Source organism: Pseudomonas sp. FW300-N1A1 (genome assembly GCF_058789115.1).
In genome coordinates this window covers 1-43,886 of record NZ_JBYTBK010000040.1, presented here as the reverse complement: position 1 = coordinate 43,886, position 43,886 = coordinate 1, and the positions used below count along the sequence as shown (strand labels likewise).

36 protein-coding genes, 1 other RNA gene and 3 pseudogenes are annotated in these 43,886 nt (G+C 59.9%); 15 read left to right on the top strand and 25 right to left on the bottom strand.

Going from position 1 to position 43,886, the window contains the following annotated elements; translation table 11 throughout:
• Positions 1-263: 263 nt before the first annotated feature.
• From AC3WQN_RS21565 to AC3WQN_RS21545, 5 genes are all read left to right on the top strand, one after another.
• Positions 264-539 carry a PA2433 domain-containing protein gene (locus tag AC3WQN_RS21565; protein ID WP_103401029.1) on the top strand — a complete coding sequence of 92 codons (276 nt, stop codon included), beginning with the start codon at positions 264-266 and terminating at the stop codon, positions 537-539.
• A gap of 97 nt (positions 540-636) precedes the next feature.
• Positions 637-1,030, top strand: a transfer-messenger RNA (tmRNA) gene (gene ssrA / locus AC3WQN_RS21560).
• Between the two features lie 187 nt (positions 1,031-1,217).
• A complete protein-coding gene (locus tag AC3WQN_RS21555; protein WP_103401028.1) occupies positions 1,218-2,474 on the top strand; it encodes an integrase domain-containing protein in 1,257 nt (418 codons plus the stop codon).
• A gap of 946 nt (positions 2,475-3,420) precedes the next feature.
• Positions 3,421-4,401 (top strand): integrase domain-containing protein, encoded by a 981-nt coding sequence (locus AC3WQN_RS21550; RefSeq protein WP_103401051.1) that lies wholly within the window; start codon positions 3,421-3,423, stop codon positions 4,399-4,401.
• Complete coding sequence (locus AC3WQN_RS21545) at positions 4,398-4,673, top strand: hypothetical protein (protein ID WP_103401027.1); 276 nt, start codon at positions 4,398-4,400, stop codon at positions 4,671-4,673. Before AC3WQN_RS21550 ends, AC3WQN_RS21545 begins: the two co-directional genes overlap by 4 nt.
• Positions 4,674-4,714: 41 nt before the next feature.
• On the opposite strand, the pseudogene AC3WQN_RS21540 reads toward AC3WQN_RS21545, so the two are convergent.
• The 4 genes and pseudogenes from AC3WQN_RS21540 to AC3WQN_RS21525 form a co-directional block, all read right to left on the bottom strand.
• A pseudogene (locus AC3WQN_RS21540) lies at positions 4,715-5,172 on the bottom strand (transposase); the annotation flags it as partial.
• 438 nt (positions 5,173-5,610) lie between these two features.
• Positions 5,611-6,645 carry a serine/threonine-protein kinase gene (locus AC3WQN_RS21535; protein WP_103401026.1) on the bottom strand — a complete coding sequence of 345 codons (1,035 nt, stop codon included), beginning with the start codon at positions 6,643-6,645 and terminating at the stop codon, positions 5,611-5,613.
• Entirely contained in the window at positions 6,642-7,169 is a 528-nt protein-coding gene (locus tag AC3WQN_RS21530) for a hypothetical protein (RefSeq protein WP_256587317.1), read from the bottom strand. The genes AC3WQN_RS21535 and AC3WQN_RS21530 overlap by 4 nt, the downstream gene beginning before the upstream one ends.
• Positions 7,170-7,402: 233 nt before the next feature.
• Positions 7,403-8,317 (bottom strand): Abi family protein, encoded by a 915-nt coding sequence (locus AC3WQN_RS21525; RefSeq protein ID WP_103401025.1) that lies wholly within the window; start codon positions 8,315-8,317, stop codon positions 7,403-7,405.
• Between the two features lie 782 nt (positions 8,318-9,099).
• On the opposite strand from AC3WQN_RS21525, the gene AC3WQN_RS21520 reads away from it, so the two are divergent.
• Both AC3WQN_RS21520 and AC3WQN_RS21515 read left to right on the top strand, forming a co-directional pair.
• Complete coding sequence (locus AC3WQN_RS21520; protein ID WP_103401962.1) at positions 9,100-9,576, top strand: hypothetical protein; 477 nt, start codon at positions 9,100-9,102, stop codon at positions 9,574-9,576.
• Positions 9,573-10,406, top strand: coding sequence for a SecC motif-containing protein (locus AC3WQN_RS21515; protein ID WP_103401963.1), 834 nt, complete (start codon positions 9,573-9,575; stop codon positions 10,404-10,406). Before AC3WQN_RS21520 ends, AC3WQN_RS21515 begins: the two co-directional genes overlap by 4 nt.
• Positions 10,407-10,511: 105 nt before the next feature.
• Here AC3WQN_RS21515 and AC3WQN_RS21510 read toward each other — a convergent pair whose 3' ends face one another.
• The 3 genes from AC3WQN_RS21510 to AC3WQN_RS21500 all read right to left on the bottom strand — a co-directional run bounded on the left by AC3WQN_RS21510 (position 10,512) and on the right by AC3WQN_RS21500 (position 12,629).
• A complete protein-coding gene (locus AC3WQN_RS21510) occupies positions 10,512-10,985 on the bottom strand; it encodes a hypothetical protein (RefSeq protein WP_103401964.1) in 474 nt (157 codons plus the stop codon).
• 44 nt (positions 10,986-11,029) lie between these two features.
• A complete protein-coding gene (locus tag AC3WQN_RS21505) occupies positions 11,030-12,310 on the bottom strand; it encodes a DUF5623 domain-containing protein (protein WP_103401965.1) in 1,281 nt (426 codons plus the stop codon).
• 196 nt (positions 12,311-12,506) lie between these two features.
• On the bottom strand, positions 12,507-12,629 hold the full coding sequence (locus AC3WQN_RS21500; protein ID WP_146038397.1) for a transposase: 123 nt from the start codon (positions 12,627-12,629) through the stop codon (positions 12,507-12,509).
• Positions 12,630-12,696: 67 nt separating this feature from the next.
• Here AC3WQN_RS21500 and AC3WQN_RS21495 point away from each other — a divergent pair.
• Positions 12,697-13,260 (top strand): annotated as a pseudogene (locus tag AC3WQN_RS21495) (DNA/RNA helicase domain-containing protein).
• A 426-nt stretch (positions 13,261-13,686) separates the two neighbouring features.
• Here the strand turns inward: AC3WQN_RS21495 and AC3WQN_RS21490 are convergent.
• Positions 13,687-14,493, bottom strand: a complete 807-nt coding sequence (locus AC3WQN_RS21490; protein ID WP_103401966.1) for a helix-turn-helix transcriptional regulator — start codon at positions 14,491-14,493, stop codon at positions 13,687-13,689.
• 96 nt (positions 14,494-14,589) lie between these two features.
• On the opposite strand from AC3WQN_RS21490, the gene AC3WQN_RS21485 reads away from it, so the two are divergent.
• A complete protein-coding gene (locus tag AC3WQN_RS21485; RefSeq protein WP_103401967.1) occupies positions 14,590-15,546 on the top strand; it encodes a threonine dehydratase in 957 nt (318 codons plus the stop codon).
• A 234-nt stretch (positions 15,547-15,780) separates the two neighbouring features.
• Positions 15,781-15,996, top strand: a complete 216-nt coding sequence (locus AC3WQN_RS21480) for a hypothetical protein (protein ID WP_103401968.1) — start codon at positions 15,781-15,783, stop codon at positions 15,994-15,996.
• A 167-nt stretch (positions 15,997-16,163) separates the two neighbouring features.
• On the opposite strand, the gene AC3WQN_RS21475 is transcribed toward AC3WQN_RS21480, so the two are convergent.
• Complete coding sequence (locus AC3WQN_RS21475) at positions 16,164-16,601, bottom strand: YciI family protein (protein ID WP_095145092.1); 438 nt, start codon at positions 16,599-16,601, stop codon at positions 16,164-16,166.
• Positions 16,602-16,981: 380 nt separating this feature from the next.
• On the opposite strand from AC3WQN_RS21475, the gene AC3WQN_RS21470 reads away from it, so the two are divergent.
• Positions 16,982-18,436, top strand: coding sequence for an ArnT family glycosyltransferase (locus tag AC3WQN_RS21470; RefSeq protein ID WP_103401969.1), 1,455 nt, complete (start codon positions 16,982-16,984; stop codon positions 18,434-18,436).
• 24 nt (positions 18,437-18,460) lie between these two features.
• On the opposite strand, the gene AC3WQN_RS21465 is transcribed toward AC3WQN_RS21470, so the two are convergent.
• Both AC3WQN_RS21465 and pmrG read right to left on the bottom strand, forming a co-directional pair.
• The gene (locus AC3WQN_RS21465) at positions 18,461-19,294 is read right to left on the bottom strand and encodes a phosphatase PAP2 family protein (RefSeq protein ID WP_178081952.1); all 834 of its coding nucleotides are present in this window, start codon (positions 19,292-19,294) and stop codon (positions 18,461-18,463) included.
• A gap of 27 nt (positions 19,295-19,321) precedes the next feature.
• Positions 19,322-19,996 (bottom strand): lipopolysaccharide core heptose(II)-phosphate phosphatase PmrG, encoded by a 675-nt coding sequence (gene pmrG / locus AC3WQN_RS21460; protein WP_103401970.1) that lies wholly within the window; start codon positions 19,994-19,996, stop codon positions 19,322-19,324.
• Positions 19,997-20,314: 318 nt separating this feature from the next.
• Here pmrG and AC3WQN_RS21455 point away from each other — a divergent pair.
• Together AC3WQN_RS21455 and AC3WQN_RS21450 are read left to right on the top strand one after the other, a co-directional pair.
• Positions 20,315-21,376 (top strand): annotated as a pseudogene (locus AC3WQN_RS21455) (methyl-accepting chemotaxis protein); the annotation flags it as partial.
• Complete coding sequence (locus tag AC3WQN_RS21450; RefSeq protein WP_492606954.1) at positions 21,371-22,234, top strand: methyl-accepting chemotaxis protein; 864 nt, start codon at positions 21,371-21,373, stop codon at positions 22,232-22,234. The pseudogene AC3WQN_RS21455 and the gene AC3WQN_RS21450, both read left to right, overlap by 6 nt.
• A gap of 393 nt (positions 22,235-22,627) precedes the next feature.
• Here the strand turns inward: AC3WQN_RS21450 and AC3WQN_RS21445 are convergent, their stop codons facing one another.
• The 6 genes from AC3WQN_RS21445 to AC3WQN_RS21420 all read right to left on the bottom strand — a co-directional run bounded on the left by AC3WQN_RS21445 (position 22,628) and on the right by AC3WQN_RS21420 (position 32,591).
• A complete protein-coding gene (locus AC3WQN_RS21445; protein WP_103401972.1) occupies positions 22,628-24,001 on the bottom strand; it encodes a DUF1329 domain-containing protein in 1,374 nt (457 codons plus the stop codon).
• Between the two features lie 59 nt (positions 24,002-24,060).
• Positions 24,061-26,031: a DUF1302 domain-containing protein gene (locus AC3WQN_RS21440; RefSeq protein ID WP_103401973.1), complete on the bottom strand. Its 1,971-nt coding sequence runs from the start codon at positions 26,029-26,031 to the stop codon at positions 24,061-24,063.
• Positions 26,032-26,095: 64 nt separating this feature from the next.
• Positions 26,096-27,409 carry a phospholipase C/P1 nuclease family protein gene (locus tag AC3WQN_RS21435; protein WP_103401974.1) on the bottom strand — a complete coding sequence of 438 codons (1,314 nt, stop codon included), beginning with the start codon at positions 27,407-27,409 and terminating at the stop codon, positions 26,096-26,098.
• Between the two features lie 398 nt (positions 27,410-27,807).
• Positions 27,808-29,373, bottom strand: coding sequence for an FGGY-family carbohydrate kinase (locus tag AC3WQN_RS21430; protein WP_103401975.1), 1,566 nt, complete (start codon positions 29,371-29,373; stop codon positions 27,808-27,810).
• Between the two features lie 21 nt (positions 29,374-29,394).
• Positions 29,395-30,990, bottom strand: coding sequence for a glycerol-3-phosphate dehydrogenase/oxidase (locus tag AC3WQN_RS21425; RefSeq protein ID WP_103401976.1), 1,596 nt, complete (start codon positions 30,988-30,990; stop codon positions 29,395-29,397).
• A 5-nt stretch (positions 30,991-30,995) separates the two neighbouring features.
• Positions 30,996-32,591 (bottom strand): FAD-binding oxidoreductase, encoded by a 1,596-nt coding sequence (locus AC3WQN_RS21420; protein ID WP_103401977.1) that lies wholly within the window; start codon positions 32,589-32,591, stop codon positions 30,996-30,998.
• Between the two features lie 212 nt (positions 32,592-32,803).
• Here AC3WQN_RS21420 and gliR point away from each other — a divergent pair, with 212 nt between their 5' ends.
• Positions 32,804-33,832, top strand: a complete 1,029-nt coding sequence (gene gliR / locus AC3WQN_RS21415) for an AraC family transcriptional regulator GliR (protein ID WP_103401978.1) — start codon at positions 32,804-32,806, stop codon at positions 33,830-33,832.
• Between the two features lie 3 nt (positions 33,833-33,835).
• Here the strand turns inward: gliR and AC3WQN_RS21410 are convergent, their stop codons facing one another.
• From AC3WQN_RS21410 to mdaB, 7 genes are all read right to left on the bottom strand, one after another.
• Positions 33,836-34,204, bottom strand: coding sequence for a glyoxalase superfamily protein (locus AC3WQN_RS21410; RefSeq protein ID WP_103401979.1), 369 nt, complete (start codon positions 34,202-34,204; stop codon positions 33,836-33,838).
• Between the two features lie 642 nt (positions 34,205-34,846).
• Positions 34,847-36,304 (bottom strand): N-acyl-D-amino-acid deacylase family protein, encoded by a 1,458-nt coding sequence (locus AC3WQN_RS21405; RefSeq protein WP_492589097.1) that lies wholly within the window; start codon positions 36,302-36,304, stop codon positions 34,847-34,849.
• A gap of 1 nt (position 36,305) precedes the next feature.
• On the bottom strand, positions 36,306-37,166 hold the full coding sequence (locus AC3WQN_RS21400) for a MurR/RpiR family transcriptional regulator (RefSeq protein ID WP_103402402.1): 861 nt from the start codon (positions 37,164-37,166) through the stop codon (positions 36,306-36,308).
• 16 nt (positions 37,167-37,182) lie between these two features.
• Complete coding sequence (locus AC3WQN_RS21395; protein WP_492589095.1) at positions 37,183-38,532, bottom strand: GntP family permease; 1,350 nt, start codon at positions 38,530-38,532, stop codon at positions 37,183-37,185.
• Between the two features lie 289 nt (positions 38,533-38,821).
• Positions 38,822-40,489, bottom strand: coding sequence for a gamma-glutamyltransferase (ggt, locus tag AC3WQN_RS21390; RefSeq protein WP_103402389.1), 1,668 nt, complete (start codon positions 40,487-40,489; stop codon positions 38,822-38,824).
• 195 nt (positions 40,490-40,684) lie between these two features.
• Positions 40,685-41,596, bottom strand: a complete 912-nt coding sequence (locus AC3WQN_RS21385; RefSeq protein WP_103402390.1) for a LysR family transcriptional regulator — start codon at positions 41,594-41,596, stop codon at positions 40,685-40,687.
• Positions 41,597-41,794: 198 nt separating this feature from the next.
• Complete coding sequence (mdaB, locus tag AC3WQN_RS21380; protein ID WP_095145108.1) at positions 41,795-42,385, bottom strand: NADPH:quinone oxidoreductase MdaB; 591 nt, start codon at positions 42,383-42,385, stop codon at positions 41,795-41,797.
• 201 nt (positions 42,386-42,586) lie between these two features.
• On the opposite strand from mdaB, the gene AC3WQN_RS21375 reads away from it, so the two are divergent.
• The gene (locus tag AC3WQN_RS21375) at positions 42,587-42,901 is read left to right on the top strand and encodes a putative quinol monooxygenase (RefSeq protein WP_103402391.1); all 315 of its coding nucleotides are present in this window, start codon (positions 42,587-42,589) and stop codon (positions 42,899-42,901) included.
• Here AC3WQN_RS21375 and AC3WQN_RS21370 read toward each other — a convergent pair.
• Positions 42,891-43,655, bottom strand: a complete 765-nt coding sequence (locus AC3WQN_RS21370; protein ID WP_103402392.1) for a sulfite exporter TauE/SafE family protein — start codon at positions 43,653-43,655, stop codon at positions 42,891-42,893. The genes AC3WQN_RS21375 and AC3WQN_RS21370 overlap by 11 nt on opposite strands.
• Positions 43,656-43,886 lie beyond the last annotated feature (231 nt).

Below are 43,886 nucleotides of genomic sequence, written 5' to 3'. Positions count from 1 at the left end.
CGCCCCAGCGGGAGCAAGCTCCCTCGCCACGGGTTCTATGTTCGGCTGGTCTTTGGCTTAACTGATCGGCATTAGCCGCTCGGCCCTTTCTTCATTGTCCCTGGCGACATTTCCCACAGTCCCCATTCGCGTTGCAAAAAATTACCGATTTCCTGCGTGCGGCTATAGTCATTTAACTAAGTCCACTGAACGGGCTTATAACCCCCTCGGCAAACCGCCACCTCGAGCGGTCACACCGAGCCCTCATGCGCAAGGAGATACCCATGAAGCACACTGCAATTGCTGGAATGTTCATCACCGCGGCACTGTTGGCGTCGCCGGTGTTTGCGGCGGATAAAGATCTTTGTGAAAGCAATATCAAACTCATTCAGCAAGCACTGGATTCTGATCCCGCGGTGTCAGAGAACGCCGTGGACAACGTAAAAGCGTCTTTGGACAAAGCAAAAGCAGCCCAGGCCGCCGGTGACCACAAGGAATGCATCGGAATCACTCAAGGTGTGCTGACAAAAATCCAGACCCGCAGCCCCGACAAGGGCTGACGTAAGGCCAGGCCAACCTTCGGGTTGGCCTTATCGCCTGCGTTGGCGTACACTACACAGGCTTGCTGCTCACATTGATTCACAGAGCAGTGAGTTCGGGGCCGCTTTGGATTCGACGCCGGTTGCGAAACTTTAGGTGCATGCCGAGTTGGTAACAGAACTCGTAAATCCACTGTTGCAACTTCCTATAGTTGCCAATGACGAAACCTACGGGGAATACGCTCTCGCTGCGTAAGCAGCCTTAGCCCTTCCCTCCTGGTACCTTCGGGTCCAGCAATCATCAGGGGATGTCTGTAAACCCAAAGTGATTGTCATATAGAACAGAATCGCCGTGCAGTACGTTGTGGACGAATCGGCTAAAACTTACACAACTCGCCCAAAGCACCCTGCCCGTCGGGTCGCTGAGGGTTAACTTAATAGACACGGCTACGCATGTAGTACCGACAGCGGAGTACTGGCGGACGGGGGTTCAATTCCCCCCGGCTCCACCACTTCATCATCTAAAGACGTCCACGGACGTCTTTTTTTGTGCCTGCTACCCAGCAAATACGCGGTCTCCAGCGCTTTTGCGGGCTTCTGAGATTTTTTGAATTCCACCCATTCGGGTATTCCAAACGGTATTCCAGGCCATCCGGTGCTAATCTTTGGAATACCAAATCAGTGCCTGAGGAAAATCTCATGCCTGCTCCAGCCCTCCGCCTCTCCGATCGGCAGCTCAAGGGAGTCAAACCCGCGTCCAAGGATTACGTCCTCACAGACGGCGACGGTTTGCAGCTCCGCGTACGCAGCAACGGCTCATTGCTATGGAATTTCAACTACCGCGAACCGGTGACCAAGAACCGAATCAACATGGGCTTGGGTACCTACCCAGAGCTCTCGCTGGCGAACGCCCGAAAGATGGCGGTAGAAGCACGCGAGCTGCTCGCCCAAGGCATCGATCCGAAGGTGCAGCGCAATACGCTGAATGAAGCCAAGCGCGCAGAAACGGAACACACCTTCGAGAACGTGGCCACCGCCTGGTTCGAGCTCAAGAAAGACTCGGTCACGCCGGCTTACGCCGAGGACATCTGGCGGTCACTCACTCTGCATGTACTACCCGATTTGAAGACGATGCCACTCGCGAAAATCACCGCGCCGATGGTGATCGAATTGCTTCGTCCAATCGAGGCTAAAGGCAGCCTGGAAACGGTCAAGCGTCTTAGCCAGCGGCTCAACGAGATCATGACGTACGGCGTGAACTCCGGCCTGATCTTCGCTAACCCACTGAGTGGCATCCGGGCGGTTTTCAAGAAACCCAAGAAAGAAAACATGGCCGCACTTCCGCCCGAAGAGCTCCCTCAGCTCATGCTGGAGATCGCAAACGCCAGTATCAAACGCACGACCCGCTGCCTGATCGAGTGGCAGTTGCACACCATGACTCGCCCCGCCGAGGCGGCGACGACTCGCTGGGCAGACATCGACTTTGAAAGGCGTGTCTGGACCATCCCTCCGGAGCGGATGAAGAAGCGCCGCCCACACATCATCCCGTTAAGCGATCAAGCAATGGCATTGCTGGAAATACTCAAACCCCATAGCGGTCATCGAGAATACGTCTTCCCGGCAGACCGAAATCCACGTACTCATGCCAATAGCCAGACCGCCAACATGGCGTTGAAACGCATGGGCTTCCAGGACCGCTTGGTTAGCCACGGTATGCGCTCGATGGCCAGTACCATCTTGAATGAACACGGGTGGGACCCAGAACTCATCGAGGTTGCGCTGGCGCACGTCGACAAGGATGAGGTGCGGAGCGCCTACAACCGGGCCGACTACATCGAACGCCGGCGGCCGATGATGGCCTGGTGGAGTGAGTACATCCAGAAAGCCGCCACCGGTAGCCTGCTCGCCTCAGCATACAGCCAAGTCAGAGACAAGAATGTGGTACCGATCCGCTAGCGCTGTACAGGCGCAATAACGGCAACAACAACTACTGAGCGCTCAAAATTCAGGGCAAGCAGTCTCGTTTATCCGCTTGTAAGCGCGGGTCCTTCCAAACAGGGCTGCAAAGCCGCCCTCTTTGGAAGGACCTCACTTTGAAAAGCTAAAAGCCACGACGTTGTCCGAGGTTTACCACGGAATTCCATAGGTGGATAACCCCACTCCAAGTCCAGAGTAACGCTGAATTTCGACCCTTGACCGGGTTTATCCACAAGCGTAGAACTGGCCGTGCAAGCGCTGTCGCTGACAGCACCCCAGGTGGCCCGAACCTTCAAGGTCACGCCGCTCCCGCGGTGGTTCTCCCTAAAGGCGATTCGCATCCGGCAGCTCGCCCGGTCACCTCCCCGGTGATGGATGCTCTCTAATCTCATGGCCCTAGTGCGCCAGCTACACCGTACCTCGCTGCCCTGCAGCAACCTATCCGCTTGGCCGAATATTGCGCCAACCTGTGCCCGTCTCTTTCTTCTGGAAAGAGACGGGCACTTCTACCACTGCTGCAGCCCTGATCGCACATGGCTTTGCGGCAATCCCCCTTGTGACAATCGGCGTGACAAACGCCGATGTCACCAGTAGCAGCGATGCAGATGATGGTGCCGCAGACCACGGAATGGACTGCACCTGACTGACAGTCAGGCATGCCCCGGTCATCTCATCGATGTTTCACCCGGCTCAGGATCTACAGGCGCTGGTTTCGTCAGCAAGTGCTGCCTCCACCCGCCCACCGGCAACGGTGTTAAGGAGGCCAGATCATGAGATGCCCTTGCTCCTGGTCGTAAGGAGCCGTCAGTCCCGCGTAGTGGACATTCCCCACAGGTCGCAGGGGCCTTGATCCCTGACAACACTCAGCATTCTTGGCGGGATGACGTGGGGCAAGGATCGGAGAACGAGCGATGAGGTGATCGACATGGCATTGGTAGGTAGGCGGGATGGCCGCAATTTCGGCTACGGCAGGCAGTTGAGCTACGCAGGACCTCAGGCGCTGAAAGACATGTTCGGCGGTGGCCACTACGGCACGGTCAAGGCGCACTGTGATCGCTGGCAGGCATTCGTGAAGTGGTGTCGTTCCGAGGAGGGGCCCGGTATCAATGATGCGCGGCACATCGATCGGAAGGTGTTGGCCGACTATGCAGCGTACCTGCGCAACGTGGTTGGGCGCGGTGACCTCGCCATCAGCACCGCACAAAACCGGCTATCCAGCGTTAACAGGACCATGGCGGCGCTTCGCGGTGATCAGTACGTGAGGTTGCATAGTCCGAGTAAGGCTTTGGGTATGCAGCGCACCGGGATTCGCCACTCAGTGCCGCAGGGCCAAGACCGCGAACAGGTTGAGCAGATTGTCGATGCGCTTTGTAGCCGTGATCAGAGACGGGCCGCAGCGATCGTTCTGTTGGCGCGAGCTACCGGAATGCGCTTGCGTGAGGCTATCTTGGCTGATCTGTCACGGCTAAGTCGTGAGGCTGAAGTCTTCGAAAAGATCAATATCCAGGACGGTACCAAAGGCGGCCGCGCCGGAGCCTCAGCACCACGTTGGATTGCGGTGGATGACTATGTGCGTGATGCGCTTGCATTAGCGGAGCAGGTGTCGCCGGCGGGTAGCCGCAATCTGATCGCGCCAAACGAAAGTTACCTGAACGTTCTGCAGGAAGTCATCCGACCTGCGCGGGACATCCTCCATTCCCACAACCTCAAAGGCTTTCATGAGCTACGGGCGGCGTTCGCGTGTGAACGCTATGAGCAGATCACCCAACACCGCGCGCCTATCAACGGCGGTAAATACTACCAGTTAGATCAGCGCCTTGATCGTGAGGCCCGGAGGCGAATCAGCTATGAGCTGGGGCACGGTCGAATCGATGTGGTCGCCACCTACATTGGAGGACGCACATGAGTAAGCCATTCGATATGGAATTGTTCTTGGCTAGCGTGCTGACCGGATCGCACGTCACGAGGCAACGCCATTTGCGGCAGGCGAGAATCATCCAAGCTGAAATCTCGGAGCGCTGGCAGCGACAGACGCCTTGGGCTTGGCAGAAAAAGCACGTGGTTTGGTTTCTTGAGCATCGCCTAAATCGACGCAGCGATGCGACGCGGTATTACTATTTGCTGACCGTGCGGCTGCTCGCTCGTCGTTTACAAAAAACATGGGGGTTCAATCGCTGAGTGAGACCGACTGCTATCGACCCAATAGACAGTGGCTGTGATAATGTTTCGCCGCCAAGATTCGGGGTTCGGTTTGGCAGCACGTACACGCTAATGGAGGCTTCCTCGGACGCCTGGAGTTGCGGGCCATTTGAGTAACCCATATCGGCCGTCACGGTCAGCGTGTCCTGACCCAGTTCGGCCTTGGCAGCTTTAGCTATGGATTCAAGCTGCTTGCGGTCGTCACCCTCTTGCGTCACCTGGTAATGCAAAATCAGACAGTGCTCTGCGTCCACGGCTGTTTGCACGTTATAGGCAACACGCGCCCCTTTGGCGTGCGCATCATTCGGGCATCGCTTTCGTGCGTGTCGAATTGTTCCAGCCCCATCGACTTCATCAAGGCTTGGCAACTACGGTTGTCTTGCTGCTTGGCCTCAATCTTCGCCAGTGCCGCCTTGATCGCAGTGCGATTTACCACTTGCCCGCCCTCTGCTTTATCAGCGGCATCCAAGTCAGCCAGGTCCAGTCAAGAGCCAGGCGGTCTCTTCGAACCCGTAGCAGCGACATACACATGGCATGAACTACAGCGCAGCCGACATCCGGCCCTCAGCTGTCGATCAGACGAACAGTAGGAATTAGCTCCCCAAACTGGCCACCCCTTGCGTTGGTCAGTGAGCCTAGCTGGCCTTCGATCGACACAAAAGAAGCTCAAGCTAGGAACGATCGACTAGGGAAATTTACGAGGATACGGAGGACTCAAGAGATAGGCCTACACGAAAAAATCGCGTAGGCCCGGCGGAGTTATCGGCCGTGATAGACGATTTTCGAATCGCCCATCAGGTCTTCGACTTTCACCAGAGGTACAGACGAGCGAGCGCGACCAGAGCTTGTCTGGCTACGTCCTGTGGAAATTTGGGATCTGGTCAGATAACCATCCCCATCCTTCCTGCCTGCCTGCTTACCACTCTGATGACATGAGGATTTCATGAGTCCGCTCCGGGGTTACATTGGCCTCGCAGAGCTTCGGCTTCTTGCGATACGTGCCACCAGCCGTTTTTTTCGAGGCGGTGCACTGGCCATTATCGGCCACCTCTACCAAAAGCGATGTACCGTCCGACGAAATGCTTTCCCAGCGCTGGGTATTCCCAACCGTTGAGAACCGCCAATCCAGGCCTAAATCATCGATCGACGACAACTCATTCAGTAGATCCATTACTGATTGATACCGCGTGTCAGGGTCGAATCTCAAGCACTTCTTGATGATGGTCTTGAGTTTTTTCGGGACATGAAGCGGCAGTTGCGTGAGGTTTGGGTAGGTTTCTGTGCGTTGCGCACGGATCAGCTCGGCACCAAGGTGGTAGGAATCTCGCTGACGTTGCAGGGAATCCAAACCCACCAGTAGACGGTACAAAGTCAGCCCGACCTGATAGATGTCTGCGCTGTTGTTGAAGTCTCGGGTCGCAGAGCTTTCCGGCGGTAGATGGAGACGGTAGGTGGCTTCGGGCGTGGCAAAGCCATCGTCGTCCATGTTCTTGGCGAACCCGAAATCTGACAGCAGTGCCTCGTCGGTATCAGAGATCAGGATGTTGTCAGGCTTGATATCGAAGTGGAGCAGCCCCTTGGAATGGATGTTGTTGAGGCCGCTTAGGAATTGGATGGAGTAACGGATGAGCTGTCTGCAGGTTAGCCCTTCCGCTTCTACGATCTGATGAAGCGATCCTCTGCTGTAATACGGCATGGCAATGTAGATGTTCTGAGCATCCTTACAGGCGTACAGCACCTGCACGACGTTGGGGTGCACGCTCTTGTAAAGCAGCTGAGCCTCGAGCAGATACCGCTCTTCGTTGAACCCATCGGTCTTGACCTGCTTGATCACGAGCTCGGCGTCCAGGTGTTCGTCATGGGCGACATACACCTCGGAGTTTTCGCCATGCTCACCGATGCGTTGCTTCTTCTGGAACGATACCTGGGCCGCCTGGTAAGGAATGATCATCGGGTGGCTCCTACGGCTACAAGGATCGCCTCACGAACAGCTTGAGCCTTGCCGGCTGGCCACCCCTCGACGTCATCAAGATCAGCTTCGCACTTCACGATCGAGGCGAATTGAGCTGCGGTGATGCCAAGCCGAGCGCTGATGCTTGTCTTGCGCCCCACGAAGTATTTTCTGATGCTGCTGCTTGCGAACGACTCCATGAACACGGCTTCCAGGTAGAGCCGATCAGCATCCTGGTTCTGTGAGTTGCCTTCTGCGACCCGGATGCCAGCTACGTCGACCTGATATTCCCGAAGGATGTCGAGGATGCTGTGTCGGGCGAATTTGAGCTGCTCTGGCTTGTTCAGTATCTGCGGGATGATCAAGGACTCGACGTTCAAGATTTGCTTCGCTTCATCGTCGTAGATGACGAACGTCGCCTTCTTGGGCTCAGCGCGTATTCCAAGTGATCGCATAGCGTTCCTTGCGTAGTGTGGAGTCGGTTGGTGTGCAAACCCTAGCATCAGATCGCTTGCATCGACCATACCTCCATGGTGTTCCTTGCCTCGCTATTTAGGCGGCCACGTCGTGTCCGTAGCAGCGACGACATACAGATGGCTTGGCTGAGCGCCTTTGACACTGCTCGCCGCCGCCTGATGAGTAGTGAAGAGGGCTGGATGGGCTACACGGTCAAGGTACCCCTCTACGGCCCAAGACCATGTACTTGGCTCAGGAGGCTAGGCTGATTAAAAGGAAGCGTGACTGATAATCCCGCAGGTCAGTCAGCCTGGAGGGTATAAATCCCCTTCCGCTTGCCGTAAACCGCTATTTTCAACACCTCGTTCCCGGCGCTTGCAGCCTCTGCGACCTTGATGAGCTTGGCCATGCTGTTGACCGTACTCGTCTTGGACTGATACTTGAAGCGCTCGATTTCAGCAATTGAGCAGGCCCGGTAGGCCGTTTTGATCACGCCGCTTTTCTCAAGCAGATCGATTTTCTCAGGCGAAATCCACGAAATCAGCTCGGTAATCTTGCCGATTTTCTCGTGGAGATGAGCTACGGCTTGCTGTTCGTCGGTGACATTGAATCGCTTCCAGACGGGCTCATGGTGCGACACCCGATTTCGAAACTTCCTAACCAGATTGACTTGATCCTTGCAGCTGGAAAGCATGTTGCCGGCCTGGTTGGTGGGCCACTGCCCTTTAAAAACGCGGCCCAGGTGCTTCGGCCAGATGAGCTTGTCACCCATGTACTCGTTGTCCAGAACGAATTCCCAGGTGGAAAAGTCCGTTTTCGAGACGACGTCCTGGTGATCAGGGCTGCCCCTCACCTTACGATTTTTCCGCTCGATGAAGGCAGCGTTGTAGGCTGAACCGAAATTTTTGGTCAGCTTAGCAACGGCATCCGGCGGATTCGCAGCGCCCGGGGTGAAGCTTTTATATCTGAGCTTACCGGCCTTCCACCAGAACTTCCCGATATCGGCGGTCAGAACGGTGTCAATTGAGTTCCGAAGCGTTACCTCCGCAGCGCTGAGCAACGGGTACAGAACACCGCAAACGTGGGAGTTCCACAGGTAGGCCCCCACGAGCTCAGCATCGTTGCTGGTCGAAAACACCCTGCTGTAGCTGGTAATTCGGTGAGAGCTGATGAGCTGGTCAATCAGATGGGGTCTATACTGGACGGTGTGCGGCATGCTCGGCTTCCTACTGGCCAGGTGCCTATATAAAGAGGGTTGACATCGGTGTCAACCGCTCGTAGGATTGAAAAACGGTTGGCACTGAGCTCCAATGAGCGAAAGCTTACGACTCCTTGCAAAGACCACGAAACACCCGCCCCGGCCTCGAGCCGGGGTTTTCGTTTCTGGCATCTAGAAACCGCCTCCATCAGCTTCAGCTTAGGCTGGAAGCAGCAGGCCGCTCGCCCCTCCGCTTTTTCACCCCCAGTAGCCGGCCTCTTCGAGTCCGTAGCAGCGACATACCCAGTCTGCATGACATGCGGCGTGATCGATCACGAAGCCTCTGACAGCCACACGCTCGCCCTCGAACCATTCAAAGCCTGCCGCATCGGCACACTACGAGACGAATCGTGCTAATCGTGCTAATCACGCTTGCTCGATCAGGCTTCGTATCGTCCTTCCCTCAGCAATGTCGAGCATGTAGACCATCCACATCTAGTTGACTTTTATATTGACAGACGGCCTACTAATATAGATGATCGGGTTACACTGAACTACCGCTCTATAGGAGGCCGGGCGTAGCCCGGCCTCCTATAGAGCACTTATTAATATCAACTATTCGTCGCAGCGACACTAAACCCCGCCATTATTTTTTCTCACTAATATGGCGATCGGGAAAGCCGAAAATACGATATTACTGAAAATAATAACGCGAGCAAAAACAAGCCGCATCAAGCGCTTTCATGATGGCTGGAATGGAACTGTACCATTCGCCTCATTGAATTACAGGGAGCATTTCAATGAGTTCTACCGCAAGAATATTTGAAGAAGTTGTAGCTGAGAACAGTGCTGCATCAAAATACATTGACAGTCTTGGTGACACAAGCGCGATCACCCTTCTGATCCCTGAAGCCAGCCCTGAGGCACCTGCTGCGATTATAGGTGCAGATGCAATTGATTTCATGGCACTGCTGAGAGATCACCTTTCTGAAGACGTCAGCATCAAAGTTTGCGGCGACGCTGACAGTGTTCATTACTCCCAGCTAAACAGCATCATTATTGATATTGGCACCTACATCCTAAGCGATGTCAGCGTACCATTGTTTGTTACAGTTTTTGGCGCCTATATTCATTCCAAAATCAGTCAACACAACTCTGAGGATATTGAAGTCCGCATTGAACTTATCAAGGGCAAAGGGGCTAACAAGAGAAAATATCGTGTATCCGGAAGGGCCAATGCCGTCCTTAAGGTCGTCAAGGAACTCGAGAAAAAATGAGCTCTGCAAATATATTACCAGAGGTTGAAAAATTGCTCAGCGATTGGTGGGGCGTATCTTCTCAGCACGAGTACTACCTCGCACTACTAAGCAATCTTAAAAAGGCGACTGACGACAATAAAGTCAAGAACCACGCCTGGGTCTACAGCACTCTACTTGAAGGCCACTTCCTATACTTGGAAATTTTTGGTCTGCTAGCGGCCGAAGAGTTTTATCAAGCCTGGTGCAAGCTTGAAAGACTCGAAATTCTTTTAGCGAACCTTCGCAGCAATCGAGAGTATGTCAATGGTGATTTTGGTCAATCTTTTCTGAACAACGCAGTTAACAGCTGGCAACTTCTTTATCCATATAAGCTTTTTTTCAGCAGCCGTGAAATCATCAAAAAGATGAGCTGTTCAATTTGTCACACTCCTAGGTCTGTCCTTCAGGGCTGCAGACATCGTAGGGGAAAACTGTACGCCGGCGAGCTTTGCAACGATGTAGTGGAAGACTTTGAACTCATCACATACGATTTAGTATCGAACCCAGTTATAAAGGCATCCGTGCCCTTCAACTCCGAAATCGACCATTATGACTACTCGGCGCTAAGAGCCGCCCTGCAGATAGTCGAGACTCCTCGAGAATGGTTTTCAGCTTTTAAACAAGGAATACCGCTAGCGAAACATACAGGTGTTCACTCACCCACATTCCCATGCCCTTGCATGAGAAGTATCAGAAACTACGAAGACTGCTGTATGGCGCTACCAACGACTGAGACCGACCATATTATTTTTGACGTTCTTTCGCCAAGGCGCCCCATCCTAAGCAAGCTGCATGATTCCATGACATGACTCTAGAACCGGAGCAGTCTGCCACCACGCCGTATGGTGGTATCGAGCAATTCTCAGCTACCTCAGCATTATTACCTGCGTCCATTGGATGCCTGTCCGCCTTCTTCAATCTCGGACTGTCCGACGCCTTACCACTGTGCCTTTCAAAATCCTAATATTTACTTTTTTCTTCCAAGCAATTTGTTTCGGTGATAGCTTCCGCTTAAGTACGGTACGCCTCAAGAAGTTGTACTCTTCCTCATTGAATAGATAGCCTTTTTCCCAAGCATATTCGACCACATCTGCGTTTGCATTTGCAGTCGGGTCGAGGCTAATTCGCCGAAGCCCATCAAACAGATTTCCCGTATCAATACCCAAGAAGCGGTCAATACAAACGTTCCCTACGTAAGTCTTGTTACCGTTCCTGAAATTCAAAATATAGCAGTGCTCTTTGATTTCCTTTCCGCACGGACACTGATCAAATTCCTCACTAACCTCCACAGCATCGAGCTTCCACTCAAGCCTAGCCTGGTCGAAATTCGAAGCAACTGAGAGATCCAGAATGTGCGCCCTTAAGCGCTCAAAATTATGACCTTCCACTTCCACCTCCGAAGTAAAAAAACCACAAAAGCCCTGAGTTGAGATTACGATTTGGCGATATGCAGACGTGCCGAATCCAGCTTTTTGAGGTGATCTCTCAGCGGCTTTGAGTCCAGGTAGGTACCCGTCATGATCGATCGCAGACGATCCACTGCCTCAAGCGTTTCGACACGGCTTGGGTAGCTAGAGATGTTGTGCCCGCCATAGTAGGCATCTGTGTCGAATTCAGGATGTTTTTCCCCCCGATACTCGGCGTCCATCCAGTTTTCCAACTCAGCTTGGAGCTCCGACAACGGCGTGCGGGCGGTGAAAGGCATGGCTGTTGCGTACAGCCGCTTGAGTATCCAGCCCATTTCGTTGTGGCCGGCGATGCTCATTTTCTGCGCGGGTCGCCAGGTGGAACTCCATCCTTCCATCCGACGGTATTCGACCGCATTCTTGCTGAAACCGTACGTGGTACCAGGGCGAGGTTTCCGCTTCTTCCCTGACTCAGCTCGTGCAGGACTCACAAACTGGCTGCTGAAATTCGCTGATTGGAAAACCCAACTGTCAGCCGCGTTCGCACTGAGGCGCTCAGCCGTAGCGACGACTCGGTTGAGGAGGCCAACATCACGACTCACGAAATGTGGGACTGCGCTGCCCGGGTAATACAAACCTTCCCAACTTGGCTTTACCAGTCTCAAGCCATGCTCGATAGACCAGTCGTTGCGCCTAGCTTGATATTCAGGCCGGTCAACATGGCCGTAGGGCTCATCAAGCATCAGCCAGGCACCAGTGTCGGCGCATACCCAACGAGAGATGTGGTCTGCATAAGGCAGCTGTTCTGCCTTATCCATGGCCGAGCGCTGGATCTTGGTTGTTGCCGGCTGGAGCCGTGCTGCTTCAATAAATTGAAGAGACAGAGCTGCACGAGTCAGCAACTCCCTCGCTCTCTCCAAGCTCTCAGCGGTGCTCCTCATTTCCACATGATCCAACGACTCAACGAAGAACCCTTGCAGATTTTGAGCGAAATGGCACTGATGCTTGCCCAGGAAGTCCGGCAGCGGCCTCGGGAGCTTAATCTCCAGAGTCTCCAGACCGGCCGTTCGGGGCTTGGTCGAAGAGTCACGCCAGTAGGCAGAGAAATAAACGCTATGGAGGACTGGAATTTTGAACCCAGCCTTCAACGATTTACGTGCGTGTTGATAGCTTTCGAAACCCGACTGTCTTGCAGCGAGCTCTAAGGCTTGCATGTATATGATTTCGGGGTTCTTGCCATTGATACGAGTGGCCGTACGTTTGATACCCGCGAGGGTAGAAGGACGAACGTTGGAAATGGTGCTCATGTTGGTTTCTCCGCCCGTAATGCAACGCCACCCGCCTACGCCGCTACAGGGCCTCGAAATAACATGGCCTTGAGCATGAGAGAACCAACAGGTAGTGCCGTTTCCAGCTTTCAAAGACGGGTGTGATGCGCCTACCCTGCGCGAGAAATAATCTAGCAAACCGCCGAACCAGAACGCAAGCCCTCCTCCCAAGCACCTAATGTTGCCGAGGTTGCTTCGCCGCACCGAACACCGCGATCACCCGGGCTAATTCGGTTTCGGTACCGCCGCGCATATCCATCGGCTCGGTGGCCAACCAGATTGCATCGATGCGGATCATTGAGCGACAGCCCGAATAAATTGCGCGCAGCCCTCAGGATCCGAGGCTGGCCATTTTACCGTGATTAATTGCCCGGCCATGGGCAACTCAATGGTCACTGACGCTTCGGCTGTTCGACTCACCTCAGGCGATGCATGAGGCAATCAACGAGAAAAACCACGGGAATAAAGCTCGCGTGGTCGCGGGCTATTGTTGGCCTTGGTTGAGCAAGAAAGACCCCACCGCTGCTGATATCGTCATTGGTGACTACAAACGCCAATGGAACCTGGATCAGGATGGCAGCCTATGGATCATCGCTGAGAACTCCATCGAATAGGTTGGCTGCATTCATACCTGCCAAGGCTTGGAAGTCGACTACATCGGGGTGATCATCGGGCCAGACCTAGTCGTACGTGACGGCAAAGTAGTGACATCCCCGGATGAGCGCGACAAGCACGATAAATCGATTCGCAGGTGGAAAAAAATGATGAAAGAGCAACCTACCCTGGCGAAAAAAGAAACAGACCTGATCATCAAAAATACATACCGAACCCTGATGACACGCGGGATGAAGGGTTGCTACCTGTACTGCACCGACAAAGAGACTGCGCAATACTTCGAGAGTCGGCTTAGCCAACACAGCAATCATTGACTGTATCGTTTGCTAGGAGCCCCTGTACCTGCGAGTGGGGACATCGTACGCGCAGGGGCAACAATCAACAGCGCGACCATTTGCTTGATAGATTCGATCCCGATTCGTTTTTGGGGGCGGAGCTCAAAAAGCACCGTCCATCGGAATCCAGACCACGCAGCGTTCCAACTGGTATTCCAAGCAAGTTGACCAATAAATTATTAACCAGTAAAACAAATAGATACCGACTTGTTTCAGATTACCCCGGCCCACCAAACAGTAGTCTAGACCTGTCTCAGACAGTCTACGAAACACCTCAAGAAGCCCGCCCTGTGCGGGCTTTCTTGTTTCTGGCCGCATCTCCTTAGCTACGCCTATAAACACTGCCCGTGTATCCCCCCGCGTACCTCTCAAAAAATTGAGTTGTAAACCGACTGTCGGCGTCCATCATCCCCGCATCTCTCCAGGGCTCACCCCCAATCGCTGCCTGAAGGCAGTGGCCATATGCGCTTGGGAAGAGAATCCGCAGGCTTGCGCGATGTCCGCCAAACGGTCCATCGAGCCGCGCAACATGAGCCGGGCCCGGAACAGGCGTCTGTCGATCAGGTAACTGTGCGGGCTCTTGCCCGTTGCGGCCTTGAACGCGCGCATGAAGTATCCCTCGGACAATCCCAGCAACCCCGCCATCGCCTGCACACTCAGTGGCCCGTCGAGCCCGGCGTCAACGAACTCATCAAGCAGGCGCAGGCGTTTGGCGGTCATGGAGCCCCGGAGCGGCGTCGGCATCGCTTCGCCTCCCTTCGCCCGCTCAGCCAATGCGAGTGCCCAAGCCTCCCAGTCGTCTTCCACCGAGCCCCGCAACAGCGCTCCGCGCATTCGCTGCGCAATGATGATCGCCTGCCGATCAATGAGGTTGTTGAAAGCACAGTCCCCCATCAAGGGCGTGCCATCGGTTCGGATGACCCTTAGATATTCACCGCCCTCGGGCGACTCGGAAAACACGTCACACCCGGCGGGTACGAACGCCAGGCCGTTGGGCATGGCATTGAATGGGCGCACCCTATCGCTGCCAATGGCGTGTATGCCTCGCTGGCTGTCGAAGGCAAAGCCAATGGCCGCCTGGGTCGCTACGTATCGGCTTTCGTAGGCGGCGCTGGGCAGCAATTCGATCACCCACGGCCCTGCTTCGGCTCGACGGACCGGTTCGTGCAGGGGCGGTGGCGGTAAGCAGCTTCGGCGGTTCATGAACACCATACTACTGAAGGGCAATCACAAAGATCAGGTCAGTTTTCTGAAAGCCTGCGGTCTGTGTCGCTGCCTAGACTGGGCAAAACCTCAGGGAGAATGCCCATGCACAACGTGACCCGCGACGACATCGAAGACGCTGCCCGCCAGGTGTATCAAGTAATGCCAGCCACCGCCCAATACGCGTGGCCCTTGCTGGCCGAACGGTTGGGCTGCACCGTTTGGGTCAAACACGAAAACCATACCCCGACAGGCGCCTTCAAGGTGCGCGGCGGCATTACATTCATGCACTGGCTCAAGCACACGCACCCAGCCACGGTAGGCATCGTTACTGCAACCCGCGGCAATCACGGTCAGAGCCTAGCCCTGGCCGCCCGGGCGCAGGGCCTGAGGGCGTTGATTGTGGTGCCGGTGGGCAATTCCGTAGAAAAGAACAACGCCATGCGCGGCTTTGGCGGCGAGGTCGTCGAGTTTGGCCAGGATTTCGACGAGGCCCGCGAAGAGGCCGCGCGCCTGGCCGAAACGCAAGGCCTCTATCTGGTACCGCCCTACCATCGTGAATTGGTCAAGGGTGTCGCCACTTATGCGCTGGAACTGTTCAATGCAGCGCCGAACCTGGACAGCGTCTACGTCCCCATCGGCTGCGGGTCGGGGATTTGCGGGGTGATCGCGGCCCGCGACGCGCTGGGCCTGAAGACCCAGGTGATCGGTGTAGTGTCCACCGAAGCTGAGGCCGCGAAGTTATCGTTCGACGCTGGCGAACTACGCGAAACCGCTTCGGCAAATACCTTTGCCGACGGCCTGGCAGTGCGTAAACCGGTCCCCGAAGCCTTTGCATGCTATGCCGCAGGCGCGGTACGGATCGTATCAGTCAGCGAAGAAGAGATTGCCGAGGCCATGCGCGTGTACTACACCGACACCCACAACCTGGTTGAGGGTGCGGGAGCCGCGGCACTTGCAGCGCTGATGCAAGAACGTGAAGCGATGGAGGGGAAAAGGGTCGGGATCATTTTGTCCGGCGGGAATATCGACAGGCCGGTGTACGCGAGGGTGATAACGTGAACCACTGTCGCATGCACGCCCCGATCCGTGGGAAGGGGGGGCTCTCCCGGACATCATCCCGACACAAGCCCCTTATTACCTGCCGCATTTGCTGCTGGCGGTCCCCGCATTAGATGCTACATTCGGTTCGCTGACGCTGCGTCTGGCCTGATAGGTCGGCCTGACAAACACTCAACGGATGACGGCCCAGTCTCCAGCGCTCGACACTGACGATCTAACCGCATGGATGCCTTTATGAAAATCAAAGCACTGACGCTCGTCTTTATCCTCACGCTCACGTCTGGCTGCGCCAACTACAACGCGCGCAGTACCGGCGAAGGCCAGGACACCAGCACCGTCGGCAGGATTGCCTGTGACGCCGAACCCGCCAACCAGCCGGGCTGTTATGTGAAGCAATCGAAAGAGTGGAATTGGGGCGGCCTGCAGTTTGGCCTGGGCGCCAAGAAGTAAGGCGTTTCCAGTCCAGATACAGCGTTACAGCTGTTCACCCCCCAAGCCTCCAAAAAAAGAGTCCCATGCTCGCGATGAACGTTAACGATGACGCGCATTTTTTTGCGTCAATGCAGCGCTCTCGGGTTCATCGCAAGCACGCTCACGCCTACATCGGTGCCAGTGACTCAACACTTCTTCGCCTGATCCTGCGCCTGTGCCCACACGCGCTCTTCCTGCTCGCGCAGCTCCGGGGTGAACTCGGCGCCGAAATCCTCGGCTTCGAATACCTGGCGAATCTCGATTTCGGCCTCGGTGCCGGGCATCGGGTTGGGGCAGCGCTTGACCCACTCGATGGCTTCCTCTTTCGATTTCACCTGCCACAGCCAGTAGCCGGCGATCAGTTCCTTGGTTTCGGCGAACGGGCCATCGGTGACCAGGCGCTGGGCACCCGAGAAGCGCACCCGCGCCCCTTTGCTGCTGGGGTGCAGGCCCTCGCCGGCGAGCAGGATGCCGGCCTTGACCAGTTCTTCGTTGTAGTTGCCCATCGCAGTCAACAGTTCCTGGCTCGGCATCTTGCCGGCTTCGGAGTCCTGGCTAGCCTTTACAATGATCATGAATCGCATGGTGGTTTCTCCATTGGGTTGAGGGACTTACCTTCTGGTCGAATGGCCGGGTTTGAAATCGACAACCGTTATGAGAAAACTGGCGTATCAGTACCGGCTTTTCCCTGACTCCGGTCCTTTCACTTAAGTCATGCCCCCTCAAGACACCATGCCCTCATCTTGAATGACCCAATGTGCTGGCACCTGCTGGACCTGGTCCGGCCCCTGGAACTGCCTGACGGCTGGATCGGGGCAGTTGCATGCGCTCGGAAGCCGACTTTGCGGCCGATCACTTGTCCCAGGTATCTCTACTCGAGCAGTTCATCAATTGTTCAGAATTGCCCTCGTATACTTTTTCAGCCTGTCTCTCCCGGCCCCACCCTTTCGGTAGCCTGATGCCCATGTCACGCCCCGCGCCGCTCTTGTTCCTGCTCGCCGCCCTGCTGTTCTTCTTCGCCCTCGGCAATCACCAATTGCAAGGCTCCACCGAAGCCCGGGTGGCCGGTATCGCCATGCAGATGCACCTGGACAACGACTGGGTGACGCCGCGCCTGCTGGGGCAACCCTTTCTGGAAAAGCCGCCCCTGAGCCTGTGGCTGGACGCCGGGGCGATTCGTGCGTTTGGGGGCACGCCCTGGGCGGTTCGGCTGGCTTCGGCCTTTGCCGGGCTGTTCAGTGTGATGCTGCTGTACGCCATGCTGCGCCGGTGGGGGCGGCCGACGAACCTCGCCCTGGTCGCGGGGATCATGCTGGCAACCATGGCCAGTTACTGGGGTAACGTACGCGGGGTCGGTGAAGACGCCCTGCTGAGTCTCGGTGTCACCCTGGCGCTGCTGGCGTTCTACCAGGCGCATCAGCAACAGGCCGGGCAGCAGCCCGCCATGGGCAGTTGGCTGCTGTTTGCCCTCGGCATTGCCATCGCCACGTTGAGCAAGGGCATGCTCGGCCTGGCAATGCCGGGCGTGGTGATCTTCGCCTACCTGCTGGCCGAGAGCCTGATCGACAAGCGCTTCACGCCGACAAGCTGGACACGACCGGCGCTGGCGACAGTGCTCGGTTTGATCCCCTTGCTGATCTGGCTTGTCCTGCTGTATCAGCGCGGCGGCTCTCAGGCCCTGGCCGAAGTGTTGCTGACCAACAGCCTCGGTCGCTTCAATGGCTCGTTCGTCGAGGCCGGGCACTATGAGCCGTTCCATTACTACCTGGCCAAACTGCCGGAAGCGTTCCTGCCATGGAACATCCTGGTCTACCTGGGGCTGTGGCACTTTCGCAAACACCTGGCGAACAACCGCTACCTGTTGTTCTTTACCCTGTGGTTGCTGGCCCAGTTCGCGATGCTGACCCTGGCCTCCAGCAAGCGCACGGTGTACCTGATGTCACTGACACCGGCGGCGGCAGTTATCGCTGCGGAATACGCCGCGGTGCTGTATGAGCGTCTGCGCCAGCACACGCAAGCTTCGACCCAGCTCGGCAAACTGGCGCGTCATCGCCGCGCATGGGCGATCGGCCTCATCAGCCTGATCGTCATGGCGTACCTGTCCGCCGCCCAATGGGCCGCTCCGCGTGCCGACCGCACACTGTCGTTCCTGCCGCTGATCGAGCAGATCCAGGCGATGCAAGCCATGGGGCAGGACGTGGCGCTGTACCAAGCCAACGAACGGACAGCCGGGGCGAGCGTGTTCTACACCCAAGGTGTGCTCAAGAACTTGCAGACCCAGGCGCAACTGTCCACCTTCCTTGCGGCGTCCCCCACTCATGTGGCACTGATCGCCAGCGAGCGTGAGCCCGGCCCGCCCTTGAAGGTGCTGAAGACCATAAGGGTAAGCCGACAGGCGTACTACTTCGTGGCGCAGTAAAATGAAAAAAAAGCGCCGCCGAATTCAGCTCGACACCTGCACCTCGGCGCCACTGGCCCGGGCTGTCACCTTCTGCCGCACCGGCACATCCAGCCGCACGCGACCGTAAAACGCCAATGCAGTCAGCAAACAGGTGAGCCAGACAAAGATCCCGGCCCAGAAGGTGTGGGACATGTAGTGCCAACCCTGCAATACCCGCGTGGTACCAAAGATGAAGCCCAACAGCAACGAGCCCCACAGGATGGCTTTCGAATAGCGCCACTGGTACCGACGCGCCACGAAGTACAGCGCGAGCATGGTGAAACCACCGGAGGCATGCCCCCCCGGCCAGCAACGGCCGTCGCCCGCCTCCTTGAACAGCTGGAAGTTGTTGAACCACTCCATGTGGGCGATTTTTCCGCCGTAGAGCGTGGTTTCAATCGGGCAATACACACTGGTGTGTGCCTTGAGGAAGTGAATCACCCCAGTGCAAAGGGCGAACGCCAGCACCACGAACCAGAAGTCCCGACGATGGTCGGTGGTAAACCGCAGCACCGACGCTACCTTGGTCCGCTCCAGAAAACCGCCCAGGCGCGGGTGTTTCTGCGGGTTGAAGCGCGGCCAGACAAACGACAGCAACGCCCCGATCAAGGCGACTTCGGCAGTCCAGTCCGGAATCACACGCGTCCACTTGTGGGTAATTTTTTCAAAGAGTCGAATGTGGTCGATCGGGAACGTCTGGGTCAGCGGATCAAAGAACAGATTGCTGAAGGCAATATCGATGTGGGTCATGTCGAACATCAGAAACACCACCGCGGCGCAGAGCAGCGGGATACCAAAGTTCACCCAATAGAATCGGTGGCGCACAAATATCTGCATCGTTCGTCCCGTCTGCACGTTGATCAATTACTGCGTGAACACCGAGCGCCAGTCGGTGGCGTCGAGGAACCCCAGGAGGTGCGCCTTGGCATTACCCTTGGCGGTGGATAAAAACAGCGCCGTCCCATAACCGTAGCTGGCGCCCGGCATGTTCAGCTCTTTTTCCAGTTCGACCATGCACTCACTGTGAGTGACCAGCACCAGATTGCGTCCCGCCACCTTGTGGGCCAATGCATCCCGTAGCAGGGTGCCCTTGCAGTTGAACAGCCAGTCCTGGCCGGTCGTGGTCGAGTTGAACATGTAGCTGGAGGTCTGTACCGCACGGGTCACGGGACTGTTGTAGAGGTCGGTACGGGACAGCCCCAAGCGCTTGAATTGTGCCCCCAGCCCTTGCGCCACGACCCGCGCGCGGTCAGTGATACCGTCCGGTGTGTTCTGACAGCTGGCGTTGGAATGATCACAACGTTCAACGTGCCGCACCAACACAATCATCTCGCCAGCCGCCCAGTCAGCCTTCAGCCGCGCCAGGTCCGAGGCATCGCCCTGCGCCAGGTCCGGAACAGACGCCGGCCGCAACAGGTAAACCGCCGACAGCAGCACGCACAGCCCCAGCAACAGCGCGATGACGGTGCGTTTGTAACGCCTGATCCCCGCCAGCCCGTGCGGGAGACTGGCACCCAGCGATTCGATTCTTGACCCCACGACCCAACCGCCCCTGTGGCATTGCCAGCCAGATGAATGCATATGTCGGCCTGATGCCGACGATGGCAGGACAATAAAGGTGGGCAAGTCGGAGGCGGGTGAAATGGATGTGAAAAAAAACGTGAGCGGTGACTTTTTTCATCGATGCCACTGCCAACCGGAAATCCGCCGCTCTTGCAATTTCTCGTAACGAAAACAGGTTCAGCAATCTCGCCGGCTGCCGATACAGGCCTTCTATACCCCTTGCTGGCTCCCAAAAAAAACAATCTTCCAGCCAACTGACGATCAAGAAGCGCAACGTTCCTGGAGGAATTTTCGATGAATAGCTGGTTCGCCAATATCAGCGTCAACCTGAAGCTGGGCCTGGGTTTCGGCCTGGTGCTGGCCCTTACCTGCATCCTTGCCCTGACCGGCTGGACCAGCCTGGGCGGGCTGATCGACCGCAGCAACTGGATGAGCGACATCACCCAGCTCAACGCGAGCCTGACCAAACTGCGCATTACCCGTTTGCAATACATGCTGGCCAACGGCGACGAGACCGTAGCGCAGACCGTGCAAACCTCTCTCGATGGCTTCAAGGCCCAGCAGCAGTCCCTGCTGTCGAGCTTCAAGAGCCCGGAAAACCTCAAGCTGCTCAGGGAACAAAGCGCCGTCATCGACGCCTACCAGCAATCCCTGAACAAGATGCGCAACGCCTACCGCACCGCCAACGCGGCGCGTCAGGCCATGGCTGAGAACGCCGAAAGCGCCAACACCCTGATCAACGACATCAACACCCGCGTACGGCAGATGCCGCTGAGCGATGAGCGCTTCGAGCAGTTCCAGGTCATCACCGAAGCCAAGGAGCAGTTCTTGCTCGCCCGGTACGAAGTACGGGGCTACACCGCCGACAGCAACCCGGCCACCGAGCAAAAGGCCGCGGTTCAACTGGACGCGGCCATTGCCAGCCTCAAGGCACTGAACAGCCACTTCGCCGACACTCAGCCAGACGCCTTGCGTCAGCTCGAACGCGTACTGACCAACTACCGCAGTGCGTTGCAGGCCTATAAGGCTGCCAACAGTGAAGCCGTCCAGGCTCGCCAGGAAATGACCGTTCAGGGCAGCGACATCGTCAGCCGCAGCGACGCGCTGTATCAGATCCAGCTGGATCGTCGCGACGCCGAAAGCGCCCGTGCGCGCACCCTGCAACTGATCAGCACCCTGCTGGCCTTGCTGGTGGGCGTACTGGCGGCCGTGGTCATCACCCGGCAGATCACTCGTCCGCTGCGCGAAACCCTGGCGGTGGTCGAGCGCATCGCCGGCGGCGACCTGACCCAGGACGTGCGCGTGACTCGCCGCGACGAACTCGGTGTGCTGCAACAAGGCATCGCGCGCATGGGGGTGACCCTGCGCGACCTGATCAGCGGCATTCGCGATGGCGTGACCCAGATCGCCAGCGCCGCTGAAGAACTGTCCGCCGTCACCGAAGAAACCAGCGCCGGGGTCAACAGCCAGAAAGTGGAAACCGATCAGGTGGCCACCGCGATGCACGAAATGACCGCCACCGTGCAAGAGGTCGCGCGCAACGCCGAGCAAGCCTCGCAAGCGGCCGCCGCGGCTGACTGTGAAGCCCGTGACGGCGACAAGGTGGTCAACGAAGCGATCACCCAGATCGAACGCCTGGCCAGCGAGGTGGTGCGTTCCACCGAAGCCATGACCGTACTGCAACAGGAAAGCGACAAGATTGGCAGCGTCATGGACGTGATCAAGGCGGTGGCCGAACAGACCAACCTGTTGGCGCTCAACGCCGCCATTGAAGCGGCGCGCGCCGGTGAAGCCGGTCGTGGCTTTGCCGTGGTGGCTGACGAAGTCCGTGGCCTGGCCCAGCGCACGCAGAAGTCCACCGAGGAAATCGAAGGCCTGGTTGCCGCGCTGCAGAACGGTACCCAGCAAGTGGCGACCGTGATGAACAACAGCCGCAGTCTCACCGACAGTAGCGTCGCGTTGACCCGCAAGGCCGGCGCGTCACTGGAGAACATCACCCGCACGGTGTCGAACATTCAGTCGATGAACCAGCAGATCGCCGCCGCCGCCGAGCAGCAAAGTGCGGTGGCCGAAGAGATCAGCCGCAGCATCATCAACGTGCGCGACGTCTCCGAACAGACCGCCGCCGCCAGCGATGAAACCGCGGCCTCCAGCGTTGAACTGGCGCGTCTGGGCAATCAGTTGCAGATGATGGTCAGCCACTTCCGCGTCTGATCCCCCGAGACGAGGGCGGCCACTGTGCCGCCCTTGCTCTGTGGCGAGCGAGCTTGCTCGCGCTGGTGCGCGAAGCGCGCCCAACAAGACGATTGCAGTCTTTCAGATAACACCCGCTGAGCGGTTTTGGGGCTGCTGCGCAGCCCAGCGCGAGCAAGCTCGCTCGCCACAGGGTATTCCGCAGTCCGCCATTGACGAGCGCAGCCACGTGATCAGACTGTTGCTCCCACAAAGGGTGTGCACGCACTCACGCCGCTCAATCAAGCGTGAACGCTGTCTCCGTGGCGAGCAAGCTCGCTCGTCACAGCATTTACGCTCGGTGTTCCCACGCCTTGACGCGAGCAACCGGTCGATGCCCGATTGCTCACGATGAACTCAAGCACACCCCGTCTCTTACCGCGTCCCGCGCTGACGCAAGGCCGACGGCATGAAATACGCGTCCTCCGGCACCGGCTGGGCGAAGTCCACGGTTTGTGTCTCTTCGTTATCCAGGTTCTGCACGTAGTAACGCCGTGCCTGTAGATCGTGGAACACGTCCATCGCGCTCCAGGTCGTCGGCAGGTCGTAGAAGTTCTTCAGGTAGCCCATCGACACCCGCCACAGCTCCCCTCGCCCGTCATACTGGTCCACCACTGCGGCGCCCCAGCTGTCTTCGTCGAGAAACAGCACGCGCTTGGAGTAAATGTGTCGCGAACCCGGCTTGAGCGTGCCTTCCACCACCCAGACCCGGTGCAATTCATAACGGGTGTACTGCGGGTTGAGGTGCCCCGGCTTGAGCAAGTCCGCGTACTTCACCTCGGGGCTGCCGACCTTGTAGTTGTTGTAGGGAATGTAGACCTCTTTCTTGCCAATCAGCTTCCAGTCGTAACGGTCCGGCGAGCCGTTGAACAGGTCGGTATCGTCCGCTGTGCGCAGGCCGTCCGAGGACGCGATCGGGGTGTCATACGCCAGGTTCGGCGCACGGCGCACGCGGCGCTGGCCGGCGTCGTAGACCCAGGCCTGACGCGGGTCCTTGAGCTGGTCCAGGGTCTCGTGCACCAACGCCGCGCCGCCCGCCAGACGGGCCGGGCTCTTCACGAAGGCCAGGTAGTAGAACAGGATGTTCTTCAGGTCCGCGTACTGCCCGCCCGGGCGGTAGTAGGTGAACATCCCCTCCTGCTGCGAGGTCACCAGGGCGAAGCTGCCGTTACGTTGTACCGGCGCTTCGGACGCGCGGCGTACCACGTAGATCCCGCGATAACGGGTGATGTGGTTCCACAGTGCTTCGACACCGTCCTTGGGCACCGGGAACGGCACGCCACCATAGGCATCGGCAAAGCCGTTTCCGCCGTCGAGCAGCTTGGCGCTGGTGGCGTTCTTGAAGGTGTTGTCATACAGCCACTGCGGCGCGGAACCCGAGCGGCGGCTGGTGTACACCGGCATCTGGAAGGTGTCGGGGTAACTGTTGAACAGCGCGATCTGCCCGGCACTCAGGTGAGCCTTGTACTGCTCGAGATTCGCCTTGGTGATGGTGAACAACGGCTTGTCGCCCGGGAACGGGTCCAGGTGATGCTGGCCCGGGGTATAGCCCTTGGGCGCCTGGGTGATGCCGCCGTCCCAGGCCGGAATGGTTCCGTCCGTATTACCTGCACGCTCGGCGCCCAGCGGCGTCAGCTTGGACTTGAGTTGTTGAGCGTCCTGGGGGGACAGGGCAGCCAGCGCGCTGCCAGCCGCCAGGCTCAGGACCAGGGCCAACGTGGTCTTGATCAGTCGCGGTGTGTGAAGCATGGACATTCTCCGAAATAAAGGCAGGGCGGCATCGCCCGCAAGCCAAGGGGCCTGAACACTCACAGGAAATACTTGAGGTTGAAGCCGACGTTGTCACGGTCGCGAATACCGTTGTTCTGGCCACCGCCGTAGAACTCGGTGTACTGCAGTTCGGCCTCCAGCTTGTTCTGGTAGTTGGCCTTGACCCCCAGGGTGTAGGCCTTGCGCCCCTCGATGGTGTTGCCCGCCTGATAGCTGTTGCCCTTGAAGTCATCCTTGTAGACGACATAAGGCGAGACGTTGACCCCGGCATACACGTCGTTCCAGGTGCCGTTGAACATCGCGGTGTAGCTGTAGGAGTTGCGGTTGACCTGGTCACCACGATCCCCGCCGGACACATAGGAATAGTTGCCGGTGCCGGCGTAGTAGCGGTTACTGCCATCAAAGGCGGTGTACTGCAGGTCGCTGCCGCGCAAATGCTCGGAGGCCAGTTCAAACACGCCGAACAGGGAGTCGAAGGACAGGTTCGGGCCAAAGTTGTAGATACTGCCCAGGGAGGTGTTGAACGACTCCACCCGCTCGGCGTTGTTGATCTGGCTGTCGAGCTGAACCATCTGCCCGCCGATGTTGATGGTCTGGCCGCCCGCCGCCGCAGCGGCGCCATTGGCCAGGTCGCCGATCAGGTCGTTGGTGGCCGCGACTCCGATGGGCAGGTTGGGCCGATAGGCCACTTCGCCAAACACCGACGCCTGGCCAAGGGTGGTGTTGAAGCTGAAGCCGTACATGCGAATGTCTTCGGCGTAGCGCCGATGCGCCTGAATGTTGCCCAGCACATCCGCGGTGGCCAGGCCGTTGGCCAGTTCCCCGGCCTGGCTGCCGGCCACCCCGGCCAACAGGTTGGTCAGGGCGTCCATGTCGATACCCTGATAACCGCTCAGGTCAGCAGAGATCGTCGGCTCCTTGGCGTGGTAGTTGACCAGGTACACGCCGAACTCGGTGCTGTTGAGCTCCTCGGCGATGTAGCGAAAGGCGAACCCGAACTGGCCATCGTTGCGGGCGTTGAAGTCCTTGCCCACGGAGGCCACCTTGAGGGTATTGCCGAACGCCGGTGTCACGCCGTTGGCGTACAGGCCGGTGGTCCCCAGGACCTGGCTCAACACCGGGTTGTTGCCCAGCGCGCTGTACAGATCGATCACGTTGCCGAAGCCAGGCACTGGCGTATCCAGCGCGGTGCCGGTGAAGTTGTTGTACGCGGTGTTGCCGCCGTCGGCGAACAGATCGGTCTGGGAGTAGAAGGTGCCGACCGGGTCGATGCGGGTTTCCTTCCAGTTCGTCTGGTAGAAACTTTCCATCGTCAGGTTGTCGCTCAAGCCGATGTTGAAGCTGACTGCCTCTACCGGCATCAGCACTTCCTTGACCTCGGCCCCCGGCAACCGATACTTGGCCGCGTCCACCGGGTTGGTGGTGTTGACCCCGCCGCGATAGAAAATCCCCTCGCCCCAGTTGAACACCTGGCGCCCCAGGCGTGCCGTCACCGGCATCGCGGCCACGTCCCAATTGCCATAGATATAGGCGTCGAGCATCTCTACCCGGCTACCGGCGATGTCACGGGTCTGATCGGTGAAGTGGTCGTCGTTGGGGTAGCTCTGGCTCGGTTGCGAGGGGCTGTTGTTGCGGTAGTAATCGTTGCGCTTGTCCATCAGTTGGGTGTCATAGAACGCGGTGCCACGCATGAACATCCCGTAGTTCTGATAGTTGGCTTCCAACTCCGAGGTGATCTTGTACACCTCGGAAACCAGCCCGGTATCGAAGTTGCGATTACCGTCGTTGGTGTTGACGTCATCGTTGCTCTTGTCCCGGCCCTGCACCCGCCACAGTCGGCCATAGGACAAGGTACTGTCGAACGAACCGGTCACCTCTTTGTCCAGCAGGCTGAACTCCATGGCCTGCACGCCGTCGACGACGCACACTTGCAGCAGCCCTGCCAACCCTATCCCCGCCGACAACGTGCCCGGCACCTTCGCGCTGGACAGGCGTGATCGAATGCTCATTGTGTGTTCCTCCCTTCCCTGCTGATCTTGTTGTTTTTGTGTCCGCGCGCCCTCGCCCGATGGCTCAAGGTGCAGCGGTATCGCTCTGGGCCGGGGCCAGGCCAGCACCGACATAGATCCGGCTATGAGCCCCGAAATGCTCCAGCAGTTGGAACAGTTGCTGATTGAGTGCCGGGTGGTCGAACGCTTCGGGCTGCAACTGGTTGCCGGCGCTGAAGCTCAGGGGGGCCGGGGTTGTGCTCAGCCATTGCCCGATCGCGGCATCAAACTCAGCGGCCTGGGCGACGGACTGGGCCGAGACGACCTCACGCAGGTAGTCCACCGAATACGGCGGGTAAGTGGCGTCCTCGCGGGTGTCGACGTAAGCGCTGAGCATCGGGTGCGCCTGGCCCGCACGCAGCAGGCGCTGGAGCCAGGCGAACTGATACTTCTCCACCTCGGTGTGCCGGGTAGCGACCCGCTCGATGGCCTCGTGCTTGTCGCTGTCATAGCCGGCCAGGGCCTTGGCCTCCATCAACAGCATGCTGTCGAGTTCGACACCCGGCAGCGGTTTGGCGTGATACGGCTGGGTCAGGTCCTGAACGTAGTGCAGGCCCCAACCGAGAAAGCGATAGCCCCAGTAGGCATGCCCCGTGGCGAAGGCCAGGCGCGACAAACTCAGGTATTGATAGGCCCGCCAGTCCGGCCAGTTTCGCTGCAGGAAGCCGGCTGCGGCGTACACCACCGGGCTCTCATGGAAAAAGCCCATGTGGAACGGCGCCTGGGAGCTGTACTGGAAACGCGGATCGCCAAAAGGCTGCGGGCCGAAGCCGTACAGCGCGGCCACGTCACCTGGGTTGTCGCTGAACAGGTTGATGTCGTGACCGTAGTCCGGCTCGTCGGCGGCGCTGGCGAGCACCGCCACGGGCGATACCTTTTCCCCGGTCGCCAGGCGGATGAATCGCTGCTGGTTCCAGGGCGAGCGGGTTTGCTCGACCATCACCTGCTCGGCCTTGAGCTGCTCACCCGCCACCGGGGTTTGCCCCGGCATCGGCTGGATCACCATGGCCAGATGGATCTGTGGATTGACCCGCAAGGCGCTGAGAAACGCCTGCCGCAGATTATCCCCGGGCACGGGCGGCAGCTTGAGGTTATCCGGGCGCGGCGGGTATTCGGGAAAGTGCTGACGGGCGAAGCGCTCCTGCTCCTCCAACAGTTCGCTCACGCCTGCGTACTGCTGGGCGAGAAACTGCTCCAGGGGCTCGACCTCGACCAGCGGTGCGTCGCGCAAGGCGGCCACATCCTGCAACGCCAGGTAGCTGCCCACCGTATGGTTGGACCAGCCCCAGGCCGTGGGGGCAGCCGCGCCGAGCAGCAGCAGGAGAAACGTCAGCTTCATTGGCTTTTTGATCTTATTGGATGAGCACAGGGGCTGAGCCTAACAACCGACCCAGGCCATGGCACTGTCCAATCTCGCCAAAAAAACTCTCCGATAGCGCCACGGCAAACCGGCAAAAAACGCCAGGCCAGAGCGCCATGCTGTTCAGTTCAGAAACGCTTGAAGCGAGTGAGAGGCCCGTGGCGAGCGAGCTTGCTCGCGCTGGTGCGCGAAGCGCGCCCAACAAAGCGACTGCGGTCTTTCAGAACGAACTCGGCGATCGTTTTTGGGGCTGCTGTGCAGCCCAGCGCGAGCAAGCTCGCTCGCCACGGGGGATGTATTGAATAACCCTATCCTTGGTTGAACAACATTGCGGTCAGGGCGAGCCGCCCAGCTCGCTAGCGCTGGTGAAACCTGCTTCAGGCCGGGTAGCCGGTGATCTGCCGAATGCTTTGGTACAAGGGCTTGAGCTGACGGTACATGCGCAGGTAGACCTCGTTGTACAGGCGCTGATAGATCTGCTGCGCCTCGGGCCTGGGCATGAACACCTCGCCGACCCGGGTCATGCCGGCAATGGCCGAAGGGAAGTCTGGATACAACCCAAGCCCCACCGCACAGGCAATCGCCGCCCCCAGGCCGGAGGCTTCGTAGACATGCGGGCGCTCCGCCGGCAGGCCAAATATGTCCGCGGTCAGCTGCATCGCCGCATCGCTCTGGGAGCCCCCGCCAGCCACCCGCAAGCGCTCGATGGTGACGTTCGTGCGCTTCTCGATGCGCTCCTTGCCCTGGCGCAAGGCATAGGCCAGCCCTTCGAGGATCGCCCGATAAATGTGCGCCCGGGTGTGCACGTCGCCAAAGCCGATCATCGCCCCCTTGGCTTCCACACCTGGCTCGCGGATACCCGGCGACCAGTACGGCTGCAGCATCAGGCCCATGGAGCCCGGTGGCACCGCGTTGACCAGCGCGTCGAACAGTTGCTCCGGCTCCACGCCCTGTTCCTTGGCCTGCTGCATTTCCCGCAGGCCAAATTCGTTCTTGAACCAGCTGACCATCCAGTAGCCGCGATAAATCATCACCTCGCAGTGGTAGTGATCCGGCATCGCCGCCGGGTAAGGCGGGATCAGCGGGATGATTTCCCGATAGCGCGAACGGGTGGTGGTGATCGTCGCGGTGGTGCCATAGGACAGGCACACCGTTTTCTCGTCGAGCACACCGGCGCCCAGCACTTCGCAGGCCTTGTCGGCACCGGCGGCAATCAGTGGCAAGCCCTCGGGAATGCCGGTATGCCGACTGGCCTCGGCGCTGATGTGACCCAGGGTTTCACCGGGTTTGTGCAGGCTCGGCAGTTGCTCGGGGCGCACCGCCAGCGCCTGCCATTTCCAGTCGGCGGGCGCGGCCCAGCGCAGACGCTTGAAGTCGAACGGCAGGTAGCCCACGCAGCAGCCCACCGAGTCGACAAAACGCCCGCACAGGCGGTGAGTGAGAAACCCCGAAAGCAGCAGGAATTTGTCGGTGGCTGCCCACACGTCGGGTTGGTGGCGAGCGACCCAATTGGCCTCGGCCTGGGCGCGAAAATAGTCCACGGTGGCTTGCGCCCCGACCAGTTTGAACAGCCAGCCCCAGGGTCCCTTGATCCCGCCTTCGACCTCGGTCTGGCGCTGGTCAAGCCACAGAATCGCCGGACGCAAGGCCTTGCCCTGGGCATCGACGTTGATCAGGGTGCCGCGCTGGGTGGTCAGGGACACACCGCCAATCTGCTGGCGATCGATACCGGTCTGCTGCCACAGTTGCTGGCAGGCCTCCCCCAGTTTGGCCCAGTAGTAGTCCGGGTCCTGCTCGGCCCAGCCGGGCTGGGTCGAGTAATAGGCCTGCAACTCGACTTTGCCTTTGCCCAGCAGATTGCCCTGCAGGTCGAACAGCAAGGCGCGTACGCTCTGGGTGCCATTGTCGATTGCCAACAGGTAGCGCTTGTTCTGGTTTTCCATGGAGCTCTCTTCAATGGGCATTCAGTGCGTGGCATCCGGCAAACCATGATGGCGTTGCCACAACGCCCGGTAACGCAGTTGTTCCTCTTGCCAGCGCTCGTCATCCCAGCCCAGCCGGGGCTGGCACAGACGACGAATCGCCGGCAGTTCATCCGCCGCGCCCCTGGCCAGCAGCAGACCGATTCGAGTACGGCGCAGCAGCAGGTCATCCAGGTGCAGGACCATCTCCGCCTCGCAGGCAAAGGCCAGTTCCGCCCACAAGGTGTCACTGCCGCCCACGGTGTCGCTGCCCAGCTGTTCCAACAGTTGCGCCAGCCGAGGCAGGTCGCGGCCATGACGCCCGGCCAGGCGTCGCCACTGACGGCCACTCAGGCCTGGGATCGGCAGTCCCGGCACGGCGGCAAACACCGGCGCGCCGTCATCGCTGACAGGACGTCCAAGCATGGCCGCGCAGGCCTTCAACACCTCAATGGCCTGGGGACGAAAGGTAGTCAGCTTGCCGCCGGCCAGGGTCACGCAGCCGGGCTCCTGCCACAGCACATGCTCACGGGCTTCATCCGAGGGCTTGCCCTGCTGCTCGCCACTGGCGCTGCCCACCACCGGGCGCACACCCGACCAGGTCGAGAGCACATCGGCGGCAACCACCTCGGCCCCCGGGAACTGCCGGGTGCACGCCTCCAACAGATACTCGAGTTCCTCGCCGCTGATGCTCGCGCTCTGGTCGAGATCCTCGCGATGATCCAGGTCGGTGGTGCCGACCACCGTGGCGCCCTCCCAGGGAAACACAAACACCGGCCGGCGATCGCGCGGGTGCAAGAAAGTGAACGCCTGTGCCACCGGCAGACGCCAGCCCGGCAACAGCAGATGACTGCCACGCAACGGCCGCAACTGCCGGCCAGCGCTCGCCGGGCGCAACCGCTCGGCCCAGGCGCCGGTGGCCACCGCCAGCGTGCGACAACGCAACTGCAGCGACGCCCCTCCTTCGCAATCCTCGACCTGCACCCCGCAGACCCGCCCGTCTTCGCGCAGCAACTGCTGTACCCGCACGCCGTTGAGCGCCAACGCGCCATCGGCCCGGGCCTCGGCCAGCACGCGCATCACCAGGCGGGCGTCATCGGTCAGTGCATCGACAAAACAGGTCCCTCCCAGCAGATCGTCTTGCGCGACGCCCGGTGCCAGATACCGCATCTGTTGCGCGTCATAAAAACGATGGCTACGCCGCCCGGCCAAAGCGTCATAGACCGTCAACAGCCCGCCCATCACCCGGGGGCCGGGAAAGCCGCCCCGGTAATGGGGCATCAGAAAACTCATGGGCTCCACCAGCCCCGGGGCTTCTTCGAGCAAGCGCTGGCGCTCATGGACCGAGTCGCGGGTCAGGCGCCACTGACCCTTGGCGATGTAGCGCAAGCCGCCATGGACCATTTTCGAAGAACGACTGGACGTGCCCCAGGCAAAGTCGCGCTGCTCCAGCAGCAGGCAACGCCAGCCGCGACGCGCCGCTTCACGCAGGATCCCGGCGCCACTGATACCGCCGCCGATGACGATCAGGTCCCAGGTTTCGTCCGCCAGCGTCGGCAACACCTGCCGTCGCCACGCCGCATTCCAGTCCAGGCTCATGGCCGTCACTCCTGCAGCAGGGTGCCAGGGTTCAGGCGCCCGGCAGGATCGAAATGCCGGCCCAGGGCCTGCAAGGTATCCATGGCCAGCGCGCCTTTTTCCCGCAGTAGGTACGGCGCGTGATCCTTGCCCACGCCATGCTGGTGACTGATGGTGCCGTGGTTGTCGACGATGGTCTGGCTGGCCGCCTGCTTGAGCGCCTGCCAGCGCGCCAGCGTGGCCGGGTAGTCGGCCGCCGGACGGAACACGTAGGTGGTGTAGATGCTCGAACCTTCACCGTAGACATGGGACAGGTGGGTGAACACATGGACCCGCTCACCTTCGGCGGCCAGGCCATCGCGCAGGCTGTTTTCGATGCGGTTGAGCAGGTTGTCGACATTGCTCCAGTCGGTCGCGGTTTCCAGGGTGTCCACCACGTAGCCGGCGTTCCACAGGTTCTCGCGCAGATAGGGAAAGCGGAAGCGGTTCTGCGCCCACTTCTTGCCCAGCAGGGTCCCGGTGAACACCCCGCCAAAGGCCTTCAGGTGTTGCCGGGCCTGGCTCAGGGACAGGGCATTTTGCCGCCGGTTACCGGTCACGCCAAAGGTCAGCAGGCATTTGCCCGCGCCGGCACCGCGCAGGGCCAGGTACTTCTCCAGCCAGGCAATCTGCTGCGGATGACCCGCTAGGGCCAACTGGGTTTCGGTTTCCACGGCGTTAGACAGGCGCAGCATCGACAGCGGCACGCGGGCCTGGGCCAACTGGCGGATGGCTTGCAGGGCGCGGCTCCAGTCGGGCAGGAACACACCGTAGAAGCGCTCGTCGGCCGGCAGCGGGCTGACTCGCACCTTGACCTCGGAAATGATCCCGAAACGGCCTTCGCAGCCCAACACCACTTCGCGCAAGTCCGGACCGGCCGCCGAGGCCGGGAACGTCGCGATTTCCAGCGGCCCGGCGAAGGTTTCCAGGGTTCCGCCGGCGAACAACTGCTCGATACGCCCGTAGCGCAAGGACTGCTGGCCACTGGAGCGACTGGCCACCCAGCCGCCCAGGGTCGACAGCTCCCACGACTGCGGAAAATGCCCCAGGGTGTAGCCCCGTGCGCGCAGCTGACTCTCCACCTGCGGCCCGGTGGCACCGGGGCCGAAGGTGGCCAGCAGGCTCTGCTCATCGAGATCGAGCAGGCGACTCATGCGCGCCAGGGACACGGTCACCACCGGCCGTGTGGACAGCGGTGGGTTGATGTGCCCGGCCACTGACGTGCCGCCGCCATAAGGGATCAGGCACAGGTCCTGTTCCTGGGCCAGTGCCAGCAACTGACGGATCTGTTCGGCACTCTGCGGGAACGCCACCGCATCGGGATAAATGCCTGGCGCGCCTTCACGCAGGGCCAGCCAATCCGACAGGCTCTGGCCACGGGCATGCAGCAAGCGGTCGTGGGCACCGACACTGTAGAGCGGGTGTTCGTCGAGCCGCGAAGCCGGCACCCTGGCCAAGGCCGCCTCAAGCGTGGCATCGGGCAGCGCCTGGCCGGTGCCGACCCGTGCCGCGAGAAACCCCGCCCCCTGGGCCGGCAACTCGACCACCGTGGTTGCATCCCCCCAGCCGTTCCAGCGTCGCATGCGTGTGTCCTTTTCCGGTTCTTATAGGTGACATTTCAGGCGCCTATACTAGCCGGCCGCCCGGACCTGTCACGGTCGCATCGGGCCAGTTCGAGTAGCCAATTGAGTCAACCCGCGCAGCCGGCTCAGCCATTTACTTTAGCTGTGGTTTCAAATTACCTTTCAGGGTATTCAGCCGCGCCAGCGCGTGCCTCGATCAAAGGAACACGATCATGCAATCCCTTGGCTACACCTCGGTTCCCCCGCTGCTCAAATACGTGCGTCACGCCGAACAACTGGGCGTGGCCATCGAGCCTGCGTTGGCGGCAGCCGGGTTGCAGGCCCGGCAATTGAGCGACAACAGCCTGCGCTTGCCGGGCGAAGCCCATGAACGCTTGCTCGACTACTTCTGCGAACACTCGGGCGACCCGTTGTTCGGGCTTAATTCGGCGCGTTTTGTCCTGCCCAACTCCTGGAGCGTGCTGGGCTACATCACCATGAACTGCGCGACCCTGGGCGATGCCATGAGCCGGATCATGCCGTTCGAGAAGCTGGTGGGCGACATGGGGGTCAGCCGCGCCGAGCTCCAGGGCGACCACGTGCACCTGATCTGGACCTGTCGCCATCAACGCCCACGAATCCGTCGGCACCTGGTGGAAAATGTCCTGGGGTCCTGGTTGCAATATGCACGCTGGATTGCCGACACCCAGCTCTCACCCGCCGCCGTATGGCTGGAACATCCACAGCCGGCCGACACGCAACTTGCCCAGTACGAGCAGTTCTTCGACTGCCCTGTACTGTTCGACCAACCCTACTCGGCACTCATTGTCCCACTGCCTTATTTACAACTGCCCCTGCGCCAGGCCGATGCGCAATTGCTGCGCACCCTGGAAGAACACGCCCTGGGCTTGATGGCCACGCTGGAAGACGCGTCCCTGGAGCAACGGGTGAAGAACATCCTGCGCCAGTTGCTCAAGGAAGGGCTGCCACGCAAGGAACAGGTGGCCGAGCAGTTCGCCGTGTCGGTGCGCACCCTGCAACGCCAGCTGCACCAGGCCGGTACTACTTACCAGCAAATCCTCGATGACCTGCGCCAGGAACTGGCCGAGCACTACCTGCTCAACAGCGCCTTGCCGATCCAGGACATCGCCCAGTACCTGGGCTTCACCGAACCGCGTTCGTTTCACCGCACCTTCAAAAGCCGGCGCGGGATGCCACCTGGCGAGTTCCGCCAGATGCACCGCACGCCGGACGAAGCCTGAGGCTCAAACGCAGATCGCGTTGGTGAACACCAGTCGGTTGCCGAACGGATCGTTGATCGTCATGTCCTGACTGCCCCAGGGCATGGTCTGGATCTCGGGATGGGCATAGCGATAATCCTTGGCCAGCAACTGCTGGTGGAACGCTGGCAGCGCATCGGTCTCGATACGCAATGCCGACCCCGGTGTCGCGTCGCCATGATGTTCGGACAAGTGCAGCACACAATCGCCCCGCGACACCTGCAGATACAGCGGGAAATTCGCCTCGAAGCGGTGCTGCCAGTCGAGGCTGAAGCCTAGAAAATCGACGTAAAACTCCAACGCCTTAGCCTCGTCGAAGATCCGCAGGATGGGGGTGGTTTTTCCAAAACGCATGGCGCAGCTCCTTGAGTGAAGGGGCTCATCATATACAAGGAACGAGTCTTGATACGATCGCCAGATCGTTCCCACGCTCCCGCAAGGGAATGCCTCAACGGACGCTCCGCGTTCGGCTTTGGAGGGGACGCGGAGCGCCCCAGGCTGCATTCCCACGCAGAGCGTGGGAACGATCGACAATCGACAATCAGGTCATTGCCAAACACCACCCAGGCCGACCGGAAGGTCGCCGCGCTCTTGCTCTTGCTTTAGCTTTTGATCCACCCGCCCCATCGGCAGGCCGAGCGCAGGCGTTCATCAGGGGAATGGCGCGCAGCGCCCCTCGACGCCGTCGAGGACATCGCATGGAGGTCGAGCGAAGCCGACCGGAGAGCGATGCCCCCTGAGGAATGCCGAAGCGAGGGAACCCCGAGCCTTGGCGAGGGGCCGGACGCTCGGGGCGAAGCGTTTTGGTTCCTTTTTGGCGTTTGAAAAAGGGACTCGCCGTAAGGGCGAAACCATTAGAAGCCATGACCGCAGCAACGGATATGCACACCGCACCGGCAAGAGAATGGCTGGCTGTCAGGCCGCCTTCGCGGGCAGGGCAAGCCAGCCCCTACAAAGGCTCGGTGCACACACGCAGTTCAGGGTATCTACGCGGCGTTAACGAAACCCCACCCGCAAATCCCCATCCCGCGCCAAAAACCGCCCCTCCCGCCGCCCATTCGCCTGACCATCGACATAACTGCGCACCCCGTTGACCCACACTCCGTCGATCCCTTCGGCCGAACGCTGCGGGTCATTGAAGTCCGCCACGTCCCGCACCCGCAACGGATCGAACAACACCAAGTCAGCCCAGTACCCTTCGCGAATCTCGCCACGCGCCTTCAAGCCAAAACGCGCCGCCGACAACCCGGTCATCTTGTGCACCGCGGTGTGCAGCGGAAACAGGCCGACATCACGACTGAAATGCCCCAGCACCCGGGGAAACGCCCCCCACAAACGCGGATGGGGAAACGGGTCTTCGGGCAGGCCGTCGGAGCCGATCATCGACAACGGATGGGCCAGAATGCGCCGCACGTCCGCCTCGTCCATGCCGAAATAGACCGCACCGGCCGGTTGCAGGCGACGGGCCGCGTCCAGCAGCGGCATGCCCCACTCGGCGGCGATGTCGATCAAGTCGCGACCACTGACCTCCGGGTGCGGGGTGGACCAGGTGATGGTGATGCGGTGGGCATCGGTGACTTGCTTGAGATCCAGGGTCGAAGAGCTCGCCGCGTAGGGATAGCAATCGCAGCCCACCGGATGGGTTTTCGCCGCCTGCTCCAGGGACGCCAGCAACTGCGGGCTGCGACCCCAGTTGCCGGCGCCGGCACATTTGAGGTGGGAAATAATCACCGGGCTCTGCGCTTGCCGGCCGATCTGGAACGCCTCGTCCATGGCCTCCAGCACCGGCTCGAACTCACTGCGCAAGTGGGTGGTGTAGACCGCGCCAAAAGCGGCCAACTCGGCGGCCAACTGCTGCACTTCATCGGTGGATGCCGAAAAGGCGCTGGCATAAGCCAGGCCGGTGGACAGCCCCAGCGCACCGTCTTGCAGGCTCTCGCGCAGTTGCTCGCGCATCGCGCTGATTTCCTCGGGCGTGGCAGTACGGAACAGGTCGTCCAGATGATTGCTGCGCAGTGCCGTGTGCCCCACCAATGCCGCCACATTCACCGTCGGCTGGGCGGCTTCGACCGCTGCGCGGTAATCACTGAAGCGTGGATAAACAAAGGCCGCCGGGGTGCCCAGCAGGTTCATCGGGTCCGGCGGATCGCCACGCAGGCTCACCGGAGAGGCGCTGATCCCGCAGTTGCCGACGATCACCGTGGTCACGCCCTGGCTAAGCTTGGGCAGCATCTGCGGCTGGCGGATCACCACCGTGTCGTCGTGGGTGTGCACGTCGATGAAGCCTGGCGCGAGCACCCGGCCAGCGGCGTCGATTTCCTCATCGCCACGGGCGCCCTGCAAGTCACCGATGTGCTGGATGCGCCCGTCCAGGATGCCGACGTCGGCGAGGTAAGCGGGGCGGTTGCTGCCGTCGATGACCGAGGCGTTGCGAATCAGCGTGTGGTACTGCATGTCAGTCTCCCAGCGGCAGATGGTCATCGCCGCCACGGTAATCGTCGAGCGCCAGCTTGATCCGCCGCAGGCGCTCTTGATTGTCTTCAGGTTGCGCCAGTGCCAGCTCAGTGGCGAGCACGTCGATGGCCAGCAACATGCCGTAGCGCGCCGCCGTCGGTTTGTAGATGAATGAGGTTTCACAGCTTTGCAGTGGCAGCACCACATCGGCCAGCTGTGCCAGCGGCGAGTCGGCCAGGGTGATCGCCAGCACCCGCGCGCCGTAGCTTTGCGCCAGTTCCACCGCCTCCAGCAACTGCGGGATGATGCCGGTCAGCGAGCAGGCAATCAGCACCTGGTCAGCGCCCATCGATGCGGCGGTGACACGCATCATCACCGGGTCGTGGCAGGCGGCAATCGGGTAACCCAGGCGTACCAGGCGCACTTGCAGCTCGGCACTGCACAGCGTCGAACAGCCGCCCATGCCAAAGGCGTGAATCATCCGCGCCGTGCTCAGCAGTTTGACCGCGTCGGCGAATCGCGACTCGTCAAACGCCGACAGGTGCAGACGCAGCGTCGTTTCGATATCGCCGACGATCTGCCGGTAAAACGCCGACTGCGCAGGCCGCCCAGCCGGGTCCAGAAAACGACTGCCGACCCCGCTGGCCTGGGCCAGTTGCAAACGCAGGTCGCGCAAGTCACGACAACCCACCGTGCGGGCAAACCGCGACAAGGTAGCGCTGCTGACATCGGCGCGCTGCGCCAGTTCGTCGAGGCTGGCCGAGGCGGCGAAGCCCACGTCTTCGAGCATCAACCGGGCAATGCGCCCCTCGCCGGCACTGAAAGAATCCTGTCGTGCGCGAATCTGATAAAGGATGTCCATTTACCGCACCTGCTGTTCACAGCACATAGGAAAGACCGACGGTCAGGGCGAATGCGACCACCGAAATCAAGGTCTCGAGCACCGTCCAGGTCTTGAAGGTCTGGGTCACGGTCATATTGAAGTATTCCTTGATCAGCCAGAAGCCGCCGTCGTTGACGTGGGAAAAGATAACCGACCCCGCGCCTGTCGCCAGCACCAGCAGCTCCGGATGGGGATAACCCAGACCAATGGCCACCGGCGCTACCACGCCCGAAGCGGTGGTCATGGCCACAGTGGCGGAACCAGTGGCGATGCGCATCAAGGCCGCGAACAGCCACCCCATCAACAGCGGCGACAACTGAAACTCATGGGCCAGGCCGACGATCTGGTCGGTGACCCCGGCATCCACCAGAATCCGGTTCAGGCCACCACCGGCGCCTACCAGCAAGGTGATGCTGGCGGTCGGTGCCAGGCACTCATTGGTAAACCTCAGGATCGACTCGCGGCTGAAGCCCTGGGCCAGGCCCAGGGTCCAGAAACTCAGCAAGGTTGCCAGCAACAGCGCGATCACCGAGTTGCCGATAAACAGCAGGAACTGATTGAACCCGCTACCAGGGGTGGAAATCAGGTTGGCCCAGCCACCGATCAGCATCAGCACCACCGGCAACAGGATGGTCGCCATGGTGATGCCGAAACCCGGCAGGCTGTCCCGTGGTTCACGCTCGAGAAATTGCCGCTCCAGCGGGTTGTCCTCGGGCAGCTGGATCCGCGGCACGATGAACTTGGCGTACAAGGGACCGGCGATGATCGCCGTCGGGATACCGATCGCAATCGCATAGAGCAAGGTCTGTCCCACCGAGGCCTGGTAGACCTGCACCGCCAGCATCGCGGCCGGGTGCGGCGGCACCAGGGCATGCACCACCGAGAGGCCGGCCACCATCGGCAAACCGACCATCAGGATCGACACGCCGACGCGGCGCGCCACGGTAAAGGCAATCGGCACCAGCAGCACAAAACCGACTTCGAAGAACAGCGGCAGGCCCACCAGGAAGGCAATGCAGACCATCGCCCAATGCGCGTTTTTCTCGCCGAACCGCTCAATCAGCGTGCGCGCCATCTGCTCGGCGCCACCGGACTCGGCCATCATCTTGCCAAGCATGGTGCCCAGTGCCACCACCAGCGCAATGTGCCCCAAGGTCTTGCCCACCCCCGCCTCGTAGGCCCCCACCACGCCAGACGGCGGCATCCCGGCGACCAGCGCCAGGCCAATGGAAATCAGGGTGATGACAATGAACGGATTGAGCCGGTAACGGGCGATCAGAACGATCAGGGCAATGATGGCGACAGCGGCATAAACCAGCAGCCAATAGCCGAACGACGGTGCCATGCGGTACTCCTCGAAAAGGGTCACGTCGATGTGTTGTGAAACTCATAAATCATTTCGAGGAGAATCTTTCAAACGGGATGAAACTAGCTTTCGCACACAGGCAAGGAATGTCGCTTACGGATATGTCGTGTCGCGATTAATGAAAATAGGCGGGCGGGATTTTCATGCAAGGCGCGTTGTGATCGTTCCCACGCGCAGCAACGGACACGCTACGTCCGCACCTGAGACGCGGAGCGTCCCGGGCGGCATTCCCACGCGGGAGCGTGGGAACGATCATGGCGGACAGGGGTTACTTCACAACTTGACCCACACCCCGGCCGCGAGGGTCGGAGGCGGTTTCCAGGGCGCTGCCGTTGACGCGGATCGCCTGGATATCACCCATTTCCCAGCCCTGGTCTTCCAGGGTGTAGCCCATGGTTTTCAGCTCATCGGCGACCTTGCCGGTCAGGGGCGCGTAGGCGTCGAAGTAGATCGTGTCCTTGGGCAGCAACTGGTGATGGACGCGTTGCGCGGCCACGGCTTTTTCCAGCGGCAGGTTGTAGTCATACAGGTTGTTCAGCACCTGGAAGATCGAGGTGAAGATTCGCGAACCACCCGGCGTGCCGAGTACCAGCGTGACCTTGCCATCGCGGGTCACCAGGCTCGGGCTCATCGACGACAACATGCGCTTGCCCGGAGCAATGGCGTTGGCATCGCCACCGACCACACCAAAGGCGTTGGCCACGCCGGGTTTGGAGCTGAAGTCGTCCATTTCATCGTTGAGCAGGAAACCCGCGCCTTTGACCACGACGCCGCTGCCGTAGTCCCAGTTCAGGGTGTAGGTATTGCTCACCGCATTGCCGTCGGCATCAACGATGGAGAAGTGCGTGGTCTGATGCGGCTCCAGGCCTGGACGGACTTTCTCGGTCGGCGAGATGGCGTTCGGGTTGACCTCGGCGGCGCGCTTTTCCAGGTACGCCGGATCGGTGAGTTGCTTGACCGGCACGTCGGAAAACGCCGGGTCGCCAAGGTAGTCGGCACGGTCGGCGAACACGCGTTTTTCGATTTCCGCGAGCAGGTGAATGTACTTCGCCGAGTTCAGTTCGACGCCCTTGAAGTCGGCGGCACGGTCTTCCTTGATGGCGATCAATTGCGCCAGGGCGATACCGCCGGAACTCGGTGGCGGTGCGGTGTACAGGGTATTGCCGCGCCAGTTGACTGTCAGCGGCTCACGCCAGTTGACCTTGTAGTCGTTCAGGTCCTGCTTGCTGATCAGGCCCTTGTCGGCCTTCATCTGCGCGACCAGCAGGTCGGCGGTCTTGCCTTGGTAAAACTCGCTCGCGCCCTTGTCGGCGATCCGCTCCAGGGTCTCGGCCAGTTCGGGTTGGCGGAAGGTTTCGCCGGGCTTCATGCTGCCAAAATAATCGGCGAAGTTGGTCGTGCCGTTGAACAGTTTCAGCGCATCTTCGCGGTACTGGTACTGTTTGTCCGCGACTTTGAAGCCGGTCTTGGCGTAGCCGATGGCCGGGGTAATCAGCTCGCTCCAGGGCAGCTTGCCGAACTTCTTGTGGGCTTCCCACAGGCCCATCACCGTGCCCGGTACGCCGGCAGCGCGAGCGCCAACCAGGCTGAGGTTCTCGATGACCTCGCCCTTCTCGTTCAGGTACATGTCGCGGGTCGCGGCCTGGGGTGCCGTTTCGCGGTAGTCGAGGAAGTACGGCTTACCGTCGATGAACAGGGTCATGAAACCACCGCCACCAATGTTCCCCGCTTCCGGGTAGGTCACCGCCAGGGTGAACGCGGTGGCCACCGCGGCGTCGACGGCGTTGCCGCCTTTCTTGAGTACTTGCGCCGCGACATCGGCGCCGTACTGGTTCGGTGCAGCCACGGCACCGCCTTCCAGCATTGCAGCAAACGACGACGAACTGGCGGCAATCGCCGCCGCCAGGGCCAGGGTCTTGAACAACACGATACGCATGGAATCCATCCTTTCTTGTTATAGAGGCAGGAGGAACCTTAGGCTTTGTAACAAGGTTTGAGCAAGTCCACCTTGTGCTGAATTCACACCACCACCGAAGCCCGCTGCGAGGCCCGGCCCGACAATCGAGCAGCGAATGGATCCCTGCTGAAAAGGTCCGAGCTACACCATTCGCGCTTGCGCAGAGGTCATGCGTCAGCCCTCGAACACTTCACTCGCATAACCGGCCAGCTTGCCCTGGATGAAGTCGAGGAAGCACTGAATCCGCAGGGCCAGTTGCGAGTTGCGGTAGTACACCGCATTGATCGGCTGGCGATAGCCGCTGTTGGCTTGGGCCAGCACCGGCTTGAGGCGTCCGGCCTTGATGTCTTCGATCGTCATGAAGTGCGACAGGCACGCAATGCCCTGCCCCTCCAGCGCCAGATGACGCAAGGTTTCGCCACTGGAGGCACTGATGCCCGGTTGAATCTGCCAGCGGTCACCGTGCGCGTGGCGCAGCGGCCAGTGGTTGAGGGTTTCGGTCTGGGTGAAGCCCAGCAACCGGTGCCCGGCCAGCTGTGCAACGCTGGTCGGGATGCCATGTTTTTCCAGATAGGCCGGGCTGGCCAGGATGTGCAACGGACTGCATCCCAGCGAGCGCGCATGCAGGGTCGAATCCGCCAGGGCACCGATGCGGATCGCGATGTCGGTGCTCTGCTCCAGCAGGTCGATGATCAGGTCGTTGCTGTTGAGCTCCAGTTGGATGTCCGGATACAAGCGGCTGAACTCATCGATGTAGGGCACGATGGCATGCAGCATGAAGGGTGACGCGGCGTTGATCCGCAGCCGCCCCGAGGGCGTCTGGTGCCGCGACGACAGGCGTTCTTCCAGCTCGTCCATCTGCTCGAGGATCCGCTTGGCCTGCTCGAAGAAGTACTTGCCCTCCTCGGTCAGGTCCATGCGCCGCGTAGTGCGGTTGATCAGCGTGGTGTCGAGCTTGGCCTCCAGTCGCGACAGCGTGCGGCTGACCGCCGAGGGCGTTTGCCCGACCTGCTCGGCCGCCGCGGAAATCGAACCGCACTCGATCACGCAGACGAAAATCTGCAACTCATCGGATCTGGCTTTCACGTGTGTCCTTCCTATCGAATGCGCTCTCATCGTGGCGAGGGAGCTTGCTCCCGCTGGGCCGCAACGCGGCCCCAAAACCATTCGGAGCGGTTCTTCAGCCATACCCCTGTCGTCATGAGCGGGAGCAAGCTCCCTCGCCACAGGCAGCCGGTTACGCCGAGATATCCGATAGTAGCTGGATGCGGGGCAGAACGCAGGTCACGCCGGCAAGTTGAACACCTGCTTGAGGTGCTGCTCGTAGCGCGCGATATCGGCTTCAATGTTCGGACGCTTCATCACGTCGACACACAGGAAAGTCGGCAAGCCGGTCATGCCAAGGAACTCATTGGCCTTGTGGAACGGAAAATACACCGCGTCCACACCCTTGGCTTCAAAGAAGTCGGTCGGGTCGTCGAAGGCTTGCTGCGGGGCATTCCAGGTCAGCGACAGCATGTATTGCTTGCCGTGGATCAGGCCACCGCTGCCGTACTTCTGCGAAGCGTCGGAACGGGTGCGACCGTCACTGGCATAGAGGCTGCCGTGGCCTTCGGTGAAGACTTCGTCGATGTACTTTTTCACTGTCCAGGGCGCACCCATCCACCAGCCTGGCATCTGGTAGATGATCACATCGGCCCAGAGGAATTTGCTGACTTCATCGCTAATGTCGTAACCCTCGTCGATGTGGGTCACTTTGATATCGACACCGCCACGGTCCAGCACGCTCAGGGCGGCTTCGTGCAAGGTGGCGTTGTAGCGACCGTCGGAATGGGCGAATTTCTTGCCGCCGTTGAGCAATAGCACTTTTTTCATGGGGAGCCTCATCATCTGGGTCCGATGTGCGTGGTGGATCACTCGCGCAATCGGGGAAGGTTCAATTCGATGACGGCAGGGTATCGATCGACACCCCCGTGAATAAGCCCTGCTTCGGCAAAATACATTTGACCTATACGCACGAATAGCCATTCGATTGTTGCCGTAGAATTTCCTCCCTCCCTTCCAGAAGAGTTGTCCATGAGCCCACAACACGGCTTCATCCTGCACGCCAAAACCCGCCCGGAACGCGCCGAGGCCTTTGAAGCCCTGTTCCGTGCCTACGTCGAGCCCAGTCGCGCCGAACCGGGTTGCATCGAATACCACATGCTGCGCGACCAGCAAGACCCGACCCTGTTTATCTTCTACGAGATCTGGCAGTCCCAGGCCCATCTGGAAGTGCACTCGAACCTGCCGCACATGAAGGCGTTTTTCGACACGCGCATGGACTACCTGGAGCGTGACTTCGATATCCGTCCCATCGAGATGCTCAGCCCTTCATCCGCTAACCGTTGACCAACAGGTGCCCACCGAGCACGCCCAGGCCAATGAAAAATATCCGTTTGAACAGCACGGTGCTGATGCGCTGACGCAGCCATTGCCCCAGCAACATGCCGAGCACAGCGGGAATCAGGGCCAGCAGCGAGGCACTCAGTTCGCCGCTGCCCAGCGCGCCGCGCCACGACAGGCCGGCCGCCAGGGCCAGGGTCGACACGGTGAATGACAGGCCCAGCGCCTGCACCAGTTGATCCTTGCTCAACCCCAACGCTTGCAGGTACGGCACCGCCGGAATCACGAAGACCCCGGTAGCGGAGGTGATGATCCCGGTCAGCACGCCGCACAGCGGGCCGAGCCAGCGCTCACTGGTGCTACCGACCTTGAAGGCGGGCAGCAACAATCCGCTCGACGCATAGAGCAGTAACGCGCCACCCAGCGCCCGCACGACCCATTGTCCGCCGTCGACACCCAGCCACAGGGTACCAGCGCCAGTGCCGATAAAAATCGCCAGCAGCATCGGCCACAAACGTATAAGCAACGTCCGCAGGTGCCCACCAGACGCCAGTTGCCAGACGTTGGTCAGGGTCGCGGGGATGATCAACAACGCCGCAGCCTGTGTCGGTGCCATAGCCAGACCAAGCAGTCCCATGGCGATGGTCGGCAAGCCCAGGCCGATCACACCCTTGATCATTCCAGCCAGGAGAAAGGTGGTAACGACCAGCAATGACAAGGCCAGGCCGAGGTGTTGATAGAACGCCAGAAGTGTATTCATGGCCGTATGGTGGGGCTTTCGGCTGCCCCTGAAAATCTGCCATATACTGAGGCTGACTCTTGTTATGACAGAGTCAGGTAATCTGTCGGGGCGATCGGCCGGCTCTGGTCTGCTGGCGAATGCAATACGCGATATGCCTGATAAACCGCCTTCGCTGGCAAGCCAGCTTGTATGTTTAGACTTGTAGGGGTGGTGGGACTAAAAGCCAGCATCTGACTCTAGCCAGTACAG

Excerpts from the sequence above, each read along its gene's own strand:
- AC3WQN_RS21565 (WP_103401029.1), top strand. The coding sequence starts at position 264 with ATGAAGCACACTGCAATTGCTGGAATGTTCATCACCGCGGCACTGTTG.
- AC3WQN_RS21555 (WP_103401028.1), top strand. The coding sequence starts at position 1,218 with ATGCCTGCTCCAGCCCTCCGCCTCTCCGATCGGCAGCTCAAGGGAGTC.
- AC3WQN_RS21550 (WP_103401051.1), top strand. The coding sequence starts at position 3,421 with ATGGCATTGGTAGGTAGGCGGGATGGCCGCAATTTCGGCTACGGCAGG.
- AC3WQN_RS21545 (WP_103401027.1), top strand. The coding sequence starts at position 4,398 with ATGAGTAAGCCATTCGATATGGAATTGTTCTTGGCTAGCGTGCTGACC.
- AC3WQN_RS21535 (WP_103401026.1), bottom strand. The coding sequence starts at position 6,645 with ATGATCATTCCTTACCAGGCGGCCCAGGTATCGTTCCAGAAGAAGCAA.
- AC3WQN_RS21530 (WP_256587317.1), bottom strand. The coding sequence starts at position 7,169 with ATGGTCGATGCAAGCGATCTGATGCTAGGGTTTGCACACCAACCGACT.
- AC3WQN_RS21525 (WP_103401025.1), bottom strand. The coding sequence starts at position 8,317 with ATGCCGCACACCGTCCAGTATAGACCCCATCTGATTGACCAGCTCATC.
- AC3WQN_RS21520 (WP_103401962.1), top strand. The coding sequence starts at position 9,100 with ATGAGTTCTACCGCAAGAATATTTGAAGAAGTTGTAGCTGAGAACAGT.
- AC3WQN_RS21515 (WP_103401963.1), top strand. The coding sequence starts at position 9,573 with ATGAGCTCTGCAAATATATTACCAGAGGTTGAAAAATTGCTCAGCGAT.
- AC3WQN_RS21505 (WP_103401965.1), bottom strand. The coding sequence starts at position 12,310 with ATGAGCACCATTTCCAACGTTCGTCCTTCTACCCTCGCGGGTATCAAA.
- AC3WQN_RS21500 (WP_146038397.1), bottom strand. The coding sequence starts at position 12,629 with ATGATCCGCATCGATGCAATCTGGTTGGCCACCGAGCCGATGGATATG.
- AC3WQN_RS21490 (WP_103401966.1), bottom strand. The coding sequence starts at position 14,493 with ATGGTGTTCATGAACCGCCGAAGCTGCTTACCGCCACCGCCCCTGCAC.
- AC3WQN_RS21485 (WP_103401967.1), top strand. The coding sequence starts at position 14,590 with ATGCACAACGTGACCCGCGACGACATCGAAGACGCTGCCCGCCAGGTG.
- AC3WQN_RS21480 (WP_103401968.1), top strand. The coding sequence starts at position 15,781 with ATGAAAATCAAAGCACTGACGCTCGTCTTTATCCTCACGCTCACGTCT.
- AC3WQN_RS21475 (WP_095145092.1), bottom strand. The coding sequence starts at position 16,601 with ATGCGATTCATGATCATTGTAAAGGCTAGCCAGGACTCCGAAGCCGGC.
- AC3WQN_RS21470 (WP_103401969.1), top strand. The coding sequence starts at position 16,982 with ATGTCACGCCCCGCGCCGCTCTTGTTCCTGCTCGCCGCCCTGCTGTTC.
- AC3WQN_RS21465 (WP_178081952.1), bottom strand. The coding sequence starts at position 19,294 with ATGCAGATATTTGTGCGCCACCGATTCTATTGGGTGAACTTTGGTATC.
- AC3WQN_RS21450 (WP_492606954.1), top strand. The coding sequence starts at position 21,371 with ATGGGGGTGACCCTGCGCGACCTGATCAGCGGCATTCGCGATGGCGTG.
- AC3WQN_RS21445 (WP_103401972.1), bottom strand. The coding sequence starts at position 24,001 with ATGCTTCACACACCGCGACTGATCAAGACCACGTTGGCCCTGGTCCTG.
- AC3WQN_RS21440 (WP_103401973.1), bottom strand. The coding sequence starts at position 26,031 with ATGAGCATTCGATCACGCCTGTCCAGCGCGAAGGTGCCGGGCACGTTG.
- AC3WQN_RS21435 (WP_103401974.1), bottom strand. The coding sequence starts at position 27,409 with ATGAAGCTGACGTTTCTCCTGCTGCTGCTCGGCGCGGCTGCCCCCACG.
- AC3WQN_RS21430 (WP_103401975.1), bottom strand. The coding sequence starts at position 29,373 with ATGGAAAACCAGAACAAGCGCTACCTGTTGGCAATCGACAATGGCACC.
- AC3WQN_RS21425 (WP_103401976.1), bottom strand. The coding sequence starts at position 30,990 with ATGAGCCTGGACTGGAATGCGGCGTGGCGACGGCAGGTGTTGCCGACG.
- AC3WQN_RS21420 (WP_103401977.1), bottom strand. The coding sequence starts at position 32,591 with ATGCGACGCTGGAACGGCTGGGGGGATGCAACCACGGTGGTCGAGTTG.
- gliR (WP_103401978.1), top strand. The coding sequence starts at position 32,804 with ATGCAATCCCTTGGCTACACCTCGGTTCCCCCGCTGCTCAAATACGTG.
- AC3WQN_RS21410 (WP_103401979.1), bottom strand. The coding sequence starts at position 34,204 with ATGCGTTTTGGAAAAACCACCCCCATCCTGCGGATCTTCGACGAGGCT.
- AC3WQN_RS21405 (WP_492589097.1), bottom strand. The coding sequence starts at position 36,304 with ATGCAGTACCACACGCTGATTCGCAACGCCTCGGTCATCGACGGCAGC.
- AC3WQN_RS21400 (WP_103402402.1), bottom strand. The coding sequence starts at position 37,166 with ATGGACATCCTTTATCAGATTCGCGCACGACAGGATTCTTTCAGTGCC.
- AC3WQN_RS21395 (WP_492589095.1), bottom strand. The coding sequence starts at position 38,532 with ATGGCACCGTCGTTCGGCTATTGGCTGCTGGTTTATGCCGCTGTCGCC.
- ggt (WP_103402389.1), bottom strand. The coding sequence starts at position 40,489 with ATGCGTATCGTGTTGTTCAAGACCCTGGCCCTGGCGGCGGCGATTGCC.
- mdaB (WP_095145108.1), bottom strand. The coding sequence starts at position 42,385 with ATGAAAAAAGTGCTATTGCTCAACGGCGGCAAGAAATTCGCCCATTCC.
- AC3WQN_RS21375 (WP_103402391.1), top strand. The coding sequence starts at position 42,587 with ATGAGCCCACAACACGGCTTCATCCTGCACGCCAAAACCCGCCCGGAA.
- AC3WQN_RS21370 (WP_103402392.1), bottom strand. The coding sequence starts at position 43,655 with ATGAATACACTTCTGGCGTTCTATCAACACCTCGGCCTGGCCTTGTCA.